Source organism: Thalassotalea agariperforans, assembly GCF_053470345.1.
This window is the reverse complement of sequence record NZ_JBQMWH010000002.1, coordinates 346,027-403,697: the sequence shown is the minus strand read 5'-3', so window position 1 is coordinate 403,697 and position 57,671 is coordinate 346,027. Positions and strand designations below refer to the sequence as shown.

General features: G+C 37.1%; 49 protein-coding genes, 2 other RNA genes and 1 pseudogene (1 of these 52 running past the window's edge). 31 read left to right on the top strand and 21 right to left on the bottom strand.

What is annotated here, in order from left to right:
- Positions 1 to 30: 30 nt before the first annotated feature.
- Positions 31 to 212, bottom strand: a non-coding RNA gene (gene ssrS, locus ACSLUO_RS04955) — 6S RNA.
- A gap of 48 nt (positions 213 to 260) precedes the next feature.
- Entirely contained in the window at positions 261 to 569 is a 309-nt protein-coding gene (locus ACSLUO_RS04950; RefSeq protein ID WP_448246716.1) for a cell division protein ZapA, read from the bottom strand.
- A 260-nt stretch (positions 570 to 829) separates the two neighbouring features.
- On the opposite strand from ACSLUO_RS04950, the gene ACSLUO_RS04945 reads away from it, so the two are divergent.
- The 5 genes from ACSLUO_RS04945 (at position 830) to ACSLUO_RS04925 (ending at position 8,822) form a co-directional block, all read left to right on the top strand.
- Positions 830 to 1,399, top strand: a complete 570-nt coding sequence (locus tag ACSLUO_RS04945) for a UPF0149 family protein (protein ID WP_448246714.1) — start codon at positions 830 to 832, stop codon at positions 1,397 to 1,399.
- A 31-nt stretch (positions 1,400 to 1,430) separates the two neighbouring features.
- Positions 1,431 to 2,795 (top strand): Xaa-Pro aminopeptidase, encoded by a 1,365-nt coding sequence (gene pepP / locus ACSLUO_RS04940; RefSeq protein WP_448246713.1) that lies wholly within the window; start codon positions 1,431 to 1,433, stop codon positions 2,793 to 2,795.
- Positions 2,796 to 2,814: 19 nt separating this feature from the next.
- Positions 2,815 to 4,035 carry a 2-octaprenyl-6-methoxyphenyl hydroxylase gene (gene ubiH / locus ACSLUO_RS04935; RefSeq protein WP_448246712.1) on the top strand — a complete coding sequence of 407 codons (1,221 nt, stop codon included), beginning with the start codon at positions 2,815 to 2,817 and terminating at the stop codon, positions 4,033 to 4,035.
- Positions 4,036 to 4,095: 60 nt separating this feature from the next.
- Entirely contained in the window at positions 4,096 to 5,352 is a 1,257-nt protein-coding gene (locus ACSLUO_RS04930) for a UbiH/UbiF/VisC/COQ6 family ubiquinone biosynthesis hydroxylase (RefSeq protein ID WP_448246711.1), read from the top strand.
- A gap of 542 nt (positions 5,353 to 5,894) precedes the next feature.
- Positions 5,895 to 8,822 carry a TonB-dependent receptor gene (locus ACSLUO_RS04925; protein ID WP_448246709.1) on the top strand — a complete coding sequence of 976 codons (2,928 nt, stop codon included), beginning with the start codon at positions 5,895 to 5,897 and terminating at the stop codon, positions 8,820 to 8,822.
- 285 nt (positions 8,823 to 9,107) lie between these two features.
- On the opposite strand, the gene ACSLUO_RS04920 is transcribed toward ACSLUO_RS04925, so the two are convergent.
- Positions 9,108 to 9,650 carry a hypothetical protein gene (locus ACSLUO_RS04920; protein WP_448246708.1) on the bottom strand — a complete coding sequence of 181 codons (543 nt, stop codon included), beginning with the start codon at positions 9,648 to 9,650 and terminating at the stop codon, positions 9,108 to 9,110.
- A gap of 306 nt (positions 9,651 to 9,956) precedes the next feature.
- Here ACSLUO_RS04920 and gcvT point away from each other — a divergent pair, with 306 nt between their 5' ends.
- The 11 genes and pseudogenes from gcvT to ACSLUO_RS04865 all read left to right on the top strand — a co-directional run bounded on the left by gcvT (position 9,957) and on the right by ACSLUO_RS04865 (position 22,531).
- Positions 9,957 to 11,069 (top strand): glycine cleavage system aminomethyltransferase GcvT, encoded by a 1,113-nt coding sequence (gene gcvT / locus ACSLUO_RS04915; RefSeq protein ID WP_448246707.1) that lies wholly within the window; start codon positions 9,957 to 9,959, stop codon positions 11,067 to 11,069.
- 177 nt (positions 11,070 to 11,246) lie between these two features.
- Positions 11,247 to 11,636 (top strand): glycine cleavage system protein GcvH, encoded by a 390-nt coding sequence (gene gcvH, locus ACSLUO_RS04910; RefSeq protein WP_448246705.1) that lies wholly within the window; start codon positions 11,247 to 11,249, stop codon positions 11,634 to 11,636.
- A 157-nt stretch (positions 11,637 to 11,793) separates the two neighbouring features.
- Positions 11,794 to 14,703: an aminomethyl-transferring glycine dehydrogenase gene (gcvP, locus tag ACSLUO_RS04905; protein ID WP_448246703.1), complete on the top strand. Its 2,910-nt coding sequence runs from the start codon at positions 11,794 to 11,796 to the stop codon at positions 14,701 to 14,703.
- Positions 14,704 to 15,302: 599 nt separating this feature from the next.
- Positions 15,303 to 17,471 (top strand): hypothetical protein, encoded by a 2,169-nt coding sequence (locus tag ACSLUO_RS04900; RefSeq protein WP_448246701.1) that lies wholly within the window; start codon positions 15,303 to 15,305, stop codon positions 17,469 to 17,471.
- A gap of 124 nt (positions 17,472 to 17,595) precedes the next feature.
- Positions 17,596 to 18,555 carry a viperin family antiviral radical SAM protein gene (locus ACSLUO_RS04895; protein WP_448246699.1) on the top strand — a complete coding sequence of 320 codons (960 nt, stop codon included), beginning with the start codon at positions 17,596 to 17,598 and terminating at the stop codon, positions 18,553 to 18,555.
- Positions 18,555 to 18,908, top strand: coding sequence for a hypothetical protein (locus ACSLUO_RS04890; RefSeq protein ID WP_058559614.1), 354 nt, complete (start codon positions 18,555 to 18,557; stop codon positions 18,906 to 18,908). The genes ACSLUO_RS04895 and ACSLUO_RS04890 overlap by 1 nt, the downstream gene beginning before the upstream one ends.
- A 959-nt stretch (positions 18,909 to 19,867) precedes the next feature.
- On the top strand, positions 19,868 to 20,125 hold the full coding sequence (locus tag ACSLUO_RS04885) for a ribbon-helix-helix domain-containing protein (protein ID WP_448246697.1): 258 nt from the start codon (positions 19,868 to 19,870) through the stop codon (positions 20,123 to 20,125).
- Positions 20,112 to 20,402 carry a type II toxin-antitoxin system RelE/ParE family toxin gene (locus ACSLUO_RS04880; RefSeq protein ID WP_448246695.1) on the top strand — a complete coding sequence of 97 codons (291 nt, stop codon included), beginning with the start codon at positions 20,112 to 20,114 and terminating at the stop codon, positions 20,400 to 20,402. The genes ACSLUO_RS04885 and ACSLUO_RS04880 overlap by 14 nt, the downstream gene beginning before the upstream one ends.
- Positions 20,403 to 20,407: 5 nt before the next feature.
- Entirely contained in the window at positions 20,408 to 20,581 is a 174-nt protein-coding gene (locus ACSLUO_RS04875; RefSeq protein ID WP_448246693.1) for a hypothetical protein, read from the top strand.
- A pseudogene (locus ACSLUO_RS04870) lies at positions 20,547 to 20,750 on the top strand (hypothetical protein); the annotation flags it as partial. The gene ACSLUO_RS04875 and the pseudogene ACSLUO_RS04870, both read left to right, overlap by 35 nt.
- Positions 20,751 to 20,860: 110 nt before the next feature.
- Positions 20,861 to 22,531, top strand: a complete 1,671-nt coding sequence (locus ACSLUO_RS04865; protein WP_448246691.1) for a KAP family P-loop NTPase fold protein — start codon at positions 20,861 to 20,863, stop codon at positions 22,529 to 22,531.
- A 1,964-nt stretch (positions 22,532 to 24,495) separates the two neighbouring features.
- Here ACSLUO_RS04865 and ACSLUO_RS04860 read toward each other — a convergent pair.
- The 4 genes from ACSLUO_RS04860 to ACSLUO_RS04845 form a co-directional block, all read right to left on the bottom strand.
- Complete coding sequence (locus ACSLUO_RS04860) at positions 24,496 to 24,990, bottom strand: hypothetical protein (protein ID WP_448246689.1); 495 nt, start codon at positions 24,988 to 24,990, stop codon at positions 24,496 to 24,498.
- Positions 24,991 to 25,111: 121 nt separating this feature from the next.
- Positions 25,112 to 25,846 carry a hypothetical protein gene (locus ACSLUO_RS04855; RefSeq protein ID WP_448246688.1) on the bottom strand — a complete coding sequence of 245 codons (735 nt, stop codon included), beginning with the start codon at positions 25,844 to 25,846 and terminating at the stop codon, positions 25,112 to 25,114.
- Positions 25,847 to 26,025: 179 nt separating this feature from the next.
- The gene (locus tag ACSLUO_RS04850) at positions 26,026 to 26,328 is read right to left on the bottom strand and encodes a DUF3301 domain-containing protein (RefSeq protein ID WP_448246686.1); all 303 of its coding nucleotides are present in this window, start codon (positions 26,326 to 26,328) and stop codon (positions 26,026 to 26,028) included.
- Positions 26,329 to 26,336: 8 nt separating this feature from the next.
- Complete coding sequence (locus ACSLUO_RS04845) at positions 26,337 to 27,353, bottom strand: DUF3549 family protein (protein WP_448246684.1); 1,017 nt, start codon at positions 27,351 to 27,353, stop codon at positions 26,337 to 26,339.
- A 117-nt stretch (positions 27,354 to 27,470) separates the two neighbouring features.
- On the opposite strand from ACSLUO_RS04845, the gene truC reads away from it, so the two are divergent.
- From truC to ACSLUO_RS04830, 3 genes are all read left to right on the top strand, one after another.
- On the top strand, positions 27,471 to 28,253 hold the full coding sequence (gene truC / locus ACSLUO_RS04840) for a tRNA pseudouridine(65) synthase TruC (protein WP_448246682.1): 783 nt from the start codon (positions 27,471 to 27,473) through the stop codon (positions 28,251 to 28,253).
- A gap of 158 nt (positions 28,254 to 28,411) precedes the next feature.
- Entirely contained in the window at positions 28,412 to 29,230 is an 819-nt protein-coding gene (locus ACSLUO_RS04835; RefSeq protein WP_448246680.1) for a substrate-binding periplasmic protein, read from the top strand.
- 69 nt (positions 29,231 to 29,299) lie between these two features.
- Positions 29,300 to 30,181, top strand: coding sequence for a substrate-binding periplasmic protein (locus ACSLUO_RS04830; RefSeq protein WP_448246679.1), 882 nt, complete (start codon positions 29,300 to 29,302; stop codon positions 30,179 to 30,181).
- Positions 30,182 to 30,239: 58 nt separating this feature from the next.
- Here the strand turns inward: ACSLUO_RS04830 and ACSLUO_RS04825 are convergent, their stop codons facing one another.
- Entirely contained in the window at positions 30,240 to 30,572 is a 333-nt protein-coding gene (locus ACSLUO_RS04825; RefSeq protein WP_448246677.1) for a hypothetical protein, read from the bottom strand.
- 493 nt (positions 30,573 to 31,065) lie between these two features.
- Between ACSLUO_RS04825 and ACSLUO_RS04820 the strand changes: the two genes are divergently transcribed.
- On the top strand, positions 31,066 to 31,923 hold the full coding sequence (locus ACSLUO_RS04820) for a PA4780 family RIO1-like protein kinase (protein WP_448246675.1): 858 nt from the start codon (positions 31,066 to 31,068) through the stop codon (positions 31,921 to 31,923).
- A gap of 239 nt (positions 31,924 to 32,162) precedes the next feature.
- Positions 32,163 to 33,767 (top strand): ABC-F family ATPase, encoded by a 1,605-nt coding sequence (locus tag ACSLUO_RS04815; RefSeq protein ID WP_448246673.1) that lies wholly within the window; start codon positions 32,163 to 32,165, stop codon positions 33,765 to 33,767.
- A 151-nt stretch (positions 33,768 to 33,918) separates the two neighbouring features.
- On the opposite strand, the gene ssrA is transcribed toward ACSLUO_RS04815, so the two are convergent.
- Together ssrA and smpB are read right to left on the bottom strand one after the other, a co-directional pair.
- Positions 33,919 to 34,269, bottom strand: a transfer-messenger RNA (tmRNA) gene (gene ssrA, locus ACSLUO_RS04810).
- Positions 34,270 to 34,354: 85 nt separating this feature from the next.
- Positions 34,355 to 34,849 carry an SsrA-binding protein SmpB gene (gene smpB, locus ACSLUO_RS04805; protein ID WP_448246671.1) on the bottom strand — a complete coding sequence of 165 codons (495 nt, stop codon included), beginning with the start codon at positions 34,847 to 34,849 and terminating at the stop codon, positions 34,355 to 34,357.
- Positions 34,850 to 34,978: 129 nt separating this feature from the next.
- Here smpB and ACSLUO_RS04800 point away from each other — a divergent pair, with 129 nt between their 5' ends.
- On the top strand, positions 34,979 to 35,419 hold the full coding sequence (locus tag ACSLUO_RS04800) for a type II toxin-antitoxin system RatA family toxin (RefSeq protein ID WP_448246669.1): 441 nt from the start codon (positions 34,979 to 34,981) through the stop codon (positions 35,417 to 35,419).
- A complete protein-coding gene (locus tag ACSLUO_RS04795) occupies positions 35,412 to 35,777 on the top strand; it encodes an RnfH family protein (protein WP_448246667.1) in 366 nt (121 codons plus the stop codon). The genes ACSLUO_RS04800 and ACSLUO_RS04795 overlap by 8 nt, the downstream gene beginning before the upstream one ends.
- A gap of 70 nt (positions 35,778 to 35,847) precedes the next feature.
- Here ACSLUO_RS04795 and ACSLUO_RS04790 read toward each other — a convergent pair whose 3' ends face one another.
- The gene (locus ACSLUO_RS04790) at positions 35,848 to 36,195 is read right to left on the bottom strand and encodes an outer membrane protein assembly factor BamE (protein ID WP_448246665.1); all 348 of its coding nucleotides are present in this window, start codon (positions 36,193 to 36,195) and stop codon (positions 35,848 to 35,850) included.
- A gap of 80 nt (positions 36,196 to 36,275) precedes the next feature.
- A complete protein-coding gene (gene recN / locus ACSLUO_RS04785; RefSeq protein ID WP_448246663.1) occupies positions 36,276 to 37,940 on the bottom strand; it encodes a DNA repair protein RecN in 1,665 nt (554 codons plus the stop codon).
- Positions 37,941 to 38,195: 255 nt separating this feature from the next.
- Between recN and ACSLUO_RS04780 the strand changes: the two genes are divergently transcribed.
- Positions 38,196 to 40,718 (top strand): GGDEF/EAL domain-containing response regulator, encoded by a 2,523-nt coding sequence (locus tag ACSLUO_RS04780; protein ID WP_448246661.1) that lies wholly within the window; start codon positions 38,196 to 38,198, stop codon positions 40,716 to 40,718.
- Positions 40,719 to 40,784: 66 nt separating this feature from the next.
- Positions 40,785 to 42,902, top strand: coding sequence for a TonB-dependent receptor plug domain-containing protein (locus ACSLUO_RS04775; RefSeq protein ID WP_448246659.1), 2,118 nt, complete (start codon positions 40,785 to 40,787; stop codon positions 42,900 to 42,902).
- Between the two features lie 102 nt (positions 42,903 to 43,004).
- On the opposite strand, the gene ACSLUO_RS04770 is transcribed toward ACSLUO_RS04775, so the two are convergent.
- From ACSLUO_RS04770 to nadK, 3 genes are all read right to left on the bottom strand, one after another.
- The gene (locus ACSLUO_RS04770; RefSeq protein ID WP_448246658.1) at positions 43,005 to 44,555 is read right to left on the bottom strand and encodes a sensor histidine kinase; all 1,551 of its coding nucleotides are present in this window, start codon (positions 44,553 to 44,555) and stop codon (positions 43,005 to 43,007) included.
- Positions 44,556 to 44,566: 11 nt separating this feature from the next.
- Positions 44,567 to 45,430 carry an ABC transporter substrate binding protein gene (locus ACSLUO_RS04765; protein ID WP_448246657.1) on the bottom strand — a complete coding sequence of 288 codons (864 nt, stop codon included), beginning with the start codon at positions 45,428 to 45,430 and terminating at the stop codon, positions 44,567 to 44,569.
- Between the two features lie 273 nt (positions 45,431 to 45,703).
- A complete protein-coding gene (gene nadK / locus ACSLUO_RS04760; protein WP_448246655.1) occupies positions 45,704 to 46,585 on the bottom strand; it encodes an NAD(+) kinase in 882 nt (293 codons plus the stop codon).
- 157 nt (positions 46,586 to 46,742) lie between these two features.
- Between nadK and grpE the strand changes: the two genes are divergently transcribed.
- Positions 46,743 to 47,378 carry a nucleotide exchange factor GrpE gene (grpE, locus tag ACSLUO_RS04755; RefSeq protein ID WP_448246653.1) on the top strand — a complete coding sequence of 212 codons (636 nt, stop codon included), beginning with the start codon at positions 46,743 to 46,745 and terminating at the stop codon, positions 47,376 to 47,378.
- A 137-nt stretch (positions 47,379 to 47,515) separates the two neighbouring features.
- Positions 47,516 to 48,931: a DNA recombination protein RmuC gene (locus tag ACSLUO_RS04750; RefSeq protein ID WP_448246651.1), complete on the top strand. Its 1,416-nt coding sequence runs from the start codon at positions 47,516 to 47,518 to the stop codon at positions 48,929 to 48,931.
- A 311-nt stretch (positions 48,932 to 49,242) separates the two neighbouring features.
- Here ACSLUO_RS04750 and ACSLUO_RS04745 read toward each other — a convergent pair whose 3' ends face one another.
- Complete coding sequence (locus tag ACSLUO_RS04745) at positions 49,243 to 50,007, bottom strand: substrate-binding periplasmic protein (RefSeq protein ID WP_448246870.1); 765 nt, start codon at positions 50,005 to 50,007, stop codon at positions 49,243 to 49,245.
- Positions 50,008 to 50,108: 101 nt separating this feature from the next.
- Positions 50,109 to 51,200, bottom strand: coding sequence for a GGDEF domain-containing protein (locus ACSLUO_RS04740; RefSeq protein ID WP_448246649.1), 1,092 nt, complete (start codon positions 51,198 to 51,200; stop codon positions 50,109 to 50,111).
- 129 nt (positions 51,201 to 51,329) lie between these two features.
- Here ACSLUO_RS04740 and ACSLUO_RS04735 point away from each other — a divergent pair, with 129 nt between their 5' ends.
- On the top strand, positions 51,330 to 52,520 hold the full coding sequence (locus tag ACSLUO_RS04735; RefSeq protein WP_448246647.1) for a GGDEF domain-containing protein: 1,191 nt from the start codon (positions 51,330 to 51,332) through the stop codon (positions 52,518 to 52,520).
- A 42-nt stretch (positions 52,521 to 52,562) separates the two neighbouring features.
- Here the strand turns inward: ACSLUO_RS04735 and ACSLUO_RS04730 are convergent, their stop codons facing one another.
- Complete coding sequence (locus ACSLUO_RS04730; RefSeq protein ID WP_448246645.1) at positions 52,563 to 53,882, bottom strand: sodium-dependent transporter; 1,320 nt, start codon at positions 53,880 to 53,882, stop codon at positions 52,563 to 52,565.
- Between the two features lie 273 nt (positions 53,883 to 54,155).
- Between ACSLUO_RS04730 and ACSLUO_RS04725 the strand changes: the two genes are divergently transcribed.
- Both ACSLUO_RS04725 and ACSLUO_RS04720 read left to right on the top strand, forming a co-directional pair.
- Positions 54,156 to 54,797, top strand: coding sequence for an MBL fold metallo-hydrolase (locus ACSLUO_RS04725; RefSeq protein WP_448246644.1), 642 nt, complete (start codon positions 54,156 to 54,158; stop codon positions 54,795 to 54,797).
- A 26-nt stretch (positions 54,798 to 54,823) separates the two neighbouring features.
- Entirely contained in the window at positions 54,824 to 55,681 is an 858-nt protein-coding gene (locus tag ACSLUO_RS04720; protein ID WP_448246643.1) for an ion transporter, read from the top strand.
- A 42-nt stretch (positions 55,682 to 55,723) separates the two neighbouring features.
- Here the strand turns inward: ACSLUO_RS04720 and ACSLUO_RS04715 are convergent, their stop codons facing one another.
- Both ACSLUO_RS04715 and ACSLUO_RS04710 read right to left on the bottom strand, forming a co-directional pair.
- Complete coding sequence (locus ACSLUO_RS04715; RefSeq protein WP_448246641.1) at positions 55,724 to 55,933, bottom strand: helix-turn-helix transcriptional regulator; 210 nt, start codon at positions 55,931 to 55,933, stop codon at positions 55,724 to 55,726.
- A complete protein-coding gene (locus tag ACSLUO_RS04710) occupies positions 55,933 to 56,391 on the bottom strand; it encodes a hypothetical protein (protein WP_448246640.1) in 459 nt (152 codons plus the stop codon). Before ACSLUO_RS04710 ends, ACSLUO_RS04715 begins: the two co-directional genes overlap by 1 nt.
- Positions 56,392 to 56,621: 230 nt before the next feature.
- On the opposite strand from ACSLUO_RS04710, the gene rsuA reads away from it, so the two are divergent.
- Positions 56,622 to 57,314 (top strand): 16S rRNA pseudouridine(516) synthase RsuA, encoded by a 693-nt coding sequence (gene rsuA, locus ACSLUO_RS04705; RefSeq protein ID WP_448246638.1) that lies wholly within the window; start codon positions 56,622 to 56,624, stop codon positions 57,312 to 57,314.
- A gap of 149 nt (positions 57,315 to 57,463) precedes the next feature.
- On the opposite strand, the gene ACSLUO_RS04700 is transcribed toward rsuA, so the two are convergent.
- Positions 57,464 to 57,671, bottom strand: partial view of a DUF1244 domain-containing protein gene (locus ACSLUO_RS04700; protein ID WP_448246636.1) — the 3' portion only. The gene runs 86 nt beyond the window's last position; the window shows 208 of its 294 coding nt (coding positions 87-294); the start codon falls outside the window, past its right edge; it ends in the stop codon at positions 57,464 to 57,466.

Here is a 57,671-nt window from a genome sequence, read left to right as displayed (position 1 = left end):
AGCAAGAGAATGAGCATAATTAATAAAAGTAAACCTTCCAGAATGCCGTTGTCGACGTCAGCCCTTGAACACCGTGTGCTCAAGGCGGGTCTTGCATTATCACCGTAGGCTTCCTGATACGAGCCAGGCTTGCACAATAGTGAAAAATTAAAACCCTGAAGTAAAACTTATCGGCTCAGGGACATGGTTAACAACAAACATCCCAGAAGGCTTGTCAGCATTATAACAAAAGTAGAAAAGATTAATAACAATAAATACGATTAAGCGCGTTTTATTGATTGATCGCTCAAAGCGTGTTCGATAGTTGATTGTAAAAGAGCAATTTTACTTTCAGTGTTGATTTTTTCTTGTGCAGATTGCTGTTGCAGCTTCAATAAATCGTTAGCTAAATTTAACGCTGTCATTAATATCGCTTGCTCAGGATTGGCGCAAGAGCCTTTTTCTAATAAGCTGGTTAAACGTGAATCAAGTTCATTGGCCGCAGCAATTAAAGCAGACTCTTCACCACTTGGGCAGCCAACTTTTAATGTTCTTCCATTAATTGAAATATTTACTGCGGATTTACCCATGGGTAATCAAGCTCCAAGCTTATGAATAAAAAATAACAGATAAGTGCTTAATTTTTAGCTAAAAAAGCAATTTACGAACAACTTACCTAGATATCTGAAAATATAACGATCCTCCACTGCCGATGCAAGCATTAACTGATCAAACGGCCAAATTGATGATTGATCGCAATATTCACTGTCATCATCGCTGTTTTTCTGGTGTCAATGCTATTGGCAATGGTAGGATATTACCCTCTGTACCATGGAGCTATTTTTAAATTATGCCCGATCAAACTCAAACCCTTTTTTCTACTTTTCAAGCTGTTATCACATCCAATGGTGTGATTGCTCATGCCTCAGAAATGCATGGCACAATAACCGGTTTAATTTGTAGTGGTCTCGCTTTTGAAAGTAATGACTATTTACCTATGCTTAATGACTGTTACAACAATGGTGAGCCATTACCTGCGGAAGTAAAAAGCCAGATCAAAACGATATATTCAGAAATTTGGCAAACTATTTTAGACGACAGTTTTGGTTTTCAATTAATGTTACCTGATGACGACGATGCGATCAGCGAACGTAGCAATGCACTAAGTGCTTGGGTTCAAGGTTTTAATCTAGGGTTTGGTTTACAACATAAAGATATGCCGGTTACTTCGGAAGATGTGAAAGAAGTGATCGCAGATTTTTCTGAAATTGCTAATTTATCAGACGAAGTTGACGAAGATGAAGCCAGTGAACAAGCTTATTATGAAATAGGTGAATATGTTCGTATTTCTGCCTTATTAATTTTTTCTGAGCTTGGTGAACCGCCGGTTGATACCAGCAAAAAAGAAACAATTCATTAATTTCGACACATTCAACACTTATAGCAAGCTTATGATCAAAAACACCTTATTACCGGTAACAGAGTTTATTACTCGAAGAGCGGCCTTTTTAGCACAAATGCCTGAGAATTCGGTGGCGTTATTTCCTGCAGGTAAAGAAGTTACCCGTAGTAACGACACGGAATATTTGTTTTGTCAAAATAAAAACTTTTATTACCTAACCGGTTTTAACGAACCTGATGCTTTGTTGTTATTAATAAAAGGAAAAGACGGTGAGGCTGACGATCAAAGCATTTTGTTTTGTCGCGAAAAAGATCCTTTACAAGAAGTGTGGCATGGCCGACGAATTGGTCCTGAGGTGGCACAAAGCGAATATCAGTTTACTGCTTGTTTTACGGTAAATGATATTGAGCAATATGTTCCTGATCATCTTGATGGTAAAACACAAGTACAGTTATGCCAAGGCGATAATGCTGAGTTTGAACAACAAGTACTAACTTGGTTTAAACAGTTAAAGTCAGCATCAAGGCAAGGGAAATTAGCACCTAAAGCTTTGGTTGATTGTAGTGATGTTATTCACGAAATGCGCTTGTTTAAATCGACTGCCGAGCTTGAGGTGATGCGTAAAGCTAATGTGATCAGCGGCCAAGCGCACCAAAGGGCTATGGAAAAAACCGTTGATGGTAAGCTTGAATATCAAATAGAAGCTGAAATTTTACATGAGTTTGCTCGTCATGGCGCTCGTTTTACTGCCTACAATTCAATTGTTGCCGGTGGCGATAATGCCAATATTTTACATTACACCGACAATCAAGATGTGTTAAAAAATGGTGATTTATTATTAATTGACGCTGGCGCAGAGTTAGCCGGTTATGCGGCCGATATTACCCGAACGTTTCCCGTTAGCGGCCAATTCAGTGAACCACAAAAAGCTCTATACCAATTAGTGTTAGATGCACAAAATGCCGCGATTGAAGCGATAAAACCCGGGCAAAGCTTAGCTAACTTAAATGCTATTGCCAGTGAAGTGCTAACCACAGGTTTGCATCAGTTAGGTTTATTAACAGGCGATTTAACAGAGTTAATTGCCGATAATGCCTGTAAAAAATATTTTATTCATGGTTTAGGCCATTGGCTTGGTTTAGATGTTCATGATGTTGGGGATTATGGCATTGCTGTCGATGAAAACGGACAGCGTAAACAGGCGCGTGCTTTTGAAGCAGGCATGGTGATGACCATTGAACCAGGTTTATATATTCCACTTGATGATCAAACGGTAGCTGAACAATGGCGTGGCATAGGTATTCGTATAGAAGACAATGTATTAGTGACTGAGCAAGGCTATGAAAACTTAACCGTTAACGCACCAAAAACTATTGCTGAGATAGAAGCTGTCATGGCGAAAGCTCGCCCTTAATGATAAATATAATTGATAGATGAATATTGATAAAACCCATTTTGACGTAGTGATCGCGGGCGGCGGGCTTGCTGGTTGTTTAATGGCCTTAAGCTTGGCTAAATTGACAAAAGCAAATGGTGAGTTATTACAAATTGCTATTGTTGAAAAACATCGAACAACAGATAACCACAGCCATGAATTAACATTTGATGAGCGAGTTTTAGCTTTGTCACATGGCACTGCGAGTTATTTTGCCGACTTAGGTGTTTGGCAAAATTTATCAGCGAAGGCGAACCCGATAGAAACTATTCATATATCTGATCGTGGTTATTACGGCAAAGCACGCGTTTATGCTAAAGATCATCAAGTTGATGCCTTAGGCTATGTTGCCCCCATGAAAAGCATAGGTCTAGCTTTACAACAAGCTTTAGCGTTAATTCAAAACTCACAAAGCAATAATATTCACTGGTTTGCTCCTGCACAAATAGAGGAGCTTGATTGGCTAACAGAGAGTGTTGAAATAAAGCTTACATCAAAAGCAAAGTTATCAGCTAAGTTATTATTAGCTTGTGATGGTGCTCAATCGGTATGTCGAAAATTTGCCAATATTCAAACTACCAGCAAAGCCTATGGGCAATCAGCGGTTATCGCCAATGTTACTATGGCTCAAGCCCATCAAAATATTGCTTATGAACGTTTTACAGAATTTGGCCCGATCGCTTTATTACCGTTAAATGATAATATGTGTTCGTTAGTTTGGACGGTAACACCAGAGCAAGCTGAACAGTTAACGGGGATTTCAGACGAAGAATTTATCGCAAAACTGAATCAAGCGTTTGGTTTTTGGCAAGGTGGTGTTAACAGCGTAAGCCAACGATTTATTTATCCGCTAAATTTAGTGCAAGCCGACGAAAACGTATACCACCGTATGGCATTAGTAGGAAATGCATCCCATACAATTCATCCTATTGCGGGGCAAGGTTTTAATCTTGGTGTGCGAGATGTTTCACAGTTGGCAACATTAATCGCTGAACAATTAGCGCAAAACAAAGATATTGGCAGTTTTGCCATGTTAAACCATTATGGTGAATTAAGGCGTGATGATCAAAGGCAGATCATTAACTTAACCGACTCGTTAGTTACCTTATTTTCTAACACCTTGCCGCCATTAGTTGCGGGCCGTAATATCGCGTTAAAAGCGTTAAATTATTGCCAGCCGATAAAACAAGCCTTTGTTAAGAAAACCATGGGTTATTGATAAACCGAATCAAGTATAAAACAACAGATATTAAGCAAGTATTAAAGAGTAAAATTAGCGATGAAAAAAGCGGATATATTGATCATTGGTGGTGGTATGGTAGGGCTAACCTTAGCACTTGCTGTACGTAAGTTAACCCCCTTAACCGTTGCTATTGTTGATACTGCTCCGGTGAGTGAATTATCAAGTGAGCCGGAAGTTAGGGTAAGTGCGATCAATGCGGCTTCTGAGCAAATTTTTACTCAACTTGATGTTTGGCAAGACATACTCAATACCCGTGCCCAAGCCTATCATCATATGCATATATGGGATAAAGCGGGCTACGGGCAATTATTATTTGATGACAGCCAAGTTGACAATCCTCAGCTAGGTTACATTATTGAAAATAAAGTGATCCGTAATTGTTTATGGGCAAAAGCCGAGCAAGACTCAGGTATTAGCTTTTATACCCAAGCGCAAATAAGCTCTTTAGGTATGGGCGATGAAGAAGTTTTTGCCAGCTTTGACACACCAAACAATGGCCAAGCACCACAATTACCCATCATGGCTAATCTTGTAATAGGTGCTGATGGCGCCAACTCATGGTTAAGACAACAACTTGATATACCAATGGTTTTTCGTGATTATGATCATCATGCTATTGTCGCCACCGTTGCTTGTAGTCAAGGCCATCAAAATACCGCATGGCAAGTTTTTCTACCCACTGGCCCGTTAGCTTTTTTACCGTTAGCCAGCGAAAAAAACGAGCAACAATTGGCCTCTATTGTGTGGTCGACATCACCGGATGAAGCAAAACGGTTAAACGCTTTATCACCTGAGGCTTTTAACAAAGAAATAACCGCAGCGGCCGATGGTAAATTAGGCGTAATAAGCTTAGCCAGTGAGCGCTTTAGTTATCCGTTAACTATGCGTTTGGCACAAAACTTTATGCAAGAACGGGCGATATTAATTGGTGATGCAGCTCATACTATTCATCCGTTAGCGGGGCAGGGAGTGAATTTAGGTTTAAAAGACGCTGCCGCCTTAGCAGAATGTTTAGCGTTACAAGTTGAAAACAACAGCTTGACCGTGTCACAAAAAACCTTAAAAAACTTTGAGCGTTGGCGTAAAAATGATGCCGCTGAAATGATCGCCGCGATGGAAGCCATCAAGCAAGTTTTTACCCCGCAACAAAAGCCAACTCAACTGCTGCGTGGCATTGGTATGAGTTTATTAAACAACCTTGCACCCGTTAAACAGCAAATGATCAAACAAGCATTAGGCTATCAACATCACTTGCCTTCACTGGCAAAACTAACCCCAAAAATCGTTAAATAATCACTTTAGCGAAATATATCACTTTAGTGCTCTTTTTATACTAAACACTGCATGCTTCCTTCATTAAGACGCTGTCTTACGTCTTTTAATTTTTCCTTTACTTAAATTTAATATGACTTGTTTTGATTATTCGTTGTATTTAATGGTTTTAACTTATCGTATTGAATTTTATAGTTAATTTAAATTTTTTTATTGTTGTTATTGTTTTGTTGTGCTTTTGATGAAACAAGTATGTTAATTGTGAACTTTGTTGATTGTATTGGTTTACTTTTGATTTTTATTGAACTATGTTGGTTAAAGTGTTGTGAAAAATTTCGCAATACACATTGGAAAGTGACTAAGAAAAAAATGGAGAACACGAACATACGATAATCTCACTATTAGTGTTTATGCTCGTATATTACGTAGCTTAAAACGTAGCTTAAAACGTAGCTGAAAAGTGGTCAAATTATCTATGTTTACAACGTCACCATTACTTCTTAATAAGCATTCCATAAAACTATAAACAATAAGCATTCATTCATTTTAAATGAGGATATAAGATGCAAAAGACATGGAAACATAAACTATTATACGTAGCCTGTTGTTCAGCACTTAGTGGCATTAGTAATGTATACGCACAAACTGATACTGCTGTTGAAGTGATTGAAGTTAGAGGAATTCGGGGATCATTAGAAAAAGCATTAGATCGAAAACGAGAAGCGCCTAATGCTGTTGATTCAATTACTGCTGAAGATATGGGGAAATTTCCTGATCAGAATATTGCCGAATCACTTCAGCGGGTATCAGGTGTATTTATTGATAGAAAATCAGGAGAAGGTTCAAAAATTACTGTTCGAGGCTTTGGCCCTGAATTTAACTCAGTGCGTTTAAATGATCGCACCATAGCAACAATTTCTAATGACGGTGAAGTCGATTATTCTTTTTCTAAAGTTGGTATAAGTCGTGCGTTCGACTTTCAAGCATTAGCCGCAGAAGTATTAACTGGTGCTGATGTGGTAAAAACACCAACGTCAGATTTATGGGACGGTAGCATTGGTGCTAGCATCAATATGCGCACAGCTCGCCCACTTGATAAACCAGGTCTTCATATGTCTGGTTCTGTGCAAGGTCGTTATCAAGATATGGCTGACAATTGGGACCCACGTTTGTCTGGTTTGATCAGTAATACTTCTGCTGATGAAACAATGGGTTTTTTATTCGCCGCTTCCTACGAAGATCGTAGTACTCAATTAGAAGAATCTCGAGGTGGTCAGTGGGCTTATTACAATGGTGTAACAGAAGATTCAGCAGAAACCATTGAATTTAGATTTCCACAAGAAATGGGGCAAAGTTTCACCATTGATGATCGCAAACGTCTTAGTACCAGTGCGACTTTTCAGTATCAACCTAATGATAATATGGGCATGACAGTTGATGCTTTGTATGTTGATTTTAAACGTGAAACAACAACTCAAGGTATTAATGCGCCACTACAGTTCCCTAATTTTTCAAAGGTTGAAGTAAATGAAAATGGCACGGCAACCTCATTTGTTAAAAGTTTTGGTCCAGTTGATTATCGCTTTGAAGAAAGAGGTGGTGATTCAGAAACAATCGCATTAGGTTGGAATGGTTTTTATCATTTAGATAATGGCTTAGAGTTAACGGCTGATGTTTCTTGGTCACGTGCTGAAGCATGGAACCAAGGCACACGATTGCAGCCAGCAGTCAAAGATAATAACCCTTGGAATGATCCTTTAGCACCTGGAACGTTAGATGACCCAACGGCTGGTGAAACGAGCCCAGAATTTAAAAATAACATTATTACTTGGGCAAATGGCGATGTACCTTCGTGGTCAACGTCTTTTGACTTATCTGATCCTGCCAATGCTCGAGCACATGTTGCATTAACACCTGCTATTGAAAGAGAAGATGAAGTATTTGAAGCACGCTTTGATGGTTCATTCCTCGTCGAGAATAGCGTCGTTAGCGCAGTTAAAGCCGGTGTGTTTTATAGTGATCGTAAAAAAGATGCTTTACCTTACAATTCAGGTACCTATGCGCCAACTAACCCTGATGGTCCATTTGACCCTGGCTATAGCTCAGCCGGTGCTTTATTTGGCGATCATAACTTTGTTGCTTGGTTTGACCCAACAGATGGTGTGCAATCCCCTTGGGAAGCAATCAACGTAGCCAATGGACCAAGACCTCATATGGCAGGGCGTTTTTTTGCTCTTCCTGAAGAAATTTTCACGCCAGTTTCAATGGGGAGCTTATTGAGTGACTCGGGTGCTGATTTTCCTCGTGAATATTTGTTAACGGATCTGGCTGGTTATTGTAGTGCTATTCGTAAAAACTCAGGAAATAACAACGTTTGTACAACGCAGGCACGTCCTGATCTAGCGAGAAATGTTGAAGAAACCAATTACGGCGCTTATGTTAAAGTTGATCTTATGGGCGAATTTCAAAGCATGTTCTGGTCAGCTAATTTTGGTCTTCGATATGTTGAAACTGAAACAACGGCTTCAGGGCCATCAGTTGAGTTAATTCGTATTGAATCTGAAGATCCTAATGGAGCAACGTCTGGCTTAACGTATGTAACTACGCCACGCCAACAACTGTCTGCTGAAAATTCCTATTCTAACTTTTTACCAAGTGCTAACTTTAAGTTAGAGCTGAGTGATAGTGTTGATTTTAGAGCGGCAGCATCAAAAGTGATCACTCGTCCGAATATGGGGGCAATTACTCCAAGCCAAAACTTTAGTGGCTTATTTGGGCTTTCAACTAGAACGGCAAATAACCCTTATTTAGAACCGTTTGAAGCTTGGCAGTACGATACATCACTAGAGTATTACGCTGACAATGGTAATGCGTTTTCAATATCTTTATTTTATAAAGATGTAACAACCTCTATTTCAGAAACCACTGAATTACTTGATTCTGGTTTTAATCACCCAGCGTTTGGCGATATTATTCTTCAAGATACTGCACAACGTAATGTTGATGGTGGCTCAGTGCAAGGGTATGAATTAGCAGGCTTAGTATATTTTGACTTTTTACCAGGCTTGTGGAGTAATACTGGTATTCAAGCAAACTATACGTTTGTTGCCGGTAATGATGAAGGTGTTAATGCTGACAGCCAACCACTTGTTACTGCTCCAGGTAATGGTTTAGAAGGTTTTACACCACATTCATATAACGTGATCGCTTTTTATGAAGATGACAGTTTTTCTGCTCGAGTTTCATGGAACTGGCGTGATAGTTTCTTAGTTAAACGCTCTGGTTTAGCAGGGATCCCTGAACATTTTGATGAATACGGTCAGCTAGATCTTGGTTTTGGTTATTCAATATCGGAAAACACTAAACTAACTTTTGATATTAGTAATTTATTGGATGAGAATGCCATAAGATATGCTGATGTTCGTGAGCGTGTTATTCATAATGAATACACCGGACGTCGCGCATTATTAGGCGTTAGAATGACGTTTTAATAATGATGATATATATCTGTAAATAAATTATCTGTAAATAAATTAAAAGCTCGTAGAATAATACTCTACGAGCTTTTTTATTTAACCTGAACTCGGGATAAGAAATTAGCTAACTATATGAAATACATATATTTTGATTTTTTCTCTATTCTAGCTTGATGTTTTTTCTTAGTACAAGGCAAATTTAAGCGCCAATAGCGAGCCTATTGCAATTAAATTTAACGCAGTAATAAGGAAAAACAGCTGCTAGAAAGCAAGTTGTTATCCCGAATTCAGGTTATTTAGTTAACCTTGTTTATATTCAATATTATCTAACAGTACTTTTCCTGAACTGTCTCTGACAACACAGCGGATGAACTCGGGTAAAAATATGGAATTATTAATATAGGCTTCGCTGTCAAATCTCTCGGTTTTATCTCTGACACGCTTACTTTCAAACTCTAATTCAGCCGCAATAATTAACTTTTCAATAATATGCTCAGGAATGGCTAAACGCGTGGCTAACATCATAAAAGGGGTGTGCTTTTTACGATGAAGATCTGCTAAGGCAAACATATCATAACTAATACCCGCCCCACTTATTCTTTCTGGGTGAATAATAAATTCCGCTATGGCAATAGCAATAAGCGTGAAGCGTGTTTTAGGGTCAACGCTTGGTTGTAACCAAATATAAGCCTGACGATTTTCATCACGCCCGATCTTACAAAGATCTTTTAAATTAGTGTCGCCTACCACTTTAATATCTAAAGTATCGCACAATTTTTTTAAATCAATTTTATCACCATTAGTGCATGATTTTATTAAGTTGCTGAGTGGAGAATTGTTCATAAGTATATCTAAGTTAACAAGTTAAAATAAATATAACGTATTAATTGATAGATTTATAGCTGTGTTAACTTAGCTATCATCACTTTTAGCTTATGTGTTGATATTTAATTTGGTAAATGGTTGTTATTTGAAATTATATTCGGATTGTTTGGTTTAGATGGTTTTATCTTTCTTTTGTGTTGGTATTTCGTTGAATTGTGCTAATTAGCCGATTATAATTCTCGGCAATTTTTAGCACTTGATCGTTAATGATCCTTTTAGGCAAAAATACGCCAATTAACGATCGATATACCCTGGAATAAAACGATGACTAATCAAACCGTATTACATGCTAAGCACATTGAAGCTGGCGCCAAAATGGTTGACTTTCATGGCTGGGAAATGCCAATTAATTACGGTTCTCAAATAGAAGAGCATCATGCGGTACGTCAAAAAGCCGGTATGTTTGATGTTTCTCACATGACCATAGTTGATATTTCAGGTGCTGATGCTAAAGCCTATTTACGTCGATTAGTGATCAACGACGTGGCCAAATTAACGCAAAAGGGCAAAGCCTTATATACCGGCATGTTAAATGAAGCTGGCGGTGTTATTGATGACTTGATCATTTATTTCTTTTCAGACACTGATTACCGTTTAGTGGTTAATTCAGCCACTCGCGAAAAAGATTTAGCTTGGTTAAACAAGCAAGCGGCCGGTTTTAACGTTGATATTAATGAACGTCCTGAATTTGGCATGATCGCCGTCCAAGGCCCTAACGCTAAAAGTATTGTTGCTACTTTATTATCTGCTGAACAAAACCAAGCTGTTGAAGGTATGAAACCGTTTTTTGGTGTGCAAGCAGGTGATTTATTTATTGCCACTACTGGCTATACCGGTGAGCAAGGCTATGAAATTGTGGTACCAGAAGCCCAAGCCGCAGATTTATGGCAACAATTGTTAGACGCTGGTGTTGTGCCTTGTGGTTTAGGTGCTCGTGATACTCTACGTTTAGAAGCGGGTATGAACTTATACGGTTTAGACATGGATGAAACCATTTCACCATTAGCCGCTAACATGGCGTGGACAATTAGCTGGGATGATGAAAACCGTGACTTTATTGGTAAAGATGTATTAGCAGCGCAACTTAAAGCTAACGACCAAGCAAAATTAGTGGGTTTAGTGATGACCGACAAAGGCGTATTACGTACAGGTCAAAAAGTACTCGTTACTGATGGTGCTGCTGAAGGCGCTAGCGCAGCAGAAGGAATTATTACCTCGGGCACGTTTTCACCTACATTAGGTTATTCTATTGCCATGGCAAGAGTGCCTAATACCGTTAACGTTGGTGATACCATTGCTGTTGAAATGCGTAAAAAATTAGTTAACGTACAAGTGGTTAAACCGTTATTTGTCCGTAATGGCAAACAAGTATTTTAATCTATAGCGATAGATTAAATGTTCTCATGCAAAAATGGCTGACAAACTTTTAATTAGCGCTATATTTAACAAGGTTTATTGTTAACTTATTATTAACCAATAAGCTGAAAAATGAGTTTTCACTCAAACCAATTTTATAAAAAATTACACAATTACATTAACAATTAGGAACATAAAATGAGCAACATTCCTTCAGAATTAAAATACACCGTTTCACACGAATGGGTTAGAGACGAAGGCAACGGTATTGTCACTGTTGGTATCACTGAGCACGCTCAAGAATTATTAGGCGACATGGTATTTGTTGAATTACCAGAAGTAGGTGAAGCGGTTTGTACAGGTGACGATGTTGCCGTTGCTGAGTCAGTAAAAGCAGCATCAGACATTTATGCACCAGTTACCGGTGAAATTGTTGAAGTAAACGAAGATTTAGAAAACTCACCAGAATTAGTTAACTCAGACGCTTTTGGTGATGGCTGGATGTTTAAAATTCAAATTGAAGATGCCTCTGAACTTGAAACATTATTAGATGCTGAAGGCTACGAAAATAGCATTGACGAAGACTAATTAATTTATCTTAAGTAGATAAATTAATTTTCTCTGTTGTTTTAGCTCGAAAAAGCGCACTTAAACAAGCGCAACTTGGCCATTGGTTAACTTTTTATTGCCAATGGCTTTATTTTTAGTGATTAACTGAACATTATTTTTTAGGTAACTTTGTTTTATGACTACTCAATCAAATCCTGTAGCTTCATTGTACGAACTTGAGCAAACTCAAGACTTTATTCGTCGCCATATTGGCCCTGATGAAGCACAAAAGGCTGCTATGTTAGCAGATCTTGGTGCTGACTCGTTGGATGCCTTAATTGACGAAATTGTGCCAAGCAGTATTCGTTTACCTGAATTACCGGCTATTGAAGAAAGTAAAACAGAAGTTAAAGCACTAAAAGAATTAAAAGCCATTGCTAGCCAAAATGTCGTTAATACTTCATATATTGGTTTAGGGTATTACCCAACGCTAACGCCGAACGTTATTTTACGTAACGTGCTAGAAAACCCAGGTTGGTATACCGCTTATACCCCTTATCAACCTGAAATAGCGCAAGGGCGTTTAGAGTCATTATTAAACTATCAGCAAATGTGTATTGACCTAACAGGGTTAGATTTAGCCTCAGCTTCTTTATTAGATGAAGGTACTGCTGCTGCCGAAGCGATGGCCTTGGCTAAACGTGTTTCAAAAAATAAAAAATCTAACTTGTTTTTTATTGCCGAAGAAGTGTTTCCACAAACTATTGATGTAGTAAAACAACGTGCTGATATGTTTGGTTTTGAGGTAGTAGTAGCACCAGCTGAAACGGTTGCTGATCACGATGTTTTTGGCGCGTTATTACAATACCCAAGTGCAACAGGTGAAGTAACCGACATTTCAACGTTAATTGAAGCGGTTCATGCTAACAAAGGTATTGTAGCGGTAGCGGCTGACTTAATGAGCTTAGCCTTGTTAAAATCACCTGGTGAATTAGGTGCTGACGCGGTAATAGGTTCAAGCCAACGTTTTGGTGTTCCTATGGGCTATGGTGGTCCACACGCGGCATTTTTTACCACTAGCGACAAATACAAACGTTCGTTACCGGGTAGAATTATTGGTGTTTCAAAAGACACGCGTGGTAACCCTGCATTACGTATGGCAATGCAAACCCGTGAGCAACATATTCGCCGTGAAAAAGCCAACTCTAACATTTGTACCGCGCAAGTATTATTAGCCAACATGGCGGCATTTTATGCGGTTTATCATGGTCCTAAAGGTTTAAAAATAATTGCTGAGCGAATTCACCGTTTTGCTGACCTTTTAGCAAATGGTTGTAATGCTAAAGGCTTAAGCACCTTTCATAGCAGCTTTTTCGACACAGTAACCTTTAATGTAGGCACTGAATTAAAAGCAACAATTGTTGAACGTGCACTTGCTGCAGGTGTTAACTTACGTACTGATATTGCCGAGCAAATTAGTGTTTCACTTGATGAAACCACTACCCGTGAAGACTTACAAATTTTATTCGATATTTTGTTAGGTGCTGATCACAACTTAGATATTGAGCAACTTGATACTGAATTACGCATATTAGGTAGCCAGTCTATTCCTGAAAACTTAAAACGTACCTCGGCTTATTTAACGCATCCGGTATTTAATTCACACCACAGTGAAACCGAAATGCTGCGTTATATCAAAAAATTAGAAAACAAAGACTTAGCGCTTAATCACTCAATGATTTCGCTTGGCTCTTGTACCATGAAATTAAATGCTACCGCGCAAATGATCCCAGTGTCATGGCCTGAATTTGCCAACATGCATCCGTTTGCACCAATCGAGCAAGCGCAAGGTTACAAGCAAATGATCGACGAGTTAGGCGAAGCATTAGTTGAATTAACCGGCTACGACAATATTTCAATGCAACCAAACTCGGGTGCACAAGGTGAATATGCTGGCCTTATTGCCATAGTTAAATACCACCAAAGCCGTGGTGAAGGGCATCGTAACATTTGTTTAATCCCTTCATCTGCCCATGGTACTAACCCAGCTTCTGCACAAATGGTGGGTATGAAAGTTGTTGTGGTTGACTGTGATAAACAAGGTAACGTTGACATGGCTGACTTAAAAGCGAAAGCGGAAGAGTTAGCAGAAAACTTATCGTGTATTATGATCACGTATCCATCAACCCACGGTGTTTATGAAACCACTATTCGTGATATTTGCGACATAGTTCATGCTAACGGCGGCCAAGTGTATTTAGATGGCGCTAACATGAATGCACAAGTAGGATTAACTTCACCAGGCTTTATTGGCGCTGACGTATCACACTTAAACTTACATAAAACCTTTGCTATTCCACATGGTGGCGGTGGCCCAGGTATGGGACCAATTAGTGTTAAAGCACACCTTGCACCATTTTTACCTGATCACGCATTAATTACCGTAAATGAAGCGACTAAAGGCAACGGCGCAGTATCAGCAGCACCTTTTGGTAGTGCGGGTATTTTATGTATCTCGTACCTTTACATTGCCATGTTAGGTAAAAAAGGCGTAACTGACGCCACTAAATACGCCATTGCTAATGCTAACTATTTAGCGAAAAAACTGAGCCAACATTACCCAATTTTATACTCAGGTAAAAATGGCCGTGTAGCTCATGAATGTATTGTTGACCTACGCCCATTAAAAGAGCTTTCTGGTGTTACTGAAATGGATGTTGCTAAACGCTTACAAGATTATGGTTTCCATTCACCTACTATGTCGTTCCCAGTGGCAGGTACATTAATGATTGAACCGACTGAGTCGGAAGCAAAACCTGAACTTGATCGTTTTATTGAAGCCATGACATGTATTCGTGATGAAATTCGTAAAATAGAGCAGGGCGAATGGAGTGTCGACAACAACCCATTACACCATGCACCACATACCTTATCTGATATTACCGATGCCTCATGGGATCGTGGTTATAGTATTGCTGAAGCTGTATTTCCTGTACCGGCGGTGGCTGCGAATAAGTTTTGGCCAACGGTTAATAGGATTGATGATGTTTATGGGGATAGGAATTTGATATGTTCTTGTCCGCCAGTGGAGACGTATCAGGATTAGTATCTAATTGTGTCTGGATATATAAAATTCAGACAATGTATATAAAAATAGACAAACTTCGGTTTGTCTATTTTTTTGGTTTTATAAGGCTTATGTAACTTAAATATTTACACAGTCCCACGGAATAGATGGTTAAGATAATTAACTAGAAATATTTTCAATACTTCCTCAAACTTTAAGTATCATTCTTTAATAGAGTTAAGTGTTATTTGATTACCTTTAATTGTTTTAATTACAACTGGAAGACCAAATATAATTGAGGACAATAAAAATTAAATTAACCGAGATTACTTCTTACACACGTGAAATTAATCAAGACTGGAGTTTTTCTCATTTCTACGAAATGAGGTAGACCGACGTTTAGGCGTCGAAAAGTCCATTGCTTAGTGTGAATAAAGCTCCGCTTTTTAATTTTTAATTAATATCTTATTGACAGTATTAAGAAAAATTAATATCTTAAATAAGACTTTTGCAGTCGGCTACCGAGCATGTTGCTCACTTTTTCCGCTCCCCTCTGTTGCACGGGAGGTTTCAACTGCAAACCGGTTTAGTACCGGAATCTTTTTAGTGAAACATAAACCAATTATATTGGAGATAAAATGCACAGAATAGATGCGGCTTTTGCGCACCCTCTGAATGAAAAAAACGATCCCAAAGAACGCTTTGTACAAGCTCTAGATGAGTTTGATATTCAAGGTGACTTACGAATATTATTGATTAAACACTTTTCTGATAACTGGCAGAATATTTTTCGCAGAGGAGAAAAACTAGAAGGTTCATTGTCGAACCTTGGACAGTTTAGCTCTGAGCAAGAAAAATGTGTTGGCTTCTATGTAGATCTATTAAAGCGAGATTTGTTTGATGACGATCTTACTTTCTTTTTTAGAATGCAGAAAAAGAAAAAAAGCCCTCAAATGGAGTTTTTAGATGATGTTATTCAACAGTTCTTCCCTGATTCTCCATTCGGTCTTTTTGAAGCTGGTATCAAAAATAAAGTAAATGACTACTATGTAATGGTTTTATGGCTTTATGGTGCAGATTACCATTATTCTCAAGCCTTTTTTGATGATGAGGCGCTAAACAAGTTAGAGCCGCAAAAGAGGCAAACAGTGTTGTGGAATTACCTTTATGCTGTAGCCCCTGAGCTTAAATATTTGGAAGGAACTGAGCTATTTAGAGAGTTGCAGAGCATAGCAAAAGTCCACTTAATCACTGGTCCGCTAACGAAAAAATCCTCAAATATTATACGAGGTATTGAATTTATTAAGGCTTGGATAAAGTCAGATGCTAAAGCGGGTAAGATGTTATTGAGCAGTAATGACTTTCTCTATGACGTTAGTTCACCGTGGTACAAAATACAGTCGGCAATAGGCTTTGAAAGAGAAGAAAATAGCGAGGTTTCTGAGCTACTTAATGAATGGTTGAAAGATACGAAATTAAATATTGAAAAGCTTCTATATGTAAATACTGATTTAACTCTTGCCAGTAAAGATGATAGTGAGCAATGGGCTAAAGGTTTAGACAGTTATTTTCTTTCATACTGTAACGATAAAATATATAAGAGTTATGATTACAGCGAGTTAAATCATGAGAAATTAAATAAAGAGCTAAAAAGTGCCCATCAAGAGTTATGTTTAGAATTAACGCGGGAGCAATTAATTGCCTGGGTTGGATATTCAATTAATAGTGATTTCCAGTCTGTATTGAATTCAAAAAGTCGAACTTTTAATTTCTCTCAATGTCAAGAAAAATGGATTAATAAAGAACACTACGAGTTGTGGGAAAGCGTATTTCTAGAGCAACTTAACGTTTCATCTATAGAGCAGAAATTAAGTATTTTGTCTTGTCATCCACCATATACAGAAGATTGTTATAAAGGCTATTTTGAGTGGTGGAATGAACTTTTTATTAACTTGGTCTTATCAGAGGGCTTTCCAAAAGAGCTAACACCTGATTGGACTATTGTCGCTATTGACAGAATTGAACTTGAGAAAGTGGCTCTGTATGTAGACAAGAGTATTGGCATTATTCGTGGAGAACTGTCAAAGTCTAATGATACTGAAAAGGTTGAACATCACCATCAAAATTTAGAAAAGCTGCTTAGCTTTTTTGACAAATCATCAGCTAAAAAAGCAATACGCCATCGACTTTTATTGCTTAGGTCTTCTAACGAACCTTATGCGGATGAATCTATTTCTAAAATAGGTTCTTTATTTAATCGTGAAGGTCATTGCAGGTGGTACGATTCATTAGTCGAGCTATCTAAAACGCAATTTGCATACCAAACAAATGGCAACAGAGGAGTTACGCAAGAAAACTTTCAGCAAGTTCAGAGCGATTTTTATGTGAACTTTTCTCATGAGCTAGTCGAGTTTTGCTTGAGCCGTTTGCGTCTTCGTAAAAGTGAAAAAGCAAAAGATGGAAAATATGATTCTAGCCAAGTAGTAGAACAATCTTCTATTTGGAGACAAGGTTATTTAAAAGCTTTAAAAGAGTTAGGTTTTGATCTAAATGGTAAAGTTCATAAAACTGTGAATTTCACTAAAAAGTCAGATCCTAGTGAAGATGTCCGTTCTATAGCAAGTGAGTGTTATAAGGCAGTTCGACGACATGCTAAGAAAAGCCCTTCAATTCAAGATTTAAAACGCGGCATTATTGCTGCTGAATGGTGGCTTTTATTATGTCAACGTCAAGAGTTACTGGGCCCTGAATCAGTTGATTATGAAGCAGCGCTTAAAACAAGGCGCAACTTAATGCGCAATCCATAAACTACCTAAAATCTAAATAATCCAACCTTGGTGTACTGGAGCCTGATGCTCCTCCTCGACGCTAGCCGTCCGCCATGTTGAAACTTTAAGGCCTGCGAGTGTGGGCCAGTCAAGGAGTATACGTATGTCTACACAAAACAGTTCTGTCGAAAATTCGACTTCATCACTCGTCAACAAAGTCGATGAGTTAGTCATTAATTGGCATATCACCGAAGCATGCAACTATAACTGTAGTTACTGTTTTGCTAAGTGGGGTAAGCCAAACGAATTACATCGTTCACTCGAATCTATTGAAAAAATCTTAGATAGCTTAGCTAGCTATTTTATTTGTGGAAATCCTCCAATAAAGCAAAATCTTGAATATAAAAATGTTCGGCTAAATATTGCAGGCGGTGAGCCAATGATATTGGGTAGTACTTTTTCAATTGTTCTAATGTTAGCGAAACAAAAAGGTTTTAAAACCTCAATTATCACTAACGGCCACTACCTACTAAATAACAAATTCGATCTTCCTAATAATGTATTAGATATGGTCGGAATCAGTTTCGATAGTCAAAGCTATGATATTAGATCGAGGATCGGAAGGATTGATAGGAAAGGTAATTCTTTAAGCTCCGACGAACTGAAGCTTGCATTATCAAAACTAGAAAAAACACAAAAAGGTATTAAAGCCAAAATTAATACCGTAGTGAATCAGTTTAATTGGCAAGAAGATTTCTCTGGCCTAATCTCAGAAATAAAGCCATATAAGTGGAAAGTATTGCATGTAATGCCATATGGTGATGACGATCTTCTTATCTCAAATGGTCAGTTTAATAGTTTCGTTGAGAAACATCTTGGTCGTGACTTACCTGTTTATGCTGAGTCAAATTCAGCAATGACTGAGTCATACTTTATGATTGACCCCAAAGGTCGGTTTTACCAAAACTCGGCTAGTGGTTCTGGTTATAAATATAGTGAATGCATTAATGACGTTGGGGCAGGCAAGGCGTTAGAACAAATTAACTTCAATCATGCTGTTTTCATTGCAAGGTACTTTCCCGTTGAAGGAATATCAATCGTTGAAAATGAAGGAGCGGCATAATGAAAAGCGATACTTGTTTTGGAAAGATGTCTGGTGAACCATTGAGTGTATATTTTGATGAAGAGGAGGCACAAAGCGCTGCTGAATATTCAAAAGAAATCTATAATAATGAGTTATCTCCTTATAAGTGTAATAAATGTGATTTTTGGCATTTATCACCTAAGTTTAGGGTTACTCCTAGCGAAAAATGCCAAAGGTGTACTGCCGGGGATGGTAGTTATAAGGATACTTATCGAACAAAGAAAGAAGCGAATACCAGAGCAGATATTATATTTAATGAGCAAGGGATAAATTTAAGGGTATATAAGTGCAAATATGGTGCAGGTTGGCACTTAACTAAAAGCCATTATTAGCACTCCTGAATTCAGCGTTATTAGGTTGAAATTAATTAGAACTTATCTGCAAATATGAGTTTCAAACTTTATTGATTGCGTAACGGCCAAAAGTATAACTTTAAACGTTTTGTTTTAAATTTTAGGTTGTGATAACCCCCTTTAAAATCAGTGTGCTTAGTTTCAAACTTAATTCGAAAGTGACAATTGATATTATTTATAAAAAGCGAGCTAATAAGCTCGCTTTTTTGTTTCTAATACTTTTATCAGTTAAAGATTGGAGTAATGCCCCATATTTCATATTAATGTATTTGATCTGATTTAATTAACGCTTAAGGATAATTATCAAATAATAGTGGTTGATAATGATCATGCAACTTCTTTGAAAGAAGATGATTAATTCTTAGTGAAAAGGTTTGATAAAACGGAAAAAAATGGAGAAAAGGGCTTAATTAGCGATGCGAACTTACCTGATAAATCCTGAAGCATATACTGTAATTAAGCTTTAATATTAAATATTAACGTCTGCCTTGAGTTTAAGTTCGGTCTTATCTTCTGAATATCAAAGAATTTACTTTTTTTACTGTAAATCTTTTAAAAGAGGTGCTCTGTATATAATTGAGACCAAATTAAATCATTCATTACCGATATTCCTACTTCCTAAAGCATTAAATGAATAATTCTGGTTTTCTTCTCATTTCGAAGAAATGAGGTATACCGACGCTAGGCATCGAAATTTTTCCAGCTACATATTGCAGAGCTATTACAAATGTTGGGAGTGCGGTTTGGACTAGATTCAGAACTAACTCACTCTATATGCTTGCTAGGTACCAAATTAGCTTGTTCACTGGAATTGCATCATAGATGCAATCTAGCATACAAATTTTAGTAGGAACTTTTGAGTGAACTGTACTAGAATTAATCTGGTAGTATAAAGTAGGATAAAATCCTTACAAGAGTTCTTTCATTAGAGGTAAATTATGGCAATGGTAAAGAAAAGTATCACAGTAACTGATCAACAAGAACAATGGATGCAAGCTCAACTTGCAACAGGAAACTATGCCAGTGACAGTGAGTTATTACGAGATTTGATCAGAAAAGAGCAAATGCGTGCTAGTGAAGTTGAAGTCATTAGGCAAGAACTGATCAAAGCTGAACAAAGCGGTTTTAGCTCTCGTTCTCCTGAAGATATTGTTAATGCGGTGATTGCTAGAAAACAAGCCAATGGCAAAGTATAGATTAAGCTCTGCTGCCGATCAGGACTTCGAGCAGCTATTTGAATATGGTATTGATAATTTTGGTTTAGCTCAGGCTAAATCTTATATTGATGGGTTGATTATTCATTTTCAAAGCATTGCGGAAACCCCCTTGCATTATCAGGCTGTCGATCACATTCGTAAGGGATATAGGCGCAGCGTGTATGGAAAACATGCTATTTACTATGTCGTTTCTAATGACTACGTTGATGTCATGCGAATACTAAGAGCAGAAAACCTTAAAACAGCTTTTGAGTAATTAATGTGTCCAGTGCGTTATCAGATAGGCTCTTAGAAATTGATAATCAGCTTCAGCGACTCGCTGAAGAAAAAGAGTTATTGTTAAATGAACGCAATAGTATTCTTGCACAACAAGAAGTAGAGCTAGCTAAACATTTTAACCAACACGTTTCACCATGCACCACATACCTTAGCTGATATTACCGATGCCTCATGGGATCGTGGTTATAGTATTGCTGAAGCAGTATTTCCTGTACCAGCAGTGGCTGCGAATAAGTTTTGGCCAACGGTTAATAGGATTGATGATGTTTATGGGGATCGGAATTTGATATGTTCTTGTCCGCCGGTTGAGACGTATCAGGATTAGTATCTAATTGATATTATTTATAAAAAGCGAGCCTTAAGGCTCGTTTTTTTGTTGCTTTCATTTAATAACTCGAACAATATAGTAAGCCATAAATTATGGAGTGATTTGATATGAAGGATAGTATTTCTTTTGATTGGTCAGAGAAATTAGAGATTACAGATAATAAAATAGATCCCAATATAGTTATTGAAACATTTCCAATTGATAAACTGCAAAGACAAAAATACGCAGAATTTCTGACTAAGTTTTTAGCTTCAGAAGGAAGAGATGATATAAAAGGACTCAACTCTAATTATGTATTGAACTTAAATTCCCAATGGGGTTCTGGTAAATCATATTTTTTGAGACGTTGGTCAAATGATATTAAAGCATATTTTCCTGTGGTGTATATTGATGCATGGAAACAAGATTATTCAGATGATCCGCTAATGACAGTTGTTTCTTCAATGATTAATCAATTGACAGAACAATGTCCTAATAGCAATGAAGATAGATTTAAACCACCTAATCAACTAATAAGTTTATTTAAGGCTGCAGGGCCAAGTTTAGCCAGAGGATTAGCAAAACGGTATTTAGGTGTCGATCCTTCCAAACTATTTGATACAGATAACGACACTCATGAAGAAAACGCTACTGATGAAAATGGTAACCCAATAGATATGGGGCTGGCAGCCTCAAAAGTGGTTGAGCAGTTAATTGATGAACACGATGCAAAATCTAAAGCGATAAATAAATTAAAAAATGATGTAGAAAGGTGGATTAAAGAGGTTGTAGAACAAGAAAGTCGTAGTTACCCAGCTTTCATTTTTATTGATGAATTAGATCGATGCCGCCCTAGTTATGCAGTAGAAATGCTTGAAACGATAAAACATATTTTTGATATTCCTGGGGTTGTTTTTGTTGTTGCTACCGACACAGAGCAATTACAGCATGCAGTTAAAGCTATTTATGGCCTAGGTTTTGATGCAAGAACTTATTTAACTCGCTTTTTTAATAGCCGCTTTACTCTTAAAGCGCCTAATTTAGATAATTTGATTGAAGTACATTGTGATATTAAGAAATTTTCAAAAGAATACTTTGATAATTTAGATATTGTTGTTTGGCCCATAAATGACAATTATTTATTAACACTAGGTAATATTACAACTGTTTTAAATGCATTTAATTTATCCCCAAGAATTGCTATTCAGGTAACAGAACGAATTATCGCAATTGTTTCTAATCTCCCAAATAAAACGGCAATTGATGTTGTTATGTTGGCAAGCTTATTATGTATTAGAGAGAAAGATGAGTCTTTATACGAAGAAATAATAACTAAAAAATTTAATAGAAAGAAAGGAGAACAAAACTTAAATTTGAGTGATTACTTAATAGAAACCTTTAATATAGAAGGAGGTGATATATCAATAAGTGTTGAAATTTCAGAACATTCCTCTAATTTTAATATTAATAAATTACGTTTTTTTAGTAGTGGAGTATATTTAGTAGATTACTTATTTTATTTATCGGATACTTTTGCTGATTTCTTTGATGAAGGAGTTAGTTCATTTCATTTTTTTGGAAGCAACAGTAGGGATTCAATTTCCCCAATTCAAATGATAGTAAATGATGTTTATCAGTTGTCACCTGAGGAATCTAAAGTTTTTTCAGGAAAAGGGGCTGAATTGTGGTTTAAATATTTATATTTAAAAAATAAAATAAATGAAGGAAATATTGGCCTTTATCAAGATCTTGTTGAATTAGCATCGGCAATTGATTGGTTAAATGAAGATGTTGAATAAATAATCTACCGGCTCAATTACACTTAAGAATGAAATACTTTCTAATTTTTTATTTTTTCATATTTTATTGTCGCGGTGGCGACGGCACCCAAAGGGACGCTGCGCTGCGCCCCTCTGGACTCCCCAGCGCTGCTGAAAAATGTTGTTCTTCATGAGAAATAAATATCTTGAGCTAACGTTCAGAACGCACATCCATGTACTACTTCACTTTGCTGGCGTCCTGCCAGCAATAGCTGATATTTATTTTTCATTCAGACATTTTTCCAAGCAGGAGCATTCTTCGTTTTAGTTTGGTGTTGTTGCTGGTGTATTTCGCTGTATTGGTTTTACTCCAAAAAGAAACGAGCCTAGAATTTAACACCATTCCCATTGAAGCGGTTTGATAATTAGCTAGCAAAGGTAGCACTCGACCCGAGACATGGATGTCGAGGGCTGCCGCGCGGAGGGACGAGCATTCGGCAGGGATCGAGTGATATGCTAGCTTATTATCAAAGTCTTCCGCTGAGTTGGGCACCGAGGGGGATGCAAGGGGGAAATGGGTGTTCTTTCCCCCTTGTGTGCTGCGGCCACCGCCGCAATAAAACCGGAAATAATCACCATATTTGAAAGTATTTTTCCTGATAAATACTTTATAACTTGAATATTTTCATCAAGTTCTATTGTCGCGGTGGTGACGGTACCCAAAGGGACGCTGCGCTGCGCCCCTCTGGACTCCCCAGCGCTGCTGAAAAATGTTGTTCTTCATGATAAATAAATATCTTGAGCTAACGTTCAGAACGCACATCCATGTGCTACTTCACTTTGCTGGCGTCCTGCCAGCAATAGCTGATATTTATTTTTCATTCAGACATTTTTCCAAGCAGGGTTATTCTTCGTTTTCGTTCGGTGTTTCTGGTTATTCTGTTCGCTGTGATAATTTTTAACAACAAAATGAGAATTTCGTTTTCTATAAAAAGAAATGAGCCTCAAATTCAACACCAGTCCCATTGAAGCGGATTAATTTTTATTGAGTGAAAATTTTGCTTATGTGAGACAGGAAGTCGAGCACTGATGTTGGCACAGGGAAGTGCCATCATCAGGAATAAGCAAAATTACGAAATTAAAATTAATGTTTCCGCTGAGCTGGGCACCGAGGGGGATACAAGGGGGAAATGGGTGTTCTTTCCCCCTTGTGTGCAGCGGCCACCGCCGCAATAAAACCGGAAATAATCACCATATTTGAAAGTATTTTTCCTGATAAATACTTTATAACTTGAATATTTGCATCAAGTCATATTGTCGCGGTGGCGACAGCACCCAAAGGGACGCTGCGCTGCGCCCCTCTGGACTCCCCAGCGCTGCTAACAAACGCTGACCTTGCATGAATAAATTCGATTTTCGACGTACCAGCTGGAAGGCACATCCATGTGCCACCAGCTTTTGCCATCATCCTTGATGGCAATACGTGAATCGAATTTTTCATTTCAGGCGTTTGTTCAAGCAGGATCTTGCTTCGTTCTCGTTTAGTGTTTTTGGTGGATCAGTTTGCTGCGTTAATTACTTGTTTTTTATAATTGATAAAGAAACGAGCCTCAAATTCAACACCAGTCCCATTGAAGCGGATTAATTTTTATTGAGTGAAAATTTTGCTTATGTGAGACAGGAAGTCGAGCACTGATGTTGGCACAGGGAAGTGCCATCATCAGGAATAAGAAAAATTACGAAATTAAAATTAATGTTACCGCTGAGTTGGGCACCGAGGCGACTGCATGGATGCAGGAGGTAGAACAACGCAGGAGCAGTTGTCGAGAGTTGTAAGGGGGAAATGGGTGTTCTTTCCCCCTTGTGTGCAGCGGCCACCGCCGCAATAAAACCGGAAATAATCACTATATTTGAAAGTATTTTTCCTGAAAAAGCTTCAAAGTGAATGTTTATTTTGAATATATTACGAGGCTAAATAGCTTTAAAAAAACTACTCAAAAAACTTACGCTTCAAGCGCTTCTATTTTTTTACCTAATAAACCAATTAACGTGGCATTTAATGAAACAAGTTGCGAATCAAGCGCTTTTCGTTTGGCTTGTGCGTCTTCGGTTTTTTCACCGTTTAATGCACGAATTTGTTGCTGAACTTCTTTAATTTTCTCTTGAACTTTTTCTATCATTTTATCAAAACGTTCAGTGTCGGTTTCACTCACTTCTTCGGTTTGTTGTGTCTTTTTCAACTGCGTTTGTTTGGCTAATTCGTTAGCTATAGCACTTTGCTCTTCGGCTAACTTTTTTTGCGCTTCATTTGAAAGGTTAACGATAATGCTAGCGTTTTTAGTGTTTGAATATGGCGTAGTTGAATTATCGGAAGTAGCAGGCTGAATAATCTCATTACCTGATTTCTGAATATGATCAATATAACCTTGTTGCAGGTTTGCTTGGTTGAACGTGTTAATAATACTGTTCATATTAAATTGAGAGAATATAGTGAGCATAAGCCATGCTCACTATATCGTCTGCCAGTTAATTATCTTTAGCTTTAAATTATTGGCAGACGTTTGTTTTATGACGAAGTTAAATATTTAACTTCGTCAGTGTTTTAATTTGATTGCTAGGTTAATTAATTAGCAATTCGCTATAAAACGGGTGTTTGCCTAATACCGCTTGGCTGCCTTTTAGTGAAAAATTGTATCCGCATAAATTAAAACTACCACGTAAAGCAATAGCTTTAACTATGCTGGCGTTATCAAGTGGTGAAAAGTTAGCAAAGTATTGCTGACCATTTTCAACCAATACATTTAAACTGCGGTAGCTTTCGCCATTGTTAAAGGTGATCGCTTGACAGCTTTTATCACCTTCGGTGGTTTGAATATCCCAAAGTTTTTGTGCTTGGCTTGTTTCAGCTTGCCAGCTGATCACAATACCGTTGTAGTCTGTCACCAGTACCGAAAAATTATCAGGCAAGGTAACTTTATGGTGACGATTATTTAGGTTAACTGTGGTTAAGGTTTCAATTGGTTCAACTACGGGCTCGTCAACAACCTCAGGCTCGGCTGAAAACAGTGAAACTATTAAGCTAATTAACACTAGTGCGCTGATAATAGCGGCAATTATGATATTAATGCGTTTATTGATAAATACTTTGTCTAAGCAAAAACGTTTAACAATAACAAATAGGGCAGAGGCTTTTTCAGTAACTTGCGCCATGATTTGTTGTGTTAAGTCGTTTTTTTTCGCTGAATGCCGCCTTGCTTGATGCTGGTTAGCATAAGCGGCTTGTTGCAGGTGCTCGTCTAGTTTTTCTGGTTCACTAGATAGAGTAGGCTCTATACGTCGTGTTGTTCGGGTCATATCAATAATCAGTAAACGTTAATTGTGTGTCGTAAATTGGTAACAGCGCGATAGCTTAATTAATACCATGCTTAGCTTCTAAACTGTAACATGGCATTTAATTTGTTAGTTATGATAGCGTAAACAAAGGCGCAATTAAAAGGATGATGCTTTATATCTTTAACGGTTTATTGTTACCATTAATGTACGCGGTAAGGTGGAACGGTAACGTTTTCAAGTTTTAAACCGCGTAAAATCATTGTGCCTTGATAACTGGCTTCACCATCACCGCTGAATTCAAAGTCAAAATTACTGAGCCAATGTATTCCGTATTTTTTATTAAATTTAAGCACACTTGAACGCCTAGCTACGGCAATAAATTGTAAGTTGGCTTGTTCGCAGTATTGCTGTGCGTGCTTATTGCCTATTTCCGCAATTTTTCGCAAGTAAACGAAATACCAAAACACCAATAAAACGAACAGTAAATAATATATGTTTTCCATAAGAGGTCTTATTGTTGTTGATTAAAGAGTGCGCCAATTGCTTTGGCTAAGTCAGCTGAGCGGTTTGGCTCACGCATGCATTCAAATAAAATGGGGCGGATCTGTGGAATTGCAACCAAGTCTTTAAAAATAGCTGGAAATAATTGAGATTCGGGCATTAATACTAAACATTCTAAATACGCTAATAAGCGCGTTTTATCCGCTAAGGCTAACCAGTTTCGGCCAGCTAAGGTAATTAAACTTTCAGCCGATAATTTTTGCTCTGCTAATAATTGCTCAATAAATGCGATCACATGCGGATGTTCGCTACTGCTAGCCAGTGCACGTAAGTACCAGTCTAATTGTCGGTTGGTTTTATAACCTTGAATAAGCGCGGCAATTAGCTCTGCCGATAACTGCTGGTTTTCTAATGCGCCACAAACCGGTTGTAATACTTCATCGGGTAAATGAGGTAAGGCGTTAAGCAAACGTTGGTTGTTATTATCTTCATTTAACCGTTGGGCAAAATCGGCAATACCTTGTACGCCAACTCCTTGCCAGTTTTGCCATGTTAACTCACCAGCAAAATAACTTTGGCAATGTTCATAATGTATACTTGCTGGTTGTTTTAACTCTTTTTTTAATAAGCTGTTAATGGTGGCTAATTTATATTGCGCTGGCGTGAAATGATACGGATTACTTTTTAATAATTCTTCTTGCTGCTCGGTAGGATCAACCGATAAGTCAGATCCTAACGCTTCAATGATAATGGCAATAAAATGATTACGCGCACCTTGGTTTAATAAACCACGCTCATCAAGAGGAAGTTTTACAAACCACAAATAAGGCTCAGTCGATTTTTTTTGCCAAAAGGCAATCGCGAGAAAAGCATGCCCTTGTGATGGAAAAGGGTAAGGCAGATGAGTCATTTCAATTTTATCGAATTGTTCTTTTGACAGTTTATCTATTTTTCGGCCCATGTCGTAAATACGATATTGGCAATTTGATAAAGCTAATAATTCAGAAATAGTAGAAATGTGACTCACGTTAAATAACTCATGATTTTAGGTGGTTTTAGCCACGCATTATAGAGATAATACCGCCTTAACACCATAAGTTATCTCTAACCTTTCTATAATCTTTATTGGCGATTTAATAAAAATATGACAACACCTATAAATGAACAGCCAAGCAGTACGCTGGCAGCGCCAGAAAAACCTGTGTTAACCATTTTATATCAAGATGAATATTTAGTTGCGGTAGATAAACCTGCCGGTTTATTTGTTCATCGTAGTTATTTAGATCGCCATGAAATTTATTTTGCTTTGCAATTGGTACGTGACCAAATTGGGCAATATGTTTACCCTGTACATCGCTTAGATCGCCCAACCTCAGGGGTGTTATTGTTTGCCTTAAATGAAGAGGTAGCTCGCAAAATGGGGGAGCTGTTTAGCTCGCACAATATTGAAAAAACTTATTATGCCTTAACCCGTGGCCATTTAATAAGTAGTGGTGAAATTGATCATCCGTTAAAAGAAAAACTCGACAAAATTGCCGATAAATTTGCCGATCAAAATAAACCCGCTCAATCGGCTGTTACCTTATATCAATCAATTGCCACGGCCACTTTGCCAATTGCGGTGGGTAAATATAACAGCGTGCGTTATTCGTTAATTAAGTTATTACCTAAAACCGGACGTCGCCATCAAATTAGACGCCATTTAGCCCATCTTCGCCATCCTATTATTGGTGATATTAATTACGGTGATAATAAACAAAACCCATTTTTTTGTGAGCATTTTGGCTTTAAGCGCTTAATGTTAATTGCGCAATCGTTAAGCTTTATTCATCCAATAACACTTGCTCCTATTACTATTTCAACCCATTTTGATGACGATTGGCAAAAAGTGTTTCAAATGTGCGAGATCACACCACCGCAAACATAAGCATTATTTTTTTGTCTCAAACAGAAAAATATCAGTTTTCGCTTATAATCTAGTTATCACTAAAATAGTTGTAGAGTTTTAGCTTGTTAAGTAAACAAACGTGGTTACTGTTTAATTTTGTTATTTTTAGTTGTTCAGTGGGCTTGTTTTCGAGTTTCTTGAACGCAAAAGATATTGTTTATCTTGATAAAGACGCTTCGATATATGACAAACGCATGTTGTATAAATTGGAAGTATTAAAAACCTCACTAGAAAAAACCAAAGCCGATTACGGCGATTATGCCATTGTTGAAAGAGCATTGCTGGCGGTTAAAAAGCGTGCTGTGGTTGAGGTTCAATCGGGTGAAAATATTAATGTGATGATGGCGGTGACCACGCAAGCGTTAGAAGATGCCTTATTGCCGATTCGTATTCCTATTCGTCGGGGTTTGCTTGAACATAGGTTGTTGGTAACAACGAAAAATAATGTCGAATTGTTTTCAACAGTTAAAAACCTGCAACAACTAAAAACGTTAACCCTAGGTTTAAAAAAAAGTTGGGCAATGACGGATGTGTTGAAATATCACGGCTTTCCGATTTTTGAAACCAACACATTAGATGGTTTGTTTAAAATGTTATCTGCCGGCAGGATCAAATATATGCCGCGAGGCATTAATGAAATTTATGATGAAATTGACAGCCGTAGCGCCACTTTAACCAATTTGGCTGTTGAACCAAGATTAATCTTATCGATTAAATCGCCGTATTATATTTTTGTTTCTCCTAAGTTTCCTAAGTTAGCAAAACGAATAGAAGAGGGCTTAGAGATCATGGTGGCCGATGGCACTTTAAAACAAATTTTTAATCGTTTTCATGGCGAAAAAATTAAAAAAGCACAGCTGAGTAAACGCATTATGATCGAATTAACGAATCCGAATTTACCTAAAAACATTCCGTTTGATCGAAAAGAGCTATGGTTTGAATTTGATAACAACTAGTGTTTTTTAACTGCATGGCGTAACTGTTAATTTACAGCTATACCTAATAAACAGAGTTTGAGGTTACTTATGTTCAACCCAAAAATATTAATGATGATTAGCTGTTTATTGTCTTTTTTCTCCTTAGCTAAAGACGTTGTGCGTATTAATAAAGGCCAAGATAGTCATATTCAATACAAGATGATTATTTTACAAACGGCGTTAGCTGTTACAGAAAAAAAGTATGGTGATTATGAGGTTATAATTAACGGCCCACCAACCACCATTAAACGTGCGATCATGGAAATTAAATCAGGTAACACCATTAATGCTTTTATGGCGGTTACCACCCCAGCATGGGAAAAAAATACCCTTGTGATACGAATTCCTGTCAGACGGGGAATTCTTAATTATCGATTATTAAGTGTTCACAAAAACAATCTCGATAAATTTGCCAATGTACATACGCTTGAAGATCTTAAAAAGTTACAAGGTGGTGTTAGGATCGGCTGGGCAACAACAGCTGTATTAAAAAGCCACGCTTTTAAACTTTTTGAGGCAAATACTTTAAGAGGGCTTTACCACATGCTGGAAAATAATCGGGTTGATTATATTCCACGTGGTGCAAATGAAATTTATAATGAATTATTACTACGCAAAAATAGCCACCCTAATTTAGTGGTTGAGCCTTCGTTAGCGCTTTATATTCCTGCCCCGTATTATATTTTTATTTCACCTAAAGAAGCTAAGTTAGCCCAGCGTATTGAAGAAGGGTTAGAGCTAATGATTGCTGATGGCTTGTTAGAGCGAATATTTTATCAACATTATGCGGATAACATTAAACGGGCAAACCTAGCGAATCGTCGTATCATTACAATAGGTAATCCATTTTTACCGGTTGAAACGCCATTAGCTAGAAAAGAATTATGGTTTGAAAATGATCCTCAAATGCAGAGCCTAGAACTACATTAACTTGTTGTTTGTAAATTTTTATAGATTTATAAGTTTATAGGTTTAGGTAAATAAAATATTAAAGTTTTTCAGCTTTAATAAATTTTGCATTAATATCATTATCTAATGCCGTTGTTAACCAATTCGCGTGAGTTGGAGCCGGTGAGTCAGACTTATTGCCCAGTATTGAAACATAATTCATATATCCCCATTGCTCGGTTTGTTGTTTAGCGAAAGCGAGCATAAATAATTGATCTTCGGGTAATGGCCTATTTAATAACGACATGGCTAATTCAAAGTCAGAAGTTAGTGGCCGTTTAACTTCTGAATAGCTAAAATTTTCTTGTGTGCTTGCACAAGCACTTAATATTACAGCCATTATCATCGAACTTACCACTTGCCATATTTTCATTTTTGAATACCACATCAGCTATTTTATTAGTGATATATCAAGGGTTGTGCCAAGTTAATTTGACGTTTTTAATAAACTGATTTTTATAGAATTAATTATATTGCATTGATAACCGCCGGTTGATTTGTTGTGGGTGTCAAAAAAATAGCGCTTAAAAATAAAGCGCTTTTGAAAGCGCGAGTATGACAAATGCCAACATAAAAAATGTCATATTATTAACTTAAACTTACGTGAGCAAAGCTGGATATTATCGAAAAAAGAGACATTGTATGTAGAAATATACATACCCCGAGTTAAGGTTAGTTATTACCAAATTAAGGTTAATTACGTTATCGGCGCTCATGCTGTTATACTGCTTTTTCGAACACTCAAATTTATGTCTTTTTAACGTTATTGTTCTCAAAGTTAAGTGCTCAACGTTTAAGCCAACTATTCGCCAGTTCTGATATCTTGGGTAAGGTATCAGCTTCGTTTTAAAGGTACCCTGTGTAACATGAAAACCCCTAGTAGAATTCAGCCACTTGTTGAAGATGGCTTAGTTGACGAAGTGATTTGTCAGTTAATGAGTGGTAAAGAAGCCACGGTTTATATGGTACGTAGTGGTGACGATATTCTTTGCGCCAAAGTGTATAAAGAAGCCAATAAACGTAGCTTTAAAAAAGCGGCGCAATATCAAGAAGGGCGTAAAAGTCGTAACAGTAGACGTGCACGTGCCATGGAAAAAGGCTCTAAGTATGGTCGAGCTCAACAAGAAGAAGCATGGCAAAATGCTGAAGTTGATGCCTTAAAACAATTAGCTGAAGCGGGTGTTAGAGTGCCTGAGGCTTATGGTTGTTATAACGGTGTTTTACTGATGGAGCTAATTACTGATGATGACGGTGATGTTGCGCCACGCTTAAATGATGTTTCGATGACAGCAGAGCAAGCCATAGAAGACTTTGAAGTAGTGATCATTTATGTTTTGCGGATGTTATGCGCAGGTATTATTCATGGTGATTTATCTGAATTTAATGTGTTAGTTGACGCTTATGGCCCAGTAATTATTGATTTACCGCAAGCGGTAGATGCCTCTGCGAATAATAATGCAAAAGCGATGTTGATCCGTGACGTTGAAAATATGACCGCTTATTATGGTCAATATGCACCGGAATTATTAGGTACAAAATACGCGCATGAAATGTGGGCTATTTATGAAAAAAGTGAACTAACACCAGAAACAGAATTAACCGGTTATTTTGCTGATGCCAATGCTAAAGCAAATGTTGGTAGCGTGCTTGATGAAATCAAAGCGGCCTTTGAAGAAAATGAAGCTAACCTTGAACGGATCAAAGAAGCTAACGAAATTGAATAACCATTAACGAGCCTTGATTCAAATACTCAGGCTCATGATGCCGCTTAATCTTCAGACAAAAACTAAATTTATCAATTAATCTTCGGCGCTTTGCTGTATAATGCGCCACCTTATTCTGGTGACCAAACATAGCGCTAATTTTTCAGTATTGTTTATCATCACTCACACGCCTTAACACCTAGTTTTTTTAAACTTTTAGTTATTAATTAACGCTGTTAAGAAAAATTAGGAATGCAGTTTTGATCTCTACCTCTAACATCACCATGCAATTTGGCGCTGAGCCGTTGTTTGAAAATATTTCGGCTAAGTTTGGCAATGGCAACCGCTACGGTTTAATTGGCGCAAACGGTTGCGGAAAATCAACGTTTATGAAAATACTCAGTGGTGAACTTGCACCTAGCTCAGGTAATGTTTCAATAACCTCAGGTTATAAAGTTGGTACCTTAAGCCAAGATCAATTTGCTTTTGAAGAGCATAGCGTTATTGACACGGTGATCATGGGGGATGTTGCTTTATGGAAAGTAAAACAAGAACGTGACGCCATTTATGCTAACCCAGACATGACCGAAGAAGATGGCATGCGTGTTGGCGATTTAGAAAGCCAATTTGCTGAAATGGATGGTTATAGTGCTGAAAGTCGCGCTGGCGAAATTTTATTAGAAGCAGGTATTGAAGAATCTTTTCATTATGGCTTAATGCAACAAGTGGCACCTGGTTGGAAATTACGTGTGTTATTAGCACAAGCTTTATTTGCTAACCCTGATATTTTGTTACTTGATGAGCCAACCAACAACTTAGACATTCACACCATTAGTTGGTTAGAAGGTGAATTAAATAAACGTAAATGTACCATGATCATTATTTCCCATGATCGCCATTTTCTTAATTCAGTTTGTACTCACATGGCAGATATTGATTACGGTGAGTTGCGTATATATCCTGGTAATTATGAATTTTATTTAGCGCAATCAAGCTTATTACGTGAGCAGCTATTAGCAGGCAATACCAAAAAAGCGGAAGAAATTGCTGAATTACAAGACTTTGTTAACCGTTTTGGCGCTAATGCTTCAAAGGCAAAACAAGCAAGTTCACGTGCGAAAAAAATGGATAAAATTAAACTTGATGAGGTTAAAGCATCAAGTCGTATCACCCCGAAAATTGCTTTTGCACCCGGCAAAAAAATGCATCGCCAAGCGTTAGAGTTAGAAAACCTAAGCCATGGATTTGAAGAGGGCGTATTATTCAAAAACGGTAACTTATTACTTGAAGCGGGCGCTAAACTTGCCATTATTGGCGAAAACGGCGTTGGTAAAACCACCTTTTTACGCTGCTTAATGAGTGAGTTAGAACAACTTGAAGGCGTGGTTAAATGGTCTGAAAATGCTGCTATTGGTTATTGCCCGCAAGACAGTGGTCATTTCTTTGAAAACGACTTAACGTTAATGGATTGGATGTCACAATGGCGCAGACCATGTCACAACGATTTAGCCGTACGTGGCATGTTAGGGCGTATGTTATTTACCGACGACGATGCCAACAAAAAAGCCCGTAATTGCTCAGGTGGTGAGAAAAACCGTTTATTATTCGGTATGTTAATGATGCAAGATGTGAACGTATTGATCATGGACGAACCAACTAACCACATGGATATTGAAGCTATCGATGCTTTAAACAACGCCTTGAAAGACTTTGAAGGTACCTTAATTTTTGTCAGTCATGACCGTGAGTTTGTTTCCAGCTTAGCTACGCGTATTATTGACATAAAAGACAAACAGCTTATAGATTTTCAAGGCACGTTAGATGAATACCTTGATAACCAAAAACAAGCACAACATGTTGCGTAGTACTTCTCACTTATAAGTGAATGAGAACTTATTGATAAAAACCACCTTCAACTAAGGTGGTTTTTTTTTGATTATTTTTTAAGTCGGTAAAAATAATTATTGAATTTAAGACGAAAAAAAAGACGCTAAAAAGCGTCTTTAATTCTTAAGGTGGTGGAGCTGGGGGGATTTGAACCCCCGTCCGAAAAACCTACATCCTCGGTACTACATGCTTAGTCGATTATTTATTTAACCAATTGGACGCCAACCGACAGGCTTCGTCATGGTGAGCTTGATACTATTTCGCGGTTCGGCCTCAAGCGTGCGTCCCTCGCTATCCTATTTAGGGTGACCATCGATTCTCAAGACAATAGGAGAGTCTATGAGGCGATGGCTAGCATTAAGCTGCTAGTGCGAACGTTTCGTCGTTTGCAATTATAGTTTTGCGGCTTTTTACCAGGCCAACCGCCCCTGGGCATGCACCTTGGGTTTCATGAATCTCGTCGAATCCTGAATCAGCCCCAAAGTTTAAAGCTGGTATGCTTCAAAGCCAATTGTACTAGGCTTTGTAGCAATACACAACGTGTTAATTTTTAATCTGTTTTTGCTTAAATTTTATTTAAGTTTTTGTTTTTCATGGCGCGTCCTTTTTCTACTTGCCATTCGCGGTCTTTAATATCAGAACGTTTGTCATGATCTTTTTTACCTTTACCTAAATAAAACTCAAGTTTTACCCAGCATTTTTTCCAATACATTGCCGTTGCTATAAGTGAATAGCCTTCGCGATCAACTGCGCCAGCTAATTTATCTAGTTCTCGTTTATTTAATAATAATTTACGATCACGGTTAGGGTCACATACAACATGACTTGACGCTTGGTTAAGCGGCATAATTTCCGCACCAACTAAATAAGCTTCACGATCCTTAATAAAAACATAACAATCAGAAATATTCGCTTTACCACTACGAATACTTTTAATTTCCCAGCCTTGTAAACTCATTCCTGCTTCAAACTTGTCTGTCAGGTTATAGTTGTGCCTTGCTTTTTTATTTAACGCAATTGTGTTGCTGTTAGATTTATCTTTTGATTTTTTCTTTGCCATAGTGCGGCTCATTATACGTATAAATTTTTGCTTTTAAATGACTATTTTATAAATTAAAGATAGTTAATAAGGCTAATGCGCTTTTTTACATGTTTTGCTATCATAGCGGCATAAAATTAAGGGGGATAAATGCCAAACATTAGTCGTAGTGCGCTGGTTATGCATAGCGTTGAAGAAATGTTTTTATTAATAAATGATGTTGAGAATTATCCGCATTTTTTGCCTGACTGTGGTGGTAGTAAAATAATTAGCCAAAGTGATACTTCAATGACTGCGTCAATATTAGTAGCAAAGGGGGGGATCAAAAAATGGTTTACTACTGAAAATACCTTAATTACTAATCATAAAGTTACTTTGTCGTTAGTTGACGGGCCTTTTAAGTATTTAACTGGAGAGTGGGTGTTAACACCTTTGTCGGATGAGGCCTGTAAAATTCATTTTGAGTTAGACTATGAGTTTTCAAATAAGGTGCTAGCTTTAGCATTTGGGCGAGTATTTACTCATTTAATTAATAATATAGTGCAAGCATTTACCATGCGTGCAAAAGAGGTTTATGCAGCTGATGTCTGATGAAATAGCAACAACATCAACAATTCAAATTGAATTAGTTTATGGCACACCAACAAAACAAGAATTAATGGCGTTAACGGTTGAACAAGGTTGCACTGTTGAACAAGCAATTCAAACATCAGGTATTTTAGACATGTTTGATGAAATTGATTTATCTGTTAACAAAGTGGGAATTTGGAACCATACCGTTAAGCTTGAGCAAGTGTTAACGGATTTAGATCGAATTGAAATTTATCGCCCGTTAATTGCCGATCCAAAAGAAGTGAGAAAACGCCGAGCGGAAAAAGCAAAAGAAGAAGGGCGTGCTGATAAGGTAACGGGTGGTAGAGTCAACCCACTTAGAGGTAAAAATAACTAACTATAGTAATTAATATAACGTTTAGCTTCAAAACCACTTAAAAGAAGTTATTGAAGCTAAAGTGTGATTCTTAATTAACGATAGGTGTATAAAAAGACTCAGGTAATTCAAAGTCACCACTGGCTTTAGTTAATATATTATCTTCAAATATTACCGTAAAACGTTTTTGTAGATTAAGTTCTTCTGAGCGACCAGATTTGAATTGGTAGACATAATGCCAAGTATCATTTTCAAAACTGTCTTGTACTACTGGGCTACCAAGGACAAATTTTACTTGTTCTTTGGTCATACCTAGCTGTAATTTATCAACGCTTTTTTTATCTAAAAAATTACCTTGTGGGATATCAATACGGTAAACCCAACTTGAACAGGCAGATAATAACGACAATAACGTGATGAAAATTAATTTGTTAACCATGAAAATAAAATACCTTTTTAATGAAGCAAGGCATAATAACGGAGCCTGCCTTGTTATTCAAAATAAATTATCGCTTTTTATTAACCGGCTAATAATTCTTTGGCATTAGCCAAACTATGCTCGGAAATTTTATTACCTGCTAATAAGCGCGCAATTTCTTGGACACGAGCTTGTTCACAAAGTTCAGTAACCGTTGTTTCCGTATGTTCACCATCGGTGAGTTTAGCAACAAACATTTGCTGATGACCTTTACAAGCCACTTGTGGCAAGTGAGTAACACAAATAATTTGTGTGTTTTGAGCTAATTGTTGTAGTTTTTCACCAACCATAGCAGCAGTTGGGCCACTGATACCAACATCCACTTCATCAAAAATCAGGGTCGGCGATACTACTTTTTTCGCGAGGATCACTTGCATGGCTAAGCTTATTCGCGACAACTCACCACCTGAGGCAACTTTATTCATTGCTTCTAATTTTTGACCTGGGTTTAGCGTTACTAAAAACTCAATATCATCTAAACCGTTAATACTAATTGTGTCAGCATGATCGTTTTTTACCGCAATGTTAAATTGGCCGTGGGGCATATTTAACTCTTGCATGCTGGCGGTAATTTTTTTGCTTAAGGTTGCGGCGGACTTTATTCGTGAGTTTGATAGTTTTTCTGCCGCGGCTTGATAATTTGTTTTGGCTAAATCAATGTCAGCATAAATATTTTCTAAACGCGTTTCATCGTGGCTCATTGCTGCTAGTTCAGCCGATAGGGTTTGATGAAATTGAGTTAAGTTTTCCGGTGCAATTTGATGTTTTTTGGCCAGTTGAACGGCTAACGAATAACGTTCTTCTAATAAACTAAAAGCTTCTGGATCTAATTCTAATTTATCATAGTAGTGTCTAAGGTCATTGTTTGCTTCTTCTAACTGAATTAATGCATCTGATATCATCGATGAAATATTAACAAGTTCATTATCAAAACCACTTAAGGCAGACATGTGATCATGACATTTGCGCAACGCATCTAATACATTAAATTGCTCGTCTTCAGATAGAATTTGTAAAGACGCTAAGGTTTGATTAAGAATGTCTTGGGCATTACTGTGGCGTTTGTAGTCATGCTCAAGTTGTAAAAACTCATCTGCTTGTAATGAAAATTCATCAAGTTCACGCACTTGATATTGCAGTAGCTGTTTTTTGGCTTCACGTTCACTTTTTGCTTGTTGTAAAGTATCTAATTCTTTGGTCAGTGTGTGCCATTGTTGATAGTAATATTTTACTTCATTTTGTAAATCATGGTGACCAGCATAAGCGTCTAACATACGACGTTGTTCGGTATTTTTTACAATCAGCTGGTGGTCGTGTTGACCATGAATATTCAATAATAAGCCGCCTAGCTCTTTTAATTGTGCAAGGGGAACTTGGCTACCATTGATGTATGCACGAGAACGACCTTCGGCTGAGATCACACGGCGTAAAATGCATTCATCATCTAACAGTAAATCATGATTTTTTAACCAGTTTTTTGCCGTGATATTTTTATTTATTGCAAAAGTCGCGGTTAATTCAGCTTTAGTGCAGTTAGGTCTTACGACATTGGCAACAGCTCTAGCGCCTAAACATAAGCCTAAGGCGTCAATAGCAATGGATTTACCCGCTCCGGTTTCACCGGTAATGGTTGTCATACCTTTATGCCATTCAAGCTCTAATGAACGTACGATGGCAAAATTTTGAATGTTTAGTTGTAAAAGCATAAATTAACCAATTTAAAAAGCACTGTTTGTATATACAGTAATTTATACAGTGTTTGTTTTTAATGCAAGTAAGAAATAAAATTTTTTTCTGCTATTTTAATTAAAACGGTTTAATTATATTTTTTTATTCAGCGCTAGCCCTTTAAAATTAAAGTCTGATCATATGTAAATAATAAGGGTTGAAAAGCAAGTAAAAAGCGCTTTAAACTGAATAAATAATAATAACTAAAAATGTAAATAGAATGAGTAGTCAATTTGATTATTTTATTAATTATTAAAAATGAGCAAATAAGGTTAGCAGCAGAACAACAGCTCCAAGCGTCTCAATATCAGGTTATTTCTGCTACTAATAGTCTTGACGGTATTTCAATTTTAAAAGTTAGAAATATTGATCTTGTGATCACCGAAGTTGCCATTGGTGATATTGACGGCTGGCGCTTAGCAAGGTTTATTCGTACTGGGGTGTTAGCTACCAGTCATGATGTTCCGATTGTATTGGTAACGGAAAATCACTGCGAGCGTATTGCTGAAACTACCGCAAGAATGTTCGACATTAATCGCGTTATTAGTTTTCAAGATATTTCCCACCTAGCCGAAGTTGCCCAGCAAGCACTAAACAATATTAATAATTTAAACATTCTCCCTAAAATTTTAGTCATTGAAGACACCGAAGATACCGCTAATCTTATTGTTCGAATGTTACAACATAAATTTCAACTTAAAGTTGCGAGTGACGGAATAAAAGGGCTTGAGGCATATAAGCAAGAAAAATTCGATATTGTTTTACTTGATATTCAATTACCCGGTATGTCAGGTGAACAAGTATTAGAGCATTTAATAGCGCTTAATCCTAAGCAAGTGGTTATTGCCATGACTGCCCATGGTACTGTGGATATTGCCGAATTGATGCTGATGAAAGGGGCGGCAGATTATATTCAAAAACCTTTTAAAGCCGAACAATTACGTAAAGTGTGTGATATTGCTGTAAAACGTGAAGACTTTATCATCTCCAATGAGCAGTTTTCAGCAAAAACGGTGGCTTTACTGAGTGAACAACAAAAATATGACTCTTTAGCTCAAACCCATTTTAGAATTTTAGACAGTTTAAATACCATCGTTATTGAGTTAAATGCAGCTGGCCGTATTACTTTTTTAAATCAAGCTTGGCATCAATGCACAGGCTATTTGGTTAACGAATCAATAGGACGACTATTTACTGATTTTATTCATTTTAGCAGTATTAATTTGATCGCTTATGTTGAAGAAAGTATTCAGTCGTTATTAACTAAAGTTAGTGAACATCAGGCAAATACTAGCCTTGAAATAAAGTTGGTCAATAAAACGAATGACTATTTTTGGAGTGAAGTTAATTTATCACCTTATTTTGATCAATATGGTGAATTATCTGGCATTGCCGGTACTATTGATAACATTAACATGCGCAAGCAAGCGGAAGAAAATTTAAAACACCTTGCTTTACATGACAAATTAACCGGCTTACATAATCGTTACTATTTCGATGAAGAATTAGCAAAAATTGCTAAAGTAAGTGCTAAAACAGGCATTGAATACGCACTTTTGTATGTTGATCTTGATCATTTTAAAGTGATTAATGACACTCAAGGCCATCATAAAGGTGATTTAGTATTAAAAGAAATAGCCAAATTATTAGCTGAGCATATTAATCAAGGTGATGTGTTGTGCCGGATAGGTGGCGATGAATTTGCAATTTTATTGCCAAAAACAGATCTATTATTGGCTGAAAAGCTAGCACATGAGTTGTGTAATACCATTGCCGACTGTTGTTTTCAGTATGAAGAACAAATTTATAAAGTTAGCTGTAGTATAGGTATTTCATTAATTAATGGTGAACAGCACAACAGCGAAATTTACCTACAACAAGCTGATATTGCGATGTTTGCCGCCAAAGAAAAAGGACGTAATCGAGTTCACATTTTTGCACATAACGATGGTGTTACTCACAGCTTAAAACAAAGCTTTGATTGGGTACAAAAAATTCAATCGGCGTTGGTGGCTGATCAAATTGTGATGGATTTTCAACCTGTTGTTAATTTAAAAACACTGGATGTTGTTTATTATGAAGCTTTAGTAAGATTAGTAATTGAAGATAAAGTGATATATCCAAATGATTTTATTCCTTCGTTAGAAAAAGCTGAAGATATGAATTTACTCGACCGTCACGTGATCGGTAAAACATTGAGCATGATGCATCAATACGCAGAGCTAAACTGTGTGGCGATAAACTTGTCGGCTCAGGCGTTCACCGACGACAGGTTACTTGATTTTATTAAACAAAAACTCGAACAATACCAAATTGAGCCGTCGAGGGTTATTTTTGAACTAACAGAAAGCGCCAGTTTATCAAACATTACAGGAACTCACCGTATGGTGGTTAGTTTAAATGAACTTGGTTGCGGTTTTTCAATTGACGATTTTGGTACTGGTTTTAGTACCTTTTCTTACCTAAAACAAATACCGGCACAAAGTGTAAAAATTGACGGTTCTTTCGTAAAAGACATGGATACAGATCCCACCGATGCCGCGCTGGTAAAAGCTATTCATGAAACCGCCATTGCACTTAATAAAAAAACCGTGGCTGAATTTGTTGAAAACGAAGAAATATTAAATAAATTAATTGAGCTAGGCATTGACTACGCACAAGGTTATTACATTGGCAAACCAATGAATATAGAAGCATTGTGTTATCAAAAAGAACAAAACACATTAACTAAAACAGCAACTCAAAACGCAAGTTAACATAATAGGCATATGTACTTTTTTATTAATGATTGTGACCAATTTAAGAGAGCAGGAAGAAAAATAATGAAGTTAAAACTGATCTCACTTTCTATTTTTTGTGCTTATTGCTCTTTTGCTCAGGCCGAAAAGTATCAAGACCCTACCTTCGATGCGGTTGATTTTTATGATGACTTTTATGGTAGTGAGGGGATGGTGGAAATAGCAACCGGCGTTAAAACTCAAATTTATAAAGCGCCAGCCGTTGCCTCGGTATTTACCGCAGCACAAATTAAAAATATGGGGGCTACCGACATTGATGATGTCTTAGAAACAGTTCCTGGGCTTCATATTTCCCGTAATGGTAATAACTACAATCCGGTTTATAGCTTTCGTGGTGTTTATAGTACTTATAACGCGCAAGTGTTGATGCTGGTTAACGGTATACCAATCACTAATAATTTTGTTGGTAATCGCAGCCAAAACTGGGGAGGAATGCCAGTTGAAGCAATAGCGAGAATTGAAATTATTCGCGGGCCGGGCTCTGCAATTTATGGTGCAGATGCTTTTTCAGGTGTGATTAATATTGTTACTAAAAATGCTGATGACATAAACAAAAATGAAGTTGCTGTTCGCGCGGGTTCCAACAGTACTTCTGATGCTTGGTTAACTTTTGCTGGTAAGCAAGATGATTTAAAGTATTCGGCTGTAGTTGAATACCATAAAACCAAAGGGGCGAATAATCTAATTGAAGCAGATGGTCAAACCGTGCTAGATAACATTTTTGGCACTAATGTTAGTAAAGCGCCCGGTACTTTAAATTTAGCAACTGAAAATTTAGATTTTAGAGGTGAGGTGAATTATCACGGGTTAACCATACGTACAGGCTACCAGCTTAGAGATAATTTAGAATCAGGTGCGGGGCTGGCAGAAGTATTAGACCCAGGCGCAAAACAAAAAAGTGTTCGCTTTAATTTTGATATCAATTACCAAAAACAGCTAAATGATACGCTGACATTAAATGTACAAAGTGCTTATTTTAATACATCAGCTGAAATTAAAACTAATTATTATATTTACCCTAAAGGTGCAGATTTGGGACACGGCCTTCCTTATACGGGTGGTTTTATTGGCAATCCTGAAGTTTGGGAAAAACATCGACGATTAAATTTAGCTTTAGATTATTCAGGTATTGATAAACACGCCTTTCGTATTGGCGCTGGTTTATATAAAGGGGATTTGTATCGAACCAGAGAAACGAAAAATTTTGGTTTTAATGCTGACGGTAATGTGATTATTCCTGGCGACCCAGTACAAGATGTTTCAGATTCTCCTTATGTGTTTTTAAAAGAAACTGATCGGATAAATCGTTATTTATTTGTACAAGATATTTGGAATATTGCTAATGACTGGGAGTTAACAGCAGGGGTTCGTTATGATGATTATTCAGATTTTGGTTCGACAACAAATCCTCGATTAGCATTAGTTTGGTCGACAAGTTTAAATTTATCAACCAAATTGTTATATGGCCGAGCTTTTCGAGCGCCATCGTTTGCAGAACGAGGCAATATTAATAATCCAACGGCGTTAGGTAATCCGAATATTCAACCAGAAAGTATCGAAACCACTGAGTTGGTTTTTGATTATCATCCAGGGAGTGGCTTTGGTGCGATAGCTAATTTTTATCACTATGAATGGGACGATATTATTCAATTTGTGCCTGATACTGGAGAAACATCATCTACCGCTCAAAATTTCGGTAAACAGGTGGCTTATGGCACTGAATTAGAAGTTAATTGGCAATTAACCGAACAGCTAAAGTTAGCAGCTAATTATGCTTGGTCTAAAGCAACAAACAAAAGCAATGATGTTGATGTCGCTTTTGTACCTGAGCAGCAATGGTATTTACAACTTGACTGGAAAATTAACGAACAGCTAAAACTCAATATTAAAAATCATTTAGTGCAAGATCGTATCCGTAATCAAGGGGATTTACGTTCAAATATTGATGATTATTGGTTAACTGATTTAACTGTACGTTGGACACCATCTAAGCAACCGTTTGAATTGGCTTTGATAGCAAAAAATATTTTTGACCAAGACGTTAGAGAGCCAAGTATAAATAATGGTGCAGTTGTTAATATTCCTAATGATCTACCGCAACCGGGCAGTATGTTTTTAGGCGAGGTTAGGTATCATTTCTAGTAGCCCGTATTGACGTTTTATAACTTATAGTACTTAACCAAAAGATGCAGGTAAGGCTGTTGTGATAGGTTGTTTTAGCATTTTATAACGGCTACCTTACCTTTAAGTTTCTGACTCGTTTAATGTTATTGCAACGGTAAATACTGAGCCTTTGTCTATTTCACTTTCAACACTAATGCGACCATGCATTAATTCAACAAAGCGTTTTGTTATAGCTAAACCTAAGCCTGTGCCACCAAATTTTCGTGCGTCGCTGCTGTCAACTTGCCTGAATTCATCAAAAATGTATTGTTGTTGTGCTTGGGTTAAACCAATGCCTGTATCTTTAATATCAAAACAGAGTTCTTGATTGTGTTGGTAAATTGTTAAGCTTACTTGACCATTTTGGGTAAACTTACAAGCATTACTTAATAGATTAATCAGCACTTGTTCAAGTTTCTCTTTGTCGCTAATAAACTGTGTTATTTGAGAGTTATTAATGATTTCAAATTGGTTGTTATTTTTGAGGGCAAGGGGAGATATTACGTCATTAAGGGTTACTTCTAAGGTTGATAATTTAATGTCGGTTGGGTGTAAATCTAGCTTTCCAGCCTCAATTTTAGCTAAATCAAGTAAGCTATTGATCATGTTTAATAAGCGCTGAGCATTACTGCTAACTTTGTCCATGTCATCAATCAGGGTAAAGTTACCTTCAAGCTCTAATTCTTCTGTGATCAGTTCACTATAACCAATTATAGATTGGATTGGTGTGCGAAGTTCGTGGCTCATATTGGCCATAAATTCTGATTTATGTCTGCTGGCGGTGAGTGCGGTATCACGTGCAAGCACAAGTTCTTTGGTTCTTACTTCAACTTCTTTTTCTAATTGATCGCGGTGGCGGGTAATGCTTTCTTCATGTTTTTCTAATACGTGCATCATACTGTTATATGAGTGAGCCATATTACGTATTTCTTTTGCTCCGGCTAGTTTAGCAAACTTATGCTCACCGGTTTTTTCAGCTTGTTCCATGATCAATTCAAGCGCATTTAACGGTTTAAATAAAGTGACTAAACCAATATGTAAAGCAATACTTAAAAGAATAACAGAGCTAAGACCAACGACAAAAATGATAACAGTGATGTTTTTTTGTGCTCTGCTTAGGTTTTCCTTACTGTATAGCACCTCTGCATAACCAATTATTTCGTCAGCTTGCTCAGAGGGGGAAAATTCAAATTCACTGTCGGTATTTGATACTATTTTTACTGGACTGCTGACCAGCCAATATTGGCTATTGTTATCGGTAACGGTTGTTTCAGTATGTTGACGATTTTTTACTGGTAGGCTTAAAGCTGTTTTACTTTTTTCAAGAAATACGGCGCTGCTGTCAGCAATGAGCTGTGCATTGATCACCGACTGAAACCCCATAACTTGCGCTATCGCGGTTTCTGCATTTTCTGGTGTGCCAGATAAAATTGGAAATACGGTTTGCTGTGCTAACCCTTCGGTAATTTGAATGGCATTTTTTAGCATCAAATCACGTGATTGTTGATTAACAACATAGCTGGTAACAATACTTAGTAAGGTCACCATGACAAATACCCCTAATACCATAATGGCAATAGTTTGGCTTTTAATACTTAAATTAGCAGAAAATTTAGGGCGCGAAATTTTCACAAGTAACGAAATTAATTAGGAAAAGTTAAGGCAAAAGTTGAACGAGTGCTAGCATTGTAGGCAAAACCTAAATGCGCGGCCGTTCTTAAATTCACAGCAAGCTTTATATCATGCATAGGTGTTACCATGGACTGTGATTTTTTGTTGACTTTGCCGACCATTTTCGCCAATTGATGTCCTAATTGTTCATTGTCTGGTACAGCAGAAAATAATGCGCCACGTTTGGCATGGGTAGGTTTACTTGAAAATACCACCATTTTATTTTCCCACGCTTTTTCAAGGATCACAGGGACTATTACTTTGTCATCAGCGGTTACCGGATCTAAAGGTAACCAAATAGCTTGATCTTCTAATTTGTTATCAGCAAATAGCTCATCATACTTTTGTACGGCTTCTTTAATGTTGTTTACTTCTATCGGTTGTAGTTTAAAGCCTTGGCTTTGTGCTTCAAGCTTAGCTTTATCAATAAGCCAAGAAGAATTTTTACTATATAAAACAGTAATGGTTTTAACTTTGGGAGCAAGCTCTTTTAAGGTATGAAAAAGCACTTGTGGCGAGGCCATTAAACTTACCCCTGAAATTCCATTGGGTTTAATCGGTAGGGCACCAACGACCACAGGCGTAGTTTTGTATATTTGTTTAGCGATTAACCAACCACGTTTCCCTAAAGCAATGACTTTATCTGTGGTAATGCTTTTTATCACCTCATCATTATCAAATTTTACCGGCAGTTTTAATTCAACAACCTCACCAGTATATTCAGAAGTAATGCCTGATTTTATTTGGTTAAAAATTATATCGTATGGGGCGTTTACTTCAGGGTAAATAATGGTGAGCTTTTCAGCTGATAATTGGCAACTAAAAAAGGTGAACAAGCTATATAAACTGATATTAAACGTTGTCTGTCGGTGCTTTTTTGGCGCGCGAAAAAAGTTAATAACAGCGTTTAATCTGAAAAGCTTAATAATATAAAGAGTTTTAGTTGATAAACTTTTTATTCGGTTTAACAATATTAATTCCCTAATATTTGTTCGAAAATTTATGCATTTGGGCTAGTCAGTTTAACGATACTGATATATTGAGCCATTGATTAATAACATAAAATTTATTATTGCTTGCTGCCGAGTAATTATCAAGCTTTTAAGTGATTAATACAGACGATTACCCCAGCTTAATTTATTACGCAATACTTTGAAATAACTGTGATCGGTTGGATGCACTAATTGAATGGTATTTGGGCTTTTTTTAATGATCACTTCGTCACCGGGCATGACCGATAATATAACATGGCCATCGCAGCTTACTTGCAGGTTTTCATGATTATTATTGGCGAGTACCAATTTTATTTCACTATCACCATCAACAACAATTGGTCGGCTTGTTAAAGTATGCGGAAACATTGGCACAAGTGAAAGGGCATTTAAATTGGGCGTTAATATTGGTCCGCCTGCTGACATTGAATAAGCCGTAGAACCCGTTGGTGTTGAAATGATCAAACCGTCTGAGCGTTGGCTAAACATAAAAGCGTTGTCTATATACACTTCAAATTCGATCATGTTAGCCACCGTACCAGCATGTAATACCGCTTCATTAACAGCAGAATTTGAACTGGTTAATTTACCATGACGGAACACTTGCGCTTCTATGATGAAACGTTGTTCGGTACGAGATTCACCTTTTAAAATTGCTGCTAAGGGTTCAATTAAATCATCGGGCGATAAATCCGTTAAAAAGCCGAGATTGCCGCGGTTAACACCAATTACATCAACATCGTAACGCGCTAACACTCTAGCTGCACCTAACATGTAGCCATCACCACCAACAACTATCGCTAAATTGGCCTGTTCACCAATTTCAGTGATCTTATTAACTGCTGCGTCAGGAATATCGACCGAAGCAGCAACGGAATTTTCGATCAGCACATGATAGCCTTCATTTGTTAAATACTCGTGAAGTGTTTCTATGGTTGCTGTGGCGCCATTGTGATCGGGCTTACCAATTAAGCCAATGGTTGAATAAAGCTTTGTCATTTACGGTACTATTTGTTCTCGTTAAGATTTTTGAAAGTTTCGCTGGTATCTGCACTATTGTAAAGCATACTTTTTATAAATGTTTTACAATTGTGACTTGAAACGAAAAATCTAAGCCCCATAATTAGCAACAATACGTTTCCTTTGGAGTTTTTTCATGACAACTGAGTCAACACAGAATAAAGATGAACAGGGCTTAACGCCTGAAGAAATTGCCGCTCAAGAGATTATTGATGGTGCAGAAGAGCAAGTTGAAACTCAATTTGATTTTGCTGCTGATACCATTAGCCCTGAGCAAGAAAAAATTAATGAATTAGAATTATCATTAGCTGCCGCACAAGCGACGGTTGCTGATCAAAAAGATTCAGTTATTCGCGCAAAAGCTGAAGTTGACAATGTTCGTCGACGTGCAGCACAAGACGTTGAAAAAGCGCGTAAATTTGCTTTAGAAAAGTTTGCTGGTGAATTATTACCTGTAGTTGATAATTTAGAACGCGCCATTGATGCTTTTACCGCAGAAGAGAAAGAAGCGGGTAAACATGAAGGTGTTGAGTTAACTTTACAAAGCTTTTTAGCGTCATTAAAGAAATTTGATATTGAAGCCATTGATCCACAAGATCAACCATTTAATCCTGAATTACATCAAGCAATGTCAATGCAGGAAGTTGAAGGTGTTGAGCCTAATACCGTGATTGCCGTAATGCAAAAAGGTTATGCATTAAATGGTCGTTTAATTCGTCCAGCGATGGTGATGGTTTCTAAAGCTGCACCAAGTGTAGATACTTCAGCTTAAGCATTTAACGCTTTATTGCGTTTACTGTTAATGAAAGCCAAGCAATTATTGCTTGGCTTTTTTTATGACAAAAGAGTTAACCTAAGAATATAAATGTGTTTTAATGAACTGGTTATTTATACAGTTTAGAGAGCCAAATGAATATAAGCACATGGATATCGTCGTTAACACCTGATTTATCGCCCGAGCAATTTCTCTTTCTTATTTTTTCATCTTTGGTGTTTTTTTTCTGTGCAGCTATTGGCGCTTTTTTCGTGCAACAAAAAAAAGTTAAGCAGTTAATGGAACAGGTTATTTTATTGCAAAATCAAAGTGTAGAACAACGTGATGTAAGCCAAGAGCTGCGTTTTGTTTTAAATAGCGCGATGCAAGAAAATCAATCCATTAAACCTTATATTGAACAACAGTTAGCCGATGTAAAAATGAAACTGTTAAGGCAAGCGGTTGATTATCAAGAAAAACAACATTACAGCCAACAAACACAGCAGCAACAATTATTAAAAACCTTACACGAACACCAGCAGCAATTTAATCAAAATCAACATAAAGCGGTTGATCAGCTGATAGAACATTTGTCATTAGCGACAAAATCTAACCGTGAAGAGCTCGCTAAATCATTAGAGGCCACCACTAAACAACTATCGCAAGGCATGGAAAGCTTAACTGAATCAACAGATAAACGCTTAAAAGAAATTAGTCTTGAAGTTGAAAAGCGTTTAGCCGAAGGCTTTGATAAAACCACTAAAACCTTTAACGATATTTTAAAGCGCTTAGCGCTTATTGATGACGCGCAAAAGAAAATAACAGAGCTTTCTAGCAATGTAGTAAGTTTACAAGAAGTACTGGCGGATAAACGCTCTAGAGGCGCTTTTGGTGAAGTACAACTAAATTCATTAATTAGAAACGTTTTACCAGAAGCACATTTTTCATTACAACATACCTTATCTAACGGCAAAATTGCCGACTGTGTGATTTTTTTACCTGCGCCTACCGGTAATGTTGTCATCGATGCTAAGTTTCCTTTAGAAAGTTATCGGTTAATGGCTAACAATGAAGCAGAGCAGAGTGTGCGTAACGCCGCTGAACGTCAATTTAAGCAAGATATTAAAAAGCATATCAATGATATAAGTAATAAATACCTCATTGAACGTGAAACCTCTGATGGCGCAATTATGTTTATTCCTGCTGAAGCGGTATTTGCTGAAATTCATGCTCATCATGCGGATCTGGTTGAGTATGCTAATAAACAGCGAGTTTGGCTTTGTTCGCCAACCACATTAATGGCGATATTAACCACGGCTCGCTCGGTGTTAAAAGATGAAGCAACACGTCAGCAAGTACATTTAATCCAAGAGCACTTATCGCATCTAGCAAATGACTTTAGTCGTTTTAGAACTCGTTTTGATAACTTAGCAAGGCATATAGACCAAGCAGCAACTGATGTAAGACAAATTCATACGTCAGCTGACAAGATCAGTTCACGTTTTGAGAAAATAGAAAAAGTTGATTTAGCCGATGAACCAAAAACGGAAGAATTCTTAGAAAAGGTTTAGAGCGTGTTGAACTTTTCTGTATGTTTTTGCAACAGTCTGTATGGGGTTTATACAAGGTAGAGCGATTGAGGTGTAGTTGTTCTACATAAATGAGCGATAACGTAGTAGAAAGGCCATACAGATGTTGCCCTTCGGGTTCGTTCTGAGCGCTTCCAGCACTGTGTTTCTTATTTTTTATATATTCCTGAAAGGATGCAGGTTAGTAGAGCAACGCAGGAGCAGTTGTCGAGAATAATTATATTACCTTGCTCGCGTCTTGTTCTGAAAGCGCTCTGTTAGAACAAAAATTATACCAGAAAGATCAACACGCTCTAGTGATAAACGCCATACTTAGCGTTGATCGCTTGACGCTCGGCTGCAATACTATCAAAAGCTTGTTGGTATTGGCTAATTATGCTGTCTGGTGTGCTTTTATGAAAAGCATAATAATTACCGACTTTGTTGACTGAATAAATAATTTTAAAGTTTTCGAACGATAAGTCATGCTCATCAATTAAGCTTTGAATGGACGAACGCGAAATAATCATTAAGTCAAGTCGGCCATTTTCTAACATTAAAATCGCTTGGCTTAATTGGGTTATTCTAGCGATGTTTTTTTCAGGAAAATTTTGCTCTAATAAGGTAACTTCCGAAATATCATTTTTAATTGCGGCAACAGTGTATTTAAACGCTTGCTGAATGTTGTTGATACTTTCTTTAAAATCATCTCTCGCTAATAAAACATGCTCTGCATGATAAAGCGGCCCAACCCATTTAAACAGTGCTTCTCTTTCTGGTGTTCGTGCCATGGTAAATAACATGCTATTGGGGTTATTTATTGTATTTCGGTAACCTCGGGCCCACGGAACAAGGTGAATTTTTTGTTCGGCAATCTGCATTTTTTGCCACATGAGTTTTAATGTTTCAACCGATAAACCAACCAGCTGATTATTCTCAAGATAATTTGACGGAGGGTAAACCTCGGTATAGTACGTGATGTTTTCTGCCGTTATCTCATGAGCATTTGTTACACAAGCAAAACAGAGCACTAACATGCGAATAAGTTTAAGCAAAACGGGTGTTTTGGCAATTAGCATCACTGTACTTTCCTTACATTAACGCAAGCGCGTTTAGCTGCTCTATTAATTATTGATTTATTTGTAAGTATAGATAATGAATTGAAATTATTTGTATATATCTAGGCGAATAATTGCACGCGATTTCTACCTAGCTCTTTAGCACGATATAGGGCTTTGTCGGCATTAATAAGAATAGATTTTAGGTCTTTAGCACTGTCTGATAGGGCAGCAATACCAAAACTAGCCGTACAATTGAATTTTTTATGCTCGTTTTCAACGTCAATTTGGCATTTTTCAACTTCAATTCTAATGCGCTCAGTAATATTGTTTGCTTCTTTTATTGTCGTTTCAGGCATACCAATGACAAATTCTTCTCCACCAATACGAGCAAATAAATCATGTTGTCGGATCGATGCTTTGATTGTATCAGTTATTCGAACCAAACATTCATCGCCAGCATGATGACCATATTTATCATTGATTTGTTTAAAGTAATCTAAATCGAGTAATACTAAGGTAAATGGGCGATTTAAACTATTTGCTAGCGAGAGTTGGTTATTACCTTGTTCGAAAAAATGATGACGGTTAGCTATTTTAGTTAAGGCATCCGTTTTAGCTTGTTGATAGAGCTTTAACTCGTTTCGTTCAATTTGATTAACAAATAACACAAGTACAAAAATAACTTCCACCATGTTGATAAAAACCACCGATTGATAAATTAAATGATTCATTTCGGGAGATAGTTCGATCAACGGATTGGTATTAACGGTATTTTCACAATAAAAAAACAATAAGGTGGCGATAATACTTAAGGTGATTTTTTCATACTTTTCTTTTAATTCAAAAAGTAAGAATACGCCGGTTGGCACTAAGAAAAAATACAAATGAAAGCCGGTTTCTTTGGTGACATAGATGTTAGTACAAACCACTAAATGCACCATCAATAAAATAAAAAACCACGTTTTAGCTAAGCGATGCAATTCAAGGTAGTTAACAAATAAAACGCTTAGGTAAGCAAAGGTAAAAAGGGCATTAATGCCCGCAACCATGGGTTGATTAAGAATAAATAAATAATTAAGCGTATAAAGTGCAGAAGCAACAAACGAAAACAAACTAATAATATTAGTTAGTTTTGTTTTATAAGCATTATTAGGCATTTGGTGTTTAGTGCCTAAATTTAATCCTAAATTTAAGATAGACTTCAGCGACATGATTGCTCTATTTAAAAGTGGTCTTTACAAAACGATTATGCTCCAATAATACCCCAGTTATTGTGCAAATAGCCAATTAGAAAATTAATTTTTTGCGTTTTTAATTATAAACCTAATGGAATAAGCCCTTTGAATCATTTTTTTACTGGCACTAAAACCAACTTAAGTAGTTGTTTGCTATTTACTTTTGTTTTTTTTAGCGCTTATTATAGCCAAGCATTTTGGCTGCCGTTACAAGCATTTTTTACCCACTCATTTTATTTACTTACTGCTATTTTAGTGGTTTTTGCGGCGCAGTTTAGTCAAAGCCGATTTTCTATTTTAGCGTTATTATTGTTAGTACTGTTGTTATCTAATCAGCTGTCATCTCCTTTATTGAGTGCTTGGCAAGCTAATGGTGAGTGGCAAATATTAGCAAGCGTTACCATGTTTGCTTATTTGGCTTGGTGTAAAGACCGTGGTTTATGTTCAATTCACTTTTTCTTTCGGTTAATTAGTTTAGCTGCTTGTGTTTTGCTTGCATTTGCTTATTTAATGCTGATTAACACGTTAATAAACCAATATGAGCAAGTTAGTTGGCTAATTCAATATCAACAATGGTTGAATATTTATGCGCCTATGAGCATTGCTTTCGTTGCTATGTTAATTCCTTGCTTACAGAAAAAGCATTTATTTCAACCTGCACTGTTAGTCACCGCAGTACTGACAGTGTTGTTTTATTTTGACGCTTTATGGTTATCATGGTCAGCGACGTTAGTGTTGTTGCTACTTTATTTTTTACTCAGTGTCATTATCAGTTCTTATTTTTTAGCTTATCGCGATGAATTAACCGGATTACCTTCGCGCCGAGCTTTGTATCAAACATCTTTATCATTAGGCCGAAAATATAGTGTGGCTATGATGGATATCGATCATTTTAAAAAATTTAATGACACTTATGGCCATGATATTGGCGATCAAGTATTAAAGTTGGTTGCCTCTCAATTAGCAAAAGTAAAAAGTGGTGGCCGAGTGTTTCGCTACGGTGGTGAAGAATTTACTGTTATTTTTCCTCGTAAGCAGGCAGAGCAAACCCTACAAGAATTAGAAACATTAAGGCAAGCTATTGCCGATTATCAAATGGTGATCCGGCAGCCGGTTCGGGTTGGTAAAGATGGTCGAAAAATGAAAAAGTCGGCTAATACTAAAAGTGTTTCAGTGACTATTTCAATTGGTGTTGCCACCCGTTTACCGAAACAAAACTTTGAGCAAGTGATGAAAGCGGCAGATAAAAAACTTTATCAAGCTAAGAAAAATGGCCGCAATAATGTCACCAGTTAAGTGTTGTTACTATTATTTGCTATAGGCCGAGATTAGAGCGGCTTAACTAAAGGCAAGGTTAATAAAAACAATGGTTAATAAAACAGGGCAAACACTGCCTAAATAATAACCTAAATAGGTTAAATGTTTTGATTGGCCTTTTAATTTATTGCCTTTTTTCCATAACCAGCCAACAACAATAAAATAAAATAAGCAGCTTAATGGTTGAATAATTGTCGTTAGTATTTGAATAACCAAGCCAAATAACACATCAAAAAAAGCTACTAAGGTCATGCTTGCGGTTAAAACCAAAGCAGAAACACACCAAGTGGCTTTGTTACGTGACAAGCCTTTATCTTCAACAAGGTAAGCGACTGGTACTTCGGTTGACGAAATAGTTGAGGTTAATGCCGCAATAGATAATAAACTAAAAAAGATAACCGCCAGCCAAGCGCCAACTTCTCCCATAGAGTTAAATAGTGTTGGTAATACCTGAAAAATTAATTGGCCTTCACCAATTAATTTACCTTCTACAAAAACGTCTTGCCCAGCATGTTGAGCAACATACAATGCTGGAATAATTAATAAACCGGCTAAAATAGCAATCAAGGTATCAAGTGTCGCAATCGACAAAACTAACTTGCCAATGTTTTTACCTTTGGGCATGTAAGAGCCATAAATCATCATGCCACCGACGCCTAAAGAAAGAGAAAAAAAGGCTTGCCCCATAGCTGAAATAATTAATTTAGGCTCAAGTACTTGGTTAAAATCAGGGATCAAATAATGCTGTAAACCGGCGATAGCTCCAGGTTGCTGCAAGATGTATGTTATTAATGAAATTAATAACATAAGTAATAATGGCATTAAGCGAGTTGACCATTTTTCAATCCCTTTGTTTACACCTTGGTGAATAATAAGTGCGCCTAATAAAATAAAAATAGGGGTAAAAATAAGGTTTCTCAGCAAGCTATCTTGACTAAACCAAGTCGCTAAAATTTCAAATCCTAAGATCTTCGCTAAGGGAGACAATGCGTTGGCCAACATCCAGCCTGCAACAATGGTATAAAAGCTGAGCATGGTTAACGCGCCAATTAAACCAAATTTTCCTGCTGCTCTACCAAGTTTTCTACTGGTTTCTTGGCAGGCATCTCCTAAAGCGGAAACGGGATTTTTTTGATTTTGATTACCGAGATAAATTTCGGCATATAGCGCGGGTAAAGCTAATAAAACCGTAACAATTAAATAAACAAATACAAAAGCGCCACCACCATTATTCGCGGCATTGGTTGGAAAGCCCCAAATATTGCCTAAGCCGATGGCTGAGCCGGCAGCTGCCAGAACAAAACCAATACGGGTATTAAAGGTTGCTCTACTGTTGTTCATTGATTATTGGTTACCTAAGTATTTTATAGAGGGAAAGAAAAATTCGTATTTTTAATATGTTAAATGTACTTTAAAACAGCTTAAAAAGCCGCGTTTAATTTTTATTTCATCACTTTAGAATGTATTATCCACCCCAATATATAAGTCTAGTTTTTAGTGTAGTGAAATTCGCCAAACCCGTTCAGGTTATCCAACCATTAAAATGAGCAGATCAGGTGTTTTATATGCTAGCAATAATTCCTAATTAATAGTCCTTTAAGAGAATAGTTAATCATGATGCAATTTCACATTGTACCGGTAACGCGCTTTCAACAAAATTGCACCATTTTTTGGTGTGATGAAACCATGGAAGCCGCCATAGTGGATCCTGGTGGCGATATTGAATTAATTAAACATGCCATTGAAGAATTAGGGGTCAAACTGGTTAAAGTGTTAATCACCCATGCCCATATTGATCACGCTGGTGCAACTAAAGCAATAGCTGGAGAGTTTAAGGTGCCAATTGAAGGCCCACATCAAGAAGATCAATTTTGGATTGAACTGATGGCTGAGCAAAAAGATATGTTTGGCTTTGACTTTGGTGAAAAATTTATCTCAGACCGCTGGTTAACACAAGGTGACAAAGTACAGTTTGGCAATATTGAGCTTGAAGTGCTGTTTTGCCCAGGTCACACCCCTGGTCATATCATCTTTTTTGAGCCGAATAGTAAGCTTGCTCAAGTAGGTGATGTGTTATTTAAAGGAGGTATTGGTAGAACAGATTTCCCTCGTGGTGACTATGCCACGTTGATTGATTCAATTAAAAATAATTTATTTTTATTAGGAGATGATGTCCGTTTTATTCCCGGACATGGCCCAATGAGTACCTTGGGTGAAGAAAAACGTAATAACCCCCATGTTAGTGAAAGCTGCTAAAGCTAGTTAAGGTAGAGAAAAGTCTCATGAGTTCGTTTGTAGAAAATGCACAACAATACTTAAAAAAAATTGATACCAGCAATTTTTTTCAATGGCTGGTGATCGCCGTTATTATTATTTCGGCATTATTAGTAGGGGCAAAAACCCATAACTTACCGCCAACAGCAATTACCATTCTTGGTTATTTAGACCTAGGCGTAACGATATTTTTTGTTTTTGAATTAACTATTCGGTTTTTAGCTTTTAAAGACAAAAAGAAGTTCTTCAAAAATGGCTGGAATATTTTTGATACCGTGATTGTTATCGGTAGCTTAGTACCTGATGGTGGTTCTGGCGTATTGTTAGCCAGACTATTACGTGTTTTTCGTGTTTTGCGTTTGGTGTCTATGGTGCCGGAGTTACGCTTATTAATTAATGCCTTGTTAACTGCTATTCCACGCATGGGCTATATTGCCTTATTAATGTTTGTGATTTTTTACATTTATGCGGCAGTTGGCAGCATTTTATTCGGGCAAATTAATAAAGAGCTTTGGGGTGATGTTTCGATCTCAATGTTAACCTTGTTTAGGGTATCAACGTTTGAAGATTGGACTGATGTAATGTATGAAACCATGGCGGTTTATCCGATCAGTTGGATATATTATTTAACCTTTATTTTCTTAACCGCCTTTATCTTTTTAAACATGATGGTGGGTACTATTTTAGAAGTGATGAGCGACGAACACGAAAATTATCGCGCTCAATTACACGGTGAAACGAAAGAGGGCGGAGAGCCTGCCAGCCGAGCACAAATTGAAAAACTAGAAACTGAACTGGCAGAAATAAAAGCGTTATTATTGAGTAATCAAACCCCCAACACAAATAGAGTGTTAGAAAAAGAATAATCCCCCAAAGCACCGCTGGCTAAAAAGCGTTAGCCAGCGGTGTTATTCTTGATATTGGAAAACATCATTTAATGAAAGTTCAAACACATCGGCTATTTTAAAAGCTACTTCTAACGATGGTGAATATTTACCTTTTTCTATCGCAACAATGGTTTGACGTGATACCCCGACCATTTCTGCTAAGCTTTGCTGCGTCATTTCGTTATGATTAAAACGTAATACTCTAATATTATTATGGATGGTTTTAGCCATTAACAACCTCGGCGATAATAAAATAGCTGATAACTATAACGGCTAACTTCAGCTAATAATAAGCTCATTATAATACAATGCATCATGTTATAACCCATTGATAATGAATTAAAATTTATACCGCCAGAAACATACTCGCCAAGCTGTACTTGCATTACAGTAAAAATAACCCCCAGTACTAAGATCAAATAGGCGCTTTGGCTACTTTTCATTTCAATTAACTTATCTCTTTCGTCATCATCATTATTCGCTTCTTTAGCATGTATTATCGCCATAATGATATGGCCAACAACCGCGAGCGTAATAATGAAGGTTGTTGTTCTCATTAATAATGCTTTGAAGCTTTCTTCATTGAGCAGGTTATTATCGGCTAAATTGATTAAGCCTGAATAATAAGCGTAAATAAGGTATAAGGTGATCAGCAGCGATAAAACAATGCTTTTTTCTTTGTATGACATAATATTCTCCATGTAAAAAATATTTAACATTGTGTCTGTTTTTTAGTACTTTAGTTTTTAACATTACTTATGTCAAATATATTTTACATTAAGTATATTAAAGTAGACTTTATTGCTTTTCTTCATTGTAAATACTTGGCTTAAGTTGTTGAGCTTTTTCATGATGATTGCTAAAGCAAACGATCAACGAGATAATAGCAACATCATTTAAATAACCTTGAATTGAATTAATGCGTTTAGATAAATTTATCTGTAAAAGCACTGAAATGTCGCGAAATGAAGCGAAAAAAGCATTAAGGTATGGCCAAATAAAAGTAGATGGTGCCGTTGTTAAAAGTGCAACTTTTAGTGTAGAAGAAACCCATCAAGTAACGTATGACGGTGAAATACTTAATATCTTGGGTGATCGTTATATTATGCTGCATAAACCGGAAGAAATGATCTGCTCAAATGTCGATGAAATTCATCCTTCCATTTTGCACTTAATTGATATACCTCGGGCATTTGAGTTAAATATTGCCGGTCGTTTAGATGCCGACACGACCGGCTTAGTATTATTGTCTGATGATGGTCAGTGGGCACATAAAATTACCTCGCCTAAAAAGCAATGTGAAAAAGTGTATCGTGTGGTTTTATTAGATGATATTACCGATGAGATGACGCAAGAACTTGAACAAGGCGTACAGTTAAATAATGAAGCAGATTTAACCAAACCAGCAAAAGTACATGTTATTACCCCAAGACAAGTGGAATTAACTATTTTTGAAGGTAAATACCATCAAGTTAAACGCATGTTCGCCGCTGTTGGTAACAAGGTTTTAGAATTACATCGCTTGAAAATTGCCGATATTACTTTAGATGATGAATTAGCCGAAGGGCAATGGCGTTATTTAACGGAGCAAGAAATTGCTAGTATTAAGTGAGGTTGATTATAAGCTATAAGCGGTAAGCCATAAGCTTTAAGCGGTAAGCGGTAAGCGGCAAGTGGGAAGCTTGAAGCTTGAGACTTGCAGCTTAGGACTTGAAGCTTGGGACTTGCAGCTTGCAGCTTGAGGCTTCAAGCATCCAGCACTTAGCTTTTTTTCGGATTTAATTCGTTAAATTTTGCCATTTGTTCTTCGGTCGCTGGTAATTGGTGTTTTTCTTTCCATTCACTGTATGGCATACCGTATACCGCTTCTCTTGCGGTTTCTATATCTACCTTAACACCTAGTTTTTCAGCTTCCGCAACGGTCCATTTTGAAAAACAGTTGCGGCAAAAGCCTGCTAAGTTCATTAGC

Excerpts from the sequence above, each read along its gene's own strand:
- ACSLUO_RS04950 (WP_448246716.1), bottom strand. The coding sequence starts at position 569 with ATGGGTAAATCCGCAGTAAATATTTCAATTAATGGAAGAACATTAAAA.
- ACSLUO_RS04945 (WP_448246714.1), top strand. The coding sequence starts at position 830 with ATGCCCGATCAAACTCAAACCCTTTTTTCTACTTTTCAAGCTGTTATC.
- pepP (WP_448246713.1), top strand. The coding sequence starts at position 1,431 with ATGATCAAAAACACCTTATTACCGGTAACAGAGTTTATTACTCGAAGA.
- ubiH (WP_448246712.1), top strand. The coding sequence starts at position 2,815 with ATGAATATTGATAAAACCCATTTTGACGTAGTGATCGCGGGCGGCGGG.
- ACSLUO_RS04930 (WP_448246711.1), top strand. The coding sequence starts at position 4,096 with ATGAAAAAAGCGGATATATTGATCATTGGTGGTGGTATGGTAGGGCTA.
- ACSLUO_RS04925 (WP_448246709.1), top strand. The coding sequence starts at position 5,895 with ATGCAAAAGACATGGAAACATAAACTATTATACGTAGCCTGTTGTTCA.
- ACSLUO_RS04920 (WP_448246708.1), bottom strand. The coding sequence starts at position 9,650 with ATGAACAATTCTCCACTCAGCAACTTAATAAAATCATGCACTAATGGT.
- gcvT (WP_448246707.1), top strand. The coding sequence starts at position 9,957 with ATGACTAATCAAACCGTATTACATGCTAAGCACATTGAAGCTGGCGCC.
- gcvH (WP_448246705.1), top strand. The coding sequence starts at position 11,247 with ATGAGCAACATTCCTTCAGAATTAAAATACACCGTTTCACACGAATGG.
- gcvP (WP_448246703.1), top strand. The coding sequence starts at position 11,794 with ATGACTACTCAATCAAATCCTGTAGCTTCATTGTACGAACTTGAGCAA.
- ACSLUO_RS04900 (WP_448246701.1), top strand. The coding sequence starts at position 15,303 with ATGCACAGAATAGATGCGGCTTTTGCGCACCCTCTGAATGAAAAAAAC.
- ACSLUO_RS04895 (WP_448246699.1), top strand. The coding sequence starts at position 17,596 with ATGTCTACACAAAACAGTTCTGTCGAAAATTCGACTTCATCACTCGTC.
- ACSLUO_RS04890 (WP_058559614.1), top strand. The coding sequence starts at position 18,555 with ATGAAAAGCGATACTTGTTTTGGAAAGATGTCTGGTGAACCATTGAGT.
- ACSLUO_RS04885 (WP_448246697.1), top strand. The coding sequence starts at position 19,868 with ATGGCAATGGTAAAGAAAAGTATCACAGTAACTGATCAACAAGAACAA.
- ACSLUO_RS04880 (WP_448246695.1), top strand. The coding sequence starts at position 20,112 with ATGGCAAAGTATAGATTAAGCTCTGCTGCCGATCAGGACTTCGAGCAG.
- ACSLUO_RS04865 (WP_448246691.1), top strand. The coding sequence starts at position 20,861 with ATGAAGGATAGTATTTCTTTTGATTGGTCAGAGAAATTAGAGATTACA.
- ACSLUO_RS04860 (WP_448246689.1), bottom strand. The coding sequence starts at position 24,990 with ATGCTCACTATATTCTCTCAATTTAATATGAACAGTATTATTAACACG.
- ACSLUO_RS04855 (WP_448246688.1), bottom strand. The coding sequence starts at position 25,846 with ATGACCCGAACAACACGACGTATAGAGCCTACTCTATCTAGTGAACCA.
- ACSLUO_RS04850 (WP_448246686.1), bottom strand. The coding sequence starts at position 26,328 with ATGGAAAACATATATTATTTACTGTTCGTTTTATTGGTGTTTTGGTAT.
- truC (WP_448246682.1), top strand. The coding sequence starts at position 27,471 with ATGACAACACCTATAAATGAACAGCCAAGCAGTACGCTGGCAGCGCCA.
- ACSLUO_RS04830 (WP_448246679.1), top strand. The coding sequence starts at position 29,300 with ATGTTCAACCCAAAAATATTAATGATGATTAGCTGTTTATTGTCTTTT.
- ACSLUO_RS04825 (WP_448246677.1), bottom strand. The coding sequence starts at position 30,572 with ATGAAAATATGGCAAGTGGTAAGTTCGATGATAATGGCTGTAATATTA.
- ACSLUO_RS04820 (WP_448246675.1), top strand. The coding sequence starts at position 31,066 with ATGAAAACCCCTAGTAGAATTCAGCCACTTGTTGAAGATGGCTTAGTT.
- smpB (WP_448246671.1), bottom strand. The coding sequence starts at position 34,849 with ATGGCAAAGAAAAAATCAAAAGATAAATCTAACAGCAACACAATTGCG.
- ACSLUO_RS04800 (WP_448246669.1), top strand. The coding sequence starts at position 34,979 with ATGCCAAACATTAGTCGTAGTGCGCTGGTTATGCATAGCGTTGAAGAA.
- ACSLUO_RS04795 (WP_448246667.1), top strand. The coding sequence starts at position 35,412 with ATGTCTGATGAAATAGCAACAACATCAACAATTCAAATTGAATTAGTT.
- ACSLUO_RS04790 (WP_448246665.1), bottom strand. The coding sequence starts at position 36,195 with ATGGTTAACAAATTAATTTTCATCACGTTATTGTCGTTATTATCTGCC.
- recN (WP_448246663.1), bottom strand. The coding sequence starts at position 37,940 with ATGCTTTTACAACTAAACATTCAAAATTTTGCCATCGTACGTTCATTA.
- ACSLUO_RS04775 (WP_448246659.1), top strand. The coding sequence starts at position 40,785 with ATGAAGTTAAAACTGATCTCACTTTCTATTTTTTGTGCTTATTGCTCT.
- nadK (WP_448246655.1), bottom strand. The coding sequence starts at position 46,585 with ATGACAAAGCTTTATTCAACCATTGGCTTAATTGGTAAGCCCGATCAC.
- grpE (WP_448246653.1), top strand. The coding sequence starts at position 46,743 with ATGACAACTGAGTCAACACAGAATAAAGATGAACAGGGCTTAACGCCT.
- ACSLUO_RS04750 (WP_448246651.1), top strand. The coding sequence starts at position 47,516 with ATGAATATAAGCACATGGATATCGTCGTTAACACCTGATTTATCGCCC.
- ACSLUO_RS04745 (WP_448246870.1), bottom strand. The coding sequence starts at position 50,007 with ATGCTAATTGCCAAAACACCCGTTTTGCTTAAACTTATTCGCATGTTA.
- ACSLUO_RS04740 (WP_448246649.1), bottom strand. The coding sequence starts at position 51,200 with ATGTCGCTGAAGTCTATCTTAAATTTAGGATTAAATTTAGGCACTAAA.
- ACSLUO_RS04730 (WP_448246645.1), bottom strand. The coding sequence starts at position 53,882 with ATGAACAACAGTAGAGCAACCTTTAATACCCGTATTGGTTTTGTTCTG.
- ACSLUO_RS04725 (WP_448246644.1), top strand. The coding sequence starts at position 54,156 with ATGATGCAATTTCACATTGTACCGGTAACGCGCTTTCAACAAAATTGC.
- ACSLUO_RS04720 (WP_448246643.1), top strand. The coding sequence starts at position 54,824 with ATGAGTTCGTTTGTAGAAAATGCACAACAATACTTAAAAAAAATTGAT.
- ACSLUO_RS04715 (WP_448246641.1), bottom strand. The coding sequence starts at position 55,933 with ATGGCTAAAACCATCCATAATAATATTAGAGTATTACGTTTTAATCAT.
- ACSLUO_RS04710 (WP_448246640.1), bottom strand. The coding sequence starts at position 56,391 with ATGTCATACAAAGAAAAAAGCATTGTTTTATCGCTGCTGATCACCTTA.
- rsuA (WP_448246638.1), top strand. The coding sequence starts at position 56,622 with ATGCGTTTAGATAAATTTATCTGTAAAAGCACTGAAATGTCGCGAAAT.